This window comes from Sphingobacterium sp. UBA6320 (assembly GCF_002440335.1).
Classification (GTDB): Bacteria; Bacteroidota; Bacteroidia; order Sphingobacteriales; family Sphingobacteriaceae; genus Sphingobacterium.
The window spans coordinates 140799-198469 of sequence record NZ_DJTA01000019.1; the positions used below are offsets into that span (position 1 = coordinate 140799).

Annotated in this window: 53 protein-coding genes and 1 other RNA gene (1 of these 54 only partly in view); 30 read left to right on the forward strand and 24 right to left on the reverse strand. The window is 36.0% G+C overall.

All coding sequences use genetic code 11. The annotated features are described in order from the left end of the window. Positions 1 to 54: 54 nt before the first annotated feature. Positions 55 to 783 (reverse strand): monofunctional biosynthetic peptidoglycan transglycosylase, encoded by a 729-nt coding sequence (mtgA, locus tag B3P23_RS11915; RefSeq protein WP_293926212.1) that lies wholly within the window; start codon positions 781 to 783, stop codon positions 55 to 57. A gap of 262 nt (positions 784 to 1045) precedes the next feature. Here mtgA and mutS point away from each other — a divergent pair, with 262 nt between their 5' ends. Next, complete coding sequence (gene mutS, locus B3P23_RS11920) at positions 1046 to 3655, forward strand: DNA mismatch repair protein MutS (protein WP_293926215.1); 2610 nt, start codon at positions 1046 to 1048, stop codon at positions 3653 to 3655. Here mutS and B3P23_RS11925 read toward each other — a convergent pair. Beyond that, positions 3652 to 4854 (reverse strand): hypothetical protein, encoded by a 1203-nt coding sequence (locus B3P23_RS11925; protein ID WP_293926218.1) that lies wholly within the window; start codon positions 4852 to 4854, stop codon positions 3652 to 3654. The genes mutS and B3P23_RS11925 overlap by 4 nt on opposite strands. A 97-nt stretch (positions 4855 to 4951) precedes the next feature. On the opposite strand from B3P23_RS11925, the gene B3P23_RS11930 reads away from it, so the two are divergent. Together B3P23_RS11930 and B3P23_RS11935 are read left to right on the forward strand one after the other, a co-directional pair. Continuing rightward, a complete protein-coding gene (locus B3P23_RS11930; protein ID WP_293926221.1) occupies positions 4952 to 5659 on the forward strand; it encodes a tRNA1(Val) (adenine(37)-N6)-methyltransferase in 708 nt (235 codons plus the stop codon). Between the two features lies 1 nt (position 5660). Continuing rightward, positions 5661 to 6155 (forward strand): metallophosphoesterase family protein, encoded by a 495-nt coding sequence (locus B3P23_RS11935; RefSeq protein WP_248754814.1) that lies wholly within the window; start codon positions 5661 to 5663, stop codon positions 6153 to 6155. A gap of 9 nt (positions 6156 to 6164) precedes the next feature. On the opposite strand, the gene B3P23_RS11940 is transcribed toward B3P23_RS11935, so the two are convergent. Further along, positions 6165 to 6500 (reverse strand): MerR family transcriptional regulator, encoded by a 336-nt coding sequence (locus tag B3P23_RS11940; RefSeq protein WP_045752495.1) that lies wholly within the window; start codon positions 6498 to 6500, stop codon positions 6165 to 6167. Between the two features lie 230 nt (positions 6501 to 6730). Between B3P23_RS11940 and B3P23_RS11945 the strand changes: the two genes are divergently transcribed. Then, positions 6731 to 7072: a hypothetical protein gene (locus B3P23_RS11945; protein WP_045752496.1), complete on the forward strand. Its 342-nt coding sequence runs from the start codon at positions 6731 to 6733 to the stop codon at positions 7070 to 7072. Between the two features lie 74 nt (positions 7073 to 7146). On the opposite strand, the gene accD is transcribed toward B3P23_RS11945, so the two are convergent. From accD to dprA, 5 genes are all read right to left on the reverse strand, one after another. Then, entirely contained in the window at positions 7147 to 7989 is an 843-nt protein-coding gene (gene accD, locus B3P23_RS11950) for an acetyl-CoA carboxylase, carboxyltransferase subunit beta (protein ID WP_045752497.1), read from the reverse strand. A 120-nt stretch (positions 7990 to 8109) separates the two neighbouring features. Next, positions 8110 to 8207: signal recognition particle sRNA small type (gene ffs / locus B3P23_RS11955), an RNA gene on the reverse strand. A gap of 84 nt (positions 8208 to 8291) precedes the next feature. Then, entirely contained in the window at positions 8292 to 8519 is a 228-nt protein-coding gene (locus B3P23_RS21425) for a DUF6814 family protein (protein WP_349681564.1), read from the reverse strand. After that, positions 8512 to 9993, reverse strand: coding sequence for an MFS transporter (locus B3P23_RS11960; protein WP_248754813.1), 1482 nt, complete (start codon positions 9991 to 9993; stop codon positions 8512 to 8514). Before B3P23_RS11960 ends, B3P23_RS21425 begins: the two co-directional genes overlap by 8 nt. 24 nt (positions 9994 to 10017) lie before the next feature. Further along, complete coding sequence (dprA, locus tag B3P23_RS11965; protein ID WP_293926228.1) at positions 10018 to 11109, reverse strand: DNA-processing protein DprA; 1092 nt, start codon at positions 11107 to 11109, stop codon at positions 10018 to 10020. A 205-nt stretch (positions 11110 to 11314) separates the two neighbouring features. Here dprA and B3P23_RS11970 point away from each other — a divergent pair, with 205 nt between their 5' ends. Then, on the forward strand, positions 11315 to 11545 hold the full coding sequence (locus B3P23_RS11970; RefSeq protein ID WP_045752501.1) for a hypothetical protein: 231 nt from the start codon (positions 11315 to 11317) through the stop codon (positions 11543 to 11545). An 89-nt stretch (positions 11546 to 11634) separates the two neighbouring features. Beyond that, positions 11635 to 12240: a hypothetical protein gene (locus tag B3P23_RS11975; protein WP_293926231.1), complete on the forward strand. Its 606-nt coding sequence runs from the start codon at positions 11635 to 11637 to the stop codon at positions 12238 to 12240. 1 nt (position 12241) lies between these two features. Here the strand turns inward: B3P23_RS11975 and rsmG are convergent, their stop codons facing one another. After that, positions 12242 to 12877 (reverse strand): 16S rRNA (guanine(527)-N(7))-methyltransferase RsmG, encoded by a 636-nt coding sequence (rsmG, locus tag B3P23_RS11980; RefSeq protein ID WP_045752503.1) that lies wholly within the window; start codon positions 12875 to 12877, stop codon positions 12242 to 12244. 23 nt (positions 12878 to 12900) lie between these two features. After that, positions 12901 to 14046, reverse strand: a complete 1146-nt coding sequence (locus B3P23_RS11985; protein WP_293926233.1) for a glycosyltransferase — start codon at positions 14044 to 14046, stop codon at positions 12901 to 12903. Between the two features lie 201 nt (positions 14047 to 14247). Here B3P23_RS11985 and tgt point away from each other — a divergent pair, with 201 nt between their 5' ends. From tgt to B3P23_RS12000, 3 genes are read left to right on the forward strand one after another with little or no spacing between them, the layout of a single operon-like run. Further along, entirely contained in the window at positions 14248 to 15378 is a 1131-nt protein-coding gene (gene tgt / locus B3P23_RS11990) for a tRNA guanosine(34) transglycosylase Tgt (protein ID WP_094771771.1), read from the forward strand. 21 nt (positions 15379 to 15399) lie between these two features. After that, positions 15400 to 16479, forward strand: a complete 1080-nt coding sequence (locus B3P23_RS11995; RefSeq protein ID WP_248754810.1) for an LptF/LptG family permease — start codon at positions 15400 to 15402, stop codon at positions 16477 to 16479. Positions 16480 to 16491: 12 nt separating this feature from the next. Then, the gene (locus tag B3P23_RS12000; protein WP_260946979.1) at positions 16492 to 17403 is read left to right on the forward strand and encodes a DMT family transporter; all 912 of its coding nucleotides are present in this window, start codon (positions 16492 to 16494) and stop codon (positions 17401 to 17403) included. Between the two features lie 230 nt (positions 17404 to 17633). Here the strand turns inward: B3P23_RS12000 and B3P23_RS12005 are convergent, their stop codons facing one another. Together B3P23_RS12005 and gltB are read right to left on the reverse strand one after the other, a co-directional pair. Beyond that, positions 17634 to 19091, reverse strand: coding sequence for a glutamate synthase subunit beta (locus B3P23_RS12005; RefSeq protein WP_293926239.1), 1458 nt, complete (start codon positions 19089 to 19091; stop codon positions 17634 to 17636). Between the two features lie 15 nt (positions 19092 to 19106). Next, the gene (gene gltB / locus B3P23_RS12010; RefSeq protein WP_293926242.1) at positions 19107 to 23621 is read right to left on the reverse strand and encodes a glutamate synthase large subunit; all 4515 of its coding nucleotides are present in this window, start codon (positions 23619 to 23621) and stop codon (positions 19107 to 19109) included. A gap of 323 nt (positions 23622 to 23944) precedes the next feature. Between gltB and B3P23_RS12015 the strand changes: the two genes are divergently transcribed. The 9 genes from B3P23_RS12015 to B3P23_RS12055 all read left to right on the forward strand — a co-directional run bounded on the left by B3P23_RS12015 (position 23945) and on the right by B3P23_RS12055 (position 32724). Next, positions 23945 to 25042 (forward strand): mandelate racemase/muconate lactonizing enzyme family protein, encoded by a 1098-nt coding sequence (locus tag B3P23_RS12015; protein WP_260946975.1) that lies wholly within the window; start codon positions 23945 to 23947, stop codon positions 25040 to 25042. Between the two features lie 131 nt (positions 25043 to 25173). Next, a complete protein-coding gene (locus B3P23_RS12020) occupies positions 25174 to 26154 on the forward strand; it encodes a deoxyhypusine synthase family protein (protein ID WP_021188785.1) in 981 nt (326 codons plus the stop codon). 6 nt (positions 26155 to 26160) lie between these two features. Further along, on the forward strand, positions 26161 to 26718 hold the full coding sequence (locus B3P23_RS12025) for a hypothetical protein (protein ID WP_045752511.1): 558 nt from the start codon (positions 26161 to 26163) through the stop codon (positions 26716 to 26718). A 65-nt stretch (positions 26719 to 26783) separates the two neighbouring features. Then, positions 26784 to 27356 (forward strand): RdgB/HAM1 family non-canonical purine NTP pyrophosphatase, encoded by a 573-nt coding sequence (gene rdgB, locus B3P23_RS12030; RefSeq protein WP_248754805.1) that lies wholly within the window; start codon positions 26784 to 26786, stop codon positions 27354 to 27356. After that, entirely contained in the window at positions 27356 to 28009 is a 654-nt protein-coding gene (locus B3P23_RS12035) for a hypothetical protein (RefSeq protein ID WP_293926249.1), read from the forward strand. Before rdgB ends, B3P23_RS12035 begins: the two co-directional genes overlap by 1 nt. A gap of 28 nt (positions 28010 to 28037) precedes the next feature. Further along, positions 28038 to 28322, forward strand: coding sequence for a glycosyl transferase family 90 (locus B3P23_RS12040; protein WP_293926252.1), 285 nt, complete (start codon positions 28038 to 28040; stop codon positions 28320 to 28322). Between the two features lie 93 nt (positions 28323 to 28415). Next, positions 28416 to 29234 carry a helix-turn-helix domain-containing protein gene (locus tag B3P23_RS12045; RefSeq protein ID WP_293926255.1) on the forward strand — a complete coding sequence of 273 codons (819 nt, stop codon included), beginning with the start codon at positions 28416 to 28418 and terminating at the stop codon, positions 29232 to 29234. A gap of 80 nt (positions 29235 to 29314) precedes the next feature. Continuing rightward, the gene (locus tag B3P23_RS12050; protein ID WP_045752515.1) at positions 29315 to 29893 is read left to right on the forward strand and encodes a DUF417 family protein; all 579 of its coding nucleotides are present in this window, start codon (positions 29315 to 29317) and stop codon (positions 29891 to 29893) included. A 155-nt stretch (positions 29894 to 30048) separates the two neighbouring features. Beyond that, entirely contained in the window at positions 30049 to 32724 is a 2676-nt protein-coding gene (locus B3P23_RS12055; RefSeq protein WP_293926258.1) for a multicopper oxidase domain-containing protein, read from the forward strand. A gap of 117 nt (positions 32725 to 32841) precedes the next feature. On the opposite strand, the gene B3P23_RS12060 is transcribed toward B3P23_RS12055, so the two are convergent. Continuing rightward, positions 32842 to 35190 carry an OstA-like protein gene (locus B3P23_RS12060; RefSeq protein WP_293926261.1) on the reverse strand — a complete coding sequence of 783 codons (2349 nt, stop codon included), beginning with the start codon at positions 35188 to 35190 and terminating at the stop codon, positions 32842 to 32844. A 97-nt stretch (positions 35191 to 35287) separates the two neighbouring features. Between B3P23_RS12060 and tilS the strand changes: the two genes are divergently transcribed. From tilS to B3P23_RS12095, 7 genes are all read left to right on the forward strand, one after another. Further along, positions 35288 to 36613 (forward strand): tRNA lysidine(34) synthetase TilS, encoded by a 1326-nt coding sequence (gene tilS / locus B3P23_RS12065; RefSeq protein ID WP_293926263.1) that lies wholly within the window; start codon positions 35288 to 35290, stop codon positions 36611 to 36613. 1 nt (position 36614) lies between these two features. Continuing rightward, on the forward strand, positions 36615 to 37103 hold the full coding sequence (locus tag B3P23_RS12070) for a hypothetical protein (RefSeq protein ID WP_084405270.1): 489 nt from the start codon (positions 36615 to 36617) through the stop codon (positions 37101 to 37103). Positions 37104 to 37205: 102 nt separating this feature from the next. Beyond that, positions 37206 to 37529, forward strand: coding sequence for a DUF4834 family protein (locus B3P23_RS12075; RefSeq protein WP_045752518.1), 324 nt, complete (start codon positions 37206 to 37208; stop codon positions 37527 to 37529). A gap of 35 nt (positions 37530 to 37564) precedes the next feature. After that, on the forward strand, positions 37565 to 38668 hold the full coding sequence (gene recF, locus B3P23_RS12080) for a DNA replication/repair protein RecF (protein ID WP_293926266.1): 1104 nt from the start codon (positions 37565 to 37567) through the stop codon (positions 38666 to 38668). Beyond that, the gene (locus tag B3P23_RS12085) at positions 38661 to 38987 is read left to right on the forward strand and encodes a DUF721 domain-containing protein (RefSeq protein ID WP_084405271.1); all 327 of its coding nucleotides are present in this window, start codon (positions 38661 to 38663) and stop codon (positions 38985 to 38987) included. The genes recF and B3P23_RS12085 overlap by 8 nt, the downstream gene beginning before the upstream one ends. Positions 38988 to 39015: 28 nt before the next feature. After that, on the forward strand, positions 39016 to 39588 hold the full coding sequence (locus B3P23_RS12090) for a Crp/Fnr family transcriptional regulator (protein WP_094771776.1): 573 nt from the start codon (positions 39016 to 39018) through the stop codon (positions 39586 to 39588). A gap of 44 nt (positions 39589 to 39632) precedes the next feature. Continuing rightward, positions 39633 to 40079, forward strand: coding sequence for an SRPBCC domain-containing protein (locus B3P23_RS12095; RefSeq protein WP_293926271.1), 447 nt, complete (start codon positions 39633 to 39635; stop codon positions 40077 to 40079). Here B3P23_RS12095 and B3P23_RS12100 read toward each other — a convergent pair. From B3P23_RS12100 to sucC, 3 genes are all read right to left on the reverse strand, one after another. Continuing rightward, positions 40074 to 40694, reverse strand: a complete 621-nt coding sequence (locus tag B3P23_RS12100; RefSeq protein WP_045752522.1) for an L-threonylcarbamoyladenylate synthase — start codon at positions 40692 to 40694, stop codon at positions 40074 to 40076. The genes B3P23_RS12095 and B3P23_RS12100 overlap by 6 nt on opposite strands. Positions 40695 to 40794: 100 nt before the next feature. Continuing rightward, entirely contained in the window at positions 40795 to 42240 is a 1446-nt protein-coding gene (gene asnS / locus B3P23_RS12105; protein WP_045752523.1) for an asparagine--tRNA ligase, read from the reverse strand. A 184-nt stretch (positions 42241 to 42424) separates the two neighbouring features. Beyond that, positions 42425 to 43618, reverse strand: coding sequence for an ADP-forming succinate--CoA ligase subunit beta (gene sucC / locus B3P23_RS12110; RefSeq protein WP_045752524.1), 1194 nt, complete (start codon positions 43616 to 43618; stop codon positions 42425 to 42427). A gap of 173 nt (positions 43619 to 43791) precedes the next feature. Here sucC and B3P23_RS12115 point away from each other — a divergent pair, with 173 nt between their 5' ends. From B3P23_RS12115 to B3P23_RS12130, 4 genes are all read left to right on the forward strand, one after another. Further along, the gene (locus B3P23_RS12115; protein ID WP_248755916.1) at positions 43792 to 44448 is read left to right on the forward strand and encodes an ABC transporter ATP-binding protein; all 657 of its coding nucleotides are present in this window, start codon (positions 43792 to 43794) and stop codon (positions 44446 to 44448) included. 143 nt (positions 44449 to 44591) lie between these two features. Continuing rightward, on the forward strand, positions 44592 to 45080 hold the full coding sequence (locus tag B3P23_RS12120) for a hypothetical protein (RefSeq protein WP_293926276.1): 489 nt from the start codon (positions 44592 to 44594) through the stop codon (positions 45078 to 45080). 5 nt (positions 45081 to 45085) lie between these two features. Continuing rightward, complete coding sequence (locus B3P23_RS12125) at positions 45086 to 45631, forward strand: HAD family hydrolase (RefSeq protein WP_293926279.1); 546 nt, start codon at positions 45086 to 45088, stop codon at positions 45629 to 45631. Between the two features lie 137 nt (positions 45632 to 45768). Then, a complete protein-coding gene (locus tag B3P23_RS12130; RefSeq protein WP_094771777.1) occupies positions 45769 to 46776 on the forward strand; it encodes a LacI family DNA-binding transcriptional regulator in 1008 nt (335 codons plus the stop codon). Between the two features lie 77 nt (positions 46777 to 46853). Here the strand turns inward: B3P23_RS12130 and lpdA (B3P23_RS12135) are convergent, their stop codons facing one another. Beyond that, positions 46854 to 48242 carry a dihydrolipoyl dehydrogenase gene (gene lpdA / locus B3P23_RS12135; protein ID WP_045753586.1) on the reverse strand — a complete coding sequence of 463 codons (1389 nt, stop codon included), beginning with the start codon at positions 48240 to 48242 and terminating at the stop codon, positions 46854 to 46856. Between the two features lie 254 nt (positions 48243 to 48496). Between lpdA (B3P23_RS12135) and B3P23_RS12140 the strand changes: the two genes are divergently transcribed. After that, positions 48497 to 48790: a DUF3817 domain-containing protein gene (locus B3P23_RS12140; protein ID WP_045753587.1), complete on the forward strand. Its 294-nt coding sequence runs from the start codon at positions 48497 to 48499 to the stop codon at positions 48788 to 48790. A 19-nt stretch (positions 48791 to 48809) separates the two neighbouring features. Here the strand turns inward: B3P23_RS12140 and B3P23_RS12145 are convergent, their stop codons facing one another. The 7 genes from B3P23_RS12145 to B3P23_RS12175 all read right to left on the reverse strand — a co-directional run. Then, positions 48810 to 49217, reverse strand: coding sequence for an acyl-CoA thioesterase (locus tag B3P23_RS12145; protein ID WP_045753588.1), 408 nt, complete (start codon positions 49215 to 49217; stop codon positions 48810 to 48812). Positions 49218 to 49283: 66 nt separating this feature from the next. Then, positions 49284 to 50690, reverse strand: a complete 1407-nt coding sequence (gene lpdA, locus B3P23_RS12150; RefSeq protein ID WP_293926288.1) for a dihydrolipoyl dehydrogenase — start codon at positions 50688 to 50690, stop codon at positions 49284 to 49286. Positions 50691 to 50871: 181 nt separating this feature from the next. Continuing rightward, complete coding sequence (locus tag B3P23_RS12155; protein WP_281047618.1) at positions 50872 to 51477, reverse strand: azurin; 606 nt, start codon at positions 51475 to 51477, stop codon at positions 50872 to 50874. Then, positions 51446 to 53050, reverse strand: a complete 1605-nt coding sequence (locus tag B3P23_RS12160) for a response regulator (RefSeq protein ID WP_293926292.1) — start codon at positions 53048 to 53050, stop codon at positions 51446 to 51448. The genes B3P23_RS12155 and B3P23_RS12160 overlap by 32 nt, the downstream gene beginning before the upstream one ends. 7 nt (positions 53051 to 53057) lie before the next feature. Further along, complete coding sequence (locus B3P23_RS12165) at positions 53058 to 53624, reverse strand: chemotaxis protein CheB (protein ID WP_293926294.1); 567 nt, start codon at positions 53622 to 53624, stop codon at positions 53058 to 53060. Positions 53625 to 53686: 62 nt separating this feature from the next. Continuing rightward, positions 53687 to 54496, reverse strand: coding sequence for a CheR family methyltransferase (locus tag B3P23_RS12170; protein WP_293926297.1), 810 nt, complete (start codon positions 54494 to 54496; stop codon positions 53687 to 53689). A gap of 11 nt (positions 54497 to 54507) precedes the next feature. Further along, on the reverse strand, positions 54508 to 57671 hold the 3' portion of the coding sequence (locus B3P23_RS12175) for a response regulator (RefSeq protein WP_293926300.1). The gene runs 268 nt beyond the window's last position; 3164 of the gene's 3432 nt are visible here — the last part of the coding sequence; the start codon falls outside the window, past its right edge; it ends in the stop codon at positions 54508 to 54510.

Consider the following 57671-nt stretch of genomic DNA (forward strand, 5'->3'; position numbering starts at 1 on the left):
ATCGCTTTTTTTATCTCATTATGATCAATTCCTTAGATTAAGTGGCTGTTTGGATTACTCGGGTATATGATAATGATCCATATACCGAACTATGCTATTTGCTCTACGATTGACATATGTAGATGGATTTCGGGCATCCCACTGTCTTGGATTAGGCAAAATGGCAATGATCAGCGCAGCTTGCTTTTTTGATAATGTTGATCCTGATTTTTTGTAATAGTATTGAGATGCTGCCTCTGCACCATATACTCCCTGTCCCATTTCGATGACATTGAGATAGACTTCCAAAATTCGTTTTTTACTCCAGAATGTTTCGATCAAAACTGTAAAATAGGTTTCTAAACCTTTTCTAAGCCATGATCTTTTTGGCCACAGGAACACATTTTTTGCTACCTGCTGACTGATGGTACTTCCTCCACGGAGGTTTTTTCCATCTTTGTTCTTTTCTATTGCTTTTTGAATGGCATCGGTATCAAATCCCCAATGCGTCATAAAGTGTGCATCTTCTCCAGCTATTGCAGCATGTTTTAAGTTGTCTGAAAGCTTTTCGTAATTTAACCAGTCTTTCTCTAGCTTAAATCCTTTGTCTGCGGCCTGAAGCTCAAAACCTCGTTGAATCATGAGCCACGTGATGGGTGGATTGATAAATTTAAGTGCCAATACCCAAAATATTGTTATTGCAAAAAAACCTCCAATGATACGTAATGACCAAATTTTTAACTTTTTTTTCCAGCTTGTTTGAATCTTTTTTTTCTTAACATGATTCGTTCTCTTAATTGCCATATCTTTTGAAAAACTATGCAAAGGAACGAAATATTTTGTCTAATTGTTTTGGTAGATCTGGTTTGTACGCTGCTTTTTTTCAATAACATGTTTTTTCGTCTAGGCTTAGGTGTATGGTATGATCGTTTAGTTGAGGATAGGAGCGATGAAAGATGTGTTAGAAGTTAAAAAAGTGGATTAAGTTTTCATATTCTCTTTGATCGTTTGTCTAATCAGGTAGATTATGTTATTTTTACGGCTTATTATCATAAACGAAATCCAATTGGCAAAGGCAGAAAAAAAGGTAACTCCATTAATGCAACAATATAATGCAATCAAGGTTAAATATCCTGGTGCTTTGTTGTTGTTCCGTGTAGGTGATTTTTATGAAACATTTGGTGAAGATGCTATTAAGGCCGCCAGTATATTAGGTATTGTACAAACCAAAAGGGGAAATGGAACGGAATCTGAAACTGCATTGGCAGGTTTTCCTCATCATTCTTTGGAAACTTATCTTCCAAAACTTGTTCGTGCGGGTCAACGTGTGGCAATCTGTGATCAATTGGAGGATCCTAAGCAAACTAAAACTATTGTTAAACGTGGCGTAACGGAATTGGTGACACCTGGTGTGTCTTATAATGATAATATTGTTCAGCAGAAATCGAATAATTATCTCGCATCGATTTTTATTGATAAAACGCAAATTGGAATTTCTTTCTTGGATATTTCTACAGGAGAATTTTTGGTGGCGCAAGGTACTCAATCTTATATTGATAAGCTTTTGCAGGGTTTTAAACCTACTGAAGTTATTATGTCACGCAAGCAGTCTAAAGAGTTTTTAGATTTTTTTGGTAACCAATATTATACTTATACACTTGATGAATGGCCATATACTGGTGATTACGCATCGGAGAGTTTATTGAAGCACTTCGAAGTTAATTCGATGAAAGGCTTTGGTATTGATCGGATGCCTGTTGGAATTGTTGCTGCTGGTGTTGCCTTGCATTATCTAAATGAAACTGAACATCGCAACTTGCAGCATATTTCAAATATTGCACGTATCGAAGAAGATCGCCATATGTGGTTAGACCGTTTTACGGTGCGAAATTTGGAATTGATCGGGTCTGCTAACGAAAATGCAACGACGTTGTCAGATGTATTGGATCAAACGGCTTCTCCGATGGGTGCTCGTTTATTGAAAAGATGGATTGTGATGCCATTGAAAGATCGTAAGTCTATTCAGGAAAGGTTGGATGTTGTTGCGTATTTCACGGAGCATAAAGAATTGCGTGATGCTTTGATTCAAGAGATCAAATATGTGGGCGATCTGGAAAGGTTAATTTCTAAAATTGGTCTTCAGAAAGCTTCGCCTAGAGAGATTGTGCAGTTGAAACGTGCTTTGTATGCTATTGAGAAATTAAAGGAGTTGAGCAATCAGGAAAATTCGGAGGCGTTGCGCGTCATTGCTGAACAGTTGAATGTATGTGGGATCATCCGTGATAAGATCGAGAAAGAAGTTTTTGCTGAACCTCCAGTGGCTCTCAATAAGGGTAATGTCATTGCTGATGGGGTTGATGATGAATTGGATCGTCTGCGTAAAATAGCTTTTGGTGGTAAAGATTATTTAATTGAAATCCAAAAAAGAGAAGCAGAGGCTACTGGTATTCCTTCCCTAAAGATCGCTTTTAATAATGTATTTGGGTATTATTTGGAGGTGACCAATACGCATCGCGATAAGGTGCCTTCTGCATGGATTCGTAAACAGACGCTTGTCAATGCTGAACGTTATATTACGGAGGAGCTTAAGGAATATGAGGATCAAATCTTGGGAGCGGAAGAAAAGATTCAGGTTATCGAAAATCGTCTTTATGCTGAATTGCTGGTCGCTATTGCTGCTTATATCAAACCGATTCAGTTGAATGCCCAACTGCTTGCAAAATTGGATGTACTCTTGAACTTTTCTGTTATTGCAGAAAAGAATTATTATGTTCAACCGGAGATTTCTGAAAGTAAGGTCTTGGATATTAAAGGGGGGCGACACCCAGTTATTGAAAAGAAAATGGCTATTGGTGAGGATTATATCACGAATGATGTCTATTTGGATAACGACACGCAACAGGTCATCATCATTACAGGGCCGAATATGGCGGGTAAGTCTGCGCTTTTACGTCAGACTGCTCTGATTGTGCTGATGGCTCAGATTGGCTCTTTTGTACCTGTAAAGGAAGCTAAAATTGGTCTTGTTGATAAGATTTTTACGCGTGTAGGTGCTTCGGATAATTTGTCTTCTGGTGAATCGACTTTTATGGTTGAGATGAATGAGACTGCGAGTATCATGAACAACCTTTCGGACCGTAGTTTAATTTTACTGGATGAGATCGGTCGTGGTACAAGTACTTATGATGGTATTTCTATTGCTTGGGCTATTGCTGAGTTTTTACATAATCATCCTACTGCTAAAGCCAAAACTTTATTTGCGACTCACTATCATGAATTAAACGAATTGACGAATTCTATGCCGCGTATTAAAAATTATAATGTGACGGTTAAGGAGGTCAATAATAAGGTGATATTCTTGCGTAAGTTAGTTCCTGGCGGGTCAGAGCATAGTTTTGGTATTCATGTTGCTAAATTGGCTGGTATGCCTCCGAAATTGCTTTCTCGGGCCAATGAAATATTGAAACGATTGGAACAGGAGCGAACAGGTGGGGAACAGATCAAGGATAGTATGCGGAAAATTCAAAAGCAGGCTTATCAATTGCAGATGTTCTCAATTGATGATCCAGTGCTTGAGAAAATCCGTGATATGCTGAATAATTTGGATGTAAATACGTTGACTCCTGTCGAGGCTCTTATGAAGTTGGACGAGATCCAACGTCTACTAAAGAATTAAAAGCGAAAAAATAATTCTACGCTTCCGTAGTGATTATAGATGTTGCTCATGAGTTTACTATCCCATTGGTATGGTGTATAGTGATATCCAGCTTCTAATCCAATATAATTTTTTCCTTTTAATTGTCGCATGCCGGCTATACTTAGTCCAAGATGCATGGTATTAACGGTGTACAATTTTTTTGAATTTCCTCCGTATATATAATCCCCAAAAGAATCGTAGTATCCATCGGTATAAATGTCTTCGGATATTCCAGTATCTACCATGTCTATTCCTAAATTAAGTTTCGGGATGACAATAAATTTGGTGTTATCGTAGATTTTATATCCAAGAGCACCTCCGAAAAAAAGACCAAAGTCAGCATTTACAGATTCTGTCGTACCGTAATAATTGTAATCAAAATTTTTATCATTGCTATTGATCCGCACTTTAAATCCTCCTTCAAAAATAAATGATTTGGCTAAAGAACTCATGATGGAAAATCCGAGTGACATGTTTGGACCAAATGTTGTATTTGAACCTCCTAGTGGTCCATATACTCCTATATAAGGTAGAAAACCGATTCTTGACTTGTTGTCGTACTCTGCTATGGCTATTGGGTCTTCTTGTTCTTCTTTGATCGTGTTTTCGGTATGATCTTTTATGATTGTCTGGCTATTGTTTTGCCGAGTATCCTGGATTGCTCCTTGTTGGTTTTTTAATAATTCGTTGTTAGAAAAAAGGTTTAAGATATCGACTTCGGCTTCTGACAGGACATAGGATTGTGATTGCAATAATGCTTTTGACCGTGTTTTGATCAATAGGTCAATGGGGTGCCTTAATGGGAAATAATTATATTGCTGTTTATTGGACTCATATTGGTAAATGTAATCTTCTCTTTCGGCATCCCGAAATCGAATGATTAATTGTTCATCAAAACCATTTTCTATATATTTTTCTATCGCATTGCTACTTTGCTGCTTTGCTATAATTAAATTTATAATTTTGATCCGTTGGCCTAATTCGGTGGGACCACAGCTTTGCTCGATTTGTGCCACTATTGGTGTTAATTGAGCATATTGATTTGTATTTAATAATTTGGTTATTGCCTCAAGAGAATTTTTTATGGTAGATTCACATGTTTCTTGTGCTGCACAGTATGTGAAATTACTGATTAATGAAATGATACTGAAGAGTATGACAAATATATAACGATTCATATGGACTTTAGTTGATCGTATAAAGTAACGAAAATTTATTTAATTTTTATATTGATCTGACCAACACAACGGCTCTAAAACAATTATCTTTGTGGGGATGGCTTCTATATTTCAATTTAAAGAGTTTGCGGTGGATCAGTCGGATTGTGCGATGAAAATTAATACAGATGGTGTATTACTGGCTGCATTGGTTCAGATTGATTCTTCATCCCGTATATTGGATATTGGTACAGGAACCGGGGTAATCGCTTTGATGTTGGCACAGCGCTATGTTAAAAGCGAGGTGGTCGCTGTAGAGATTGATCCAGAGTCGGCTCACCGGGCGGTATCAAATTTTAGAAATTCTATCTTTAGTGATCGTATGGTGATGCATGCTTGTTCATTTCAAGATTTGGATGATACTAAGCCGTTTGATTTTATTATTTCTAATCCACCTTTTTACACGGATTCTTTGCATAATCCAGATGCAAGAAAGAAATTGGCTAGACATACCAATTTAGAATTTTTTAATGAATTATTGCAATTTTCGGCTCAATCTCTATCTCCAACTGGGTGCTTGGCTTTGATCTTACCTACGTTATTGGCGGATGACTTGAAAGTAATAGCCGAAAAATTGGATTTGAGATTAGAACGGGAGATCTTGATCCGATCTTTTGAAAATGATGTGGTCATTCGAAAAATTGTTATTTATCAGAAGGGTTATTGTGGTGAGGCTGTAGTCTCTGATTTTATTATTTATCAAGCAAAGGGTGTTTATTCGGATATGTATAAAACTGCTTTGAAACCTTATTTTTTAGCTTTTTAGTATGACAAAGATTGGATTGATTTCTGACACGCATTCTTATTTAGATGAAGCTGTATTTAAACATTTCGAGCATTGTGATGAGATATGGCATATTGGTGATTTTGGTAATAGCAATGTTGCTGATCAGCTGGAGGGCTTTAAACCTCTGCGTGGTGTCTACGGTAATATCGACGATCAAGCGTTACGGCTTCGGTTTCCTGAAGATTTGAGATTTTCCTGTGAGGGGGTTGATGTGTGGTTGACGCATATTGGAGGGTACCCTGGTAAATATGCTCCGAGAATTAAGAAAAAGATATCCGAAGATCCGCCTCAATTATTTATTACAGGTCATTCACATATTTTGAAGGTGATGTATGATCAGAAATTAAAATGTCTACATCTGAATCCTGGTGCTGCTGGTAAACAGGGATGGCATAAGGTGAGAACACTGATGCGATTTGAAATTAATGGGAGTAAAATCGAGCATTTAGAAATTATTGAGCTCGCTGGAAGATAAGGCTAAAATTTATAAGCTATCGCGCACTTCCAATAAAAAGCTTTTTAATTTTTCTAAGGAATCAACAACGCGTTGATTTTCTTTTGCTTCTGATTTATTGGTGCGTAGATACTCTCGAGCACCTTGGAGTGTATATCCTTTATCTTTGACTAAGTTGAAAATAATTTTCAAATTAGCAATATCATCTTGTGTAAACAGACGATTTCCTTTTTTATTCTTTTTGGGTTGAATAATATCAAATTCACGCTCATAAAAACGAATTTGGGATGCATTGACATTAAACATTGCTGTCACTTCACCCATCGTATAATACAATTTATTAATTTCGCGCTCTTTGTAAGGCATACTGATTTACTAAGTTTTATATAACAAACTTAGATAAATTTACTTAGATAAGCAATTGTATTGTGTATCTAAGACAAATTTATTCGTTTTCATATCTATTCATATTTTTTATGTCATGCTTTGTTATTTTTATACTCTCTGTTGAACTGTTTGTTGCAGATCTTTCTTAGTGGGGGGCGATATTGATCTATCGCATTTTAGTAAAATTGAATTTTTAAATTTGAAGAGTTATGATTTTGGTTAGTCGTTTTTGGACAAAAATATTTTCATTTGGGAAGGCTGATGCCATTACTATTTATCCTTTTATTTTTCTGAAAAAGCGTATGTTTAAAGAGAATAAACAATTGATCAATCATGAGCGGATTCATATCAGGCAGGCTGCTGAGTTGTTGATTATATTTTTTTATATGAGCTATCTACTTGAATTTTTATTTCGATATGTACAATACCGTGATTTTCATACTGCTTATTTAAATATTTCTTACGAGCGTGAAGCTTATGCTAATGAGGCTAATTTTGATTACTTGTCGCAGCGAAAGTTTTGGGCTTTTGGACAATATTACAAAAAATAAGAGCGCTACCGATAGCGCTCTTATTTTAAAGCTAGCATGTCTGCCAGGTATATTTTTTATTGAATAGATTTGGATTACTTTACCAATCTTAAATAGGTCGATACTTTATCTTTCAATTGTCTTCTATCCACGATAAAATCCAAGAAACCATGTTCTAGAATAAATTCTGATGTTTGGAATCCTTTTGGAAGATCTTTTTTAATCGTTTCTTTGATTACACGAGGTCCTGCGAAGCCAATTAGAGCTCCAGGTTCAGCGATATTAATATCACCTAACATTGCGTAAGAAGCAGTTACTCCTCCTGTTGTTGGATCTGTAAGTAAACATACATATGGTAAGCCTGCTTTAGCTAACAATGCTAATTTTGCAGCAGTTTTTGCCATCTGCATCAATGAAAATGCAGCTTCCATCATACGTGCACCACCTGATTTTGAGATCAACATAAAAGGAAGTTTATGTTCGATACAATAATCTATGGAGCGTGCAATCTTTTCACCTACTACAGATCCCATTGATCCTCCGATGAAGGTAAAGTCCATACAGGCAATCACTAATTCTTGACCATCAATCTTGCCATGACCAGATCGAATAGCATCTACCAATCCAGTTTTTGCTTGGCTTTCTTTTAAACGTTCTGTGTAGGGCTTTGAATCGAAGAAATTTATTGGATCTCCTGAGCTTAGTGTAGGGAATAATTCAGTAAACTCATTATTATCAAAAATGATTGAAAAATAAGCTGCAGAACCAATTCTAAGGTGGTATCCACAGTATTGACAAACGTAATTGTTTTCGATTTGTTCAAGGTTCAACAACGGTTTTTTACATGAAGGACATTTGTTCCACAATCCGTCTGGCGCCTCTTTTTTATTTTCTGTTGCCGTGTTTATTCCGGCTTTATCTCTTTTAAACCAACTCATACGATAGTTCTAATTCAGTTACAAATAAACAAAATTATTTTGTTTAGTAGAAGTATTCCTTAAAATTGCTGTGTATTTACGATTTGTGAAAGGAAGCTACCCGAAATTTTGGGCATAAAAAATGGGTAAGCTCCTTTTATCGCACCGCTCAACCAAATACCCTTGCTTTGTTCCCAACCTGGGGGAGTCAATGGGAGCTGGTCGTAAAAGACTTACCCGTCACAAAAGTAGAAAAAAAATCCTTCTAAAGAAAGATTTTTTGCTATTTGTGCTTACTGTATTGATAGTCAGCTACAATAATTTTAAGTTTTGTCTTTTGCATACTCTCCACAAAGGGAATAATAGCCAAAAAGCCCTAATCCTAGCGATATAATCGGGGTCAAAACAAACATAATGATGATTCCGAATACTAAATCTTCTTGGTGACCGATCTTTATTTTGGGAATTGCGAGCTCAAAAAGGCAAAAGTATGCGGTGAAAAGGGCTAGGGCAATCCATAGAATGCCTAATATTTTTTTTAGATTATCCATTGTTGAGATGATTAGGTTTATTTTTTATATATAGTGATCCGATTATGAAGCATACGGCTGCAATAATGATGGGATACCATAGTCCTGCTAGATAAAATTCAGGATCTTGTGCGACTTGTGCATTGGTGGTCAGGTAAGTCGAAATTGCGGGTAATAGGCCTCCGAAAATACCATTTCCGACATGGTAAGGAAGTGACATCGATGTGTAACGTATCTTGACTGGAAACATTTCGACTAAAAAAGCTGCAATTGGACCATAGACCATGGTTATGTAAATAATCTGGATGAATATTAATGCGGTTAACCATATGCGGTTTTGGCCATGTACTGTGATATTCTTCTTGATAATGGTTTGCTTTGTGTTTGTTAGTTCACTTGTTTCTTGCATTTGAGTTCCATCTGTGTATTCCTTTATGGTAAGTTGTTGATTATTATTTAATTTTTGGATTTTACTAAAACTTATTTCTTTTGTTGTGGTATCTGCTAGTTGGTACATCGCTTTGTAAATAGGTCGGTAGGTACAAAGTGCGAATAGCATCCCTAAAAGCATAATCCACTTTCTTCCGACTTTATCACTTAACCAACCAAAAAGGATGAAAAATGGTGTTCCGACCAGCAATGCTGTTCCTAAGATCATATCTGCTTCGTCAGAATTGAGATGCATAACGGTTTTCATGTAACTCATGGAGTAGAATTGCCCGGTGTACCATACTACTCCCTGTCCCATTGCGGCGCCAAATAAAGCTAGTAGTACAAATTTAAGATTGTAACGATTACCGAAGCTTTCTTTTAAGGGATTTTTGCTGGTTGTACCTTCTTGTTTGGCTTTGGCGAACTCGGGTGATTCGCTCATGTTTTTACGGATGAGATAAGATACATAGACCATGAGTATGGATAGAATAAAGGGAACACGCCATCCCCATGCGTCAAATTGTTGTTCGGTTAAGATGTATTTTGTTACCAGTATAACAACTAAAGAGATAAATAAACCGAAAGTTGCTGTTGTTTGTATCCAGGATGTCCAGTAGCCACGTTGGCCTTCTGGTGCATGCTCGGCAACATATGTTGCTGCTCCACCATATTCACCTCCAAGCGCAAGCCCTTGTAATAAACGTAAAATCAGTACTAATAAGGGTGCGAAAAAACCGATGCTTTCATAACTTGGGATGCAGCCGATGAGGAATGTCGCACCTCCCATTAATAATAATGTAACCATAAATGTGTATTTTCTCCCAATCAGGTCTCCTAATCGGCCGAAAAAGAGTGCGCCAAATGGTCGTACGACAAAGCCTGCTGCAAATGTGGCTAGGGTGGAAAGGAATGCAGCAGTGGGATTGTCTGCTGGAAAAAATTTGGTTGAAATAACGATGGAGAGACTTCCGAAAATAAAGAAGTCATACCATTCGATGAGGGTTCCCATGGAAGAGGCTCCAATTACCTTCCAAATTGTTTTGGTGTTTGTATTTTCTTTCATTTAGTTTTATAAGGTTGTTTAGGTTTAAATTTTATATATTTTGCCAGGTAAAGAGGTGATATGACCATTCATCTCCATTTCGAGTAGGATCATCGCGAGCTTACTTTGAGGCCACTTGCAGTAATGCGTGATCTCATCAATTCCAGCTTGCTGTTTATCTTGTAAGAAAGTATAGAGATAAAGTTGATCACGGTTTAAATCGGTGGGTATCAGTGGTAATTGTACACCGATTTGTTCTTGCTGAGGTTCCCAATTCATGAGATAACAGAGGTCTTTGGCATCTCGAATTAGATGAGCACGGTTTGTCTTGATCAAATAATTGCATCCAGCTGAGTAGGCTTGATCTATAGCACCTGGAAAGGCGCATACATCTCGGTTGTAGCTATTGGCTATTTCAGCAGTGATGAGGGCACCTCCTTTTATAGCGGCTTCGATCACGATTGTTACGTCGGACATTCCTGCAATAATACGATTGCGCATAGGAAAGTTTTGGCGGTCGAGATTGCTGTCGGAAGGGAATTCGGTCAGTAGACCTCCGTGCTGCAGCATGGCTGTTGCCGTTTCTCTATGACTAGTAGGATATATGCGGTCTAGCCCATGACCTAATACGGCTATTGTAGGTATCTGATGATGAAGTGCAGCTCGATGGGCCATGATATCAATGCCATAGGCGAGCCCGCTGACAATTGTTGTATTCAATGGTTGCATTTGTTCAATAAGCTTGTCACAAATTTTACGACCATAATTTGTAGCGTTTCTTGTACCAACGATACTAACGATCCGTTGTTTATTGAGATGAGTATTGCCTTTGTAATATAGAACAAGAGGTGCATCTTCGCAGTTTTTTAATTTCTGTGGATAATCTGAATTGTCGATCCACAGCACTTGTATATGATGTTTTTCAACAAATGCAAGTTCTTTTTCGGTTGCTTCTTGATAGTTTTTTGCTGCTATTTCGTTTGCTGTTCTACTGCTTACTCCCGGGATTTTTGCTAATGTGCTTGCTTTAGTCTCCAAAATCTCTTGCACAGAACCACAGTGAGCGAGTAAAATGCGCGCAGTTTTAGGTCCTACCCCCTTAATTTTGGTAAGTGCTATTTGATGGTAAAAGTTCATAGTTGGTATTTTAAAGATAGGCTTTAGTTCTGTGATTTAAAACTAAAAATTGATATATTCTAGTATATTTCAGCTGATGGCATTATTGATTTATTGTACTACTTGATTATATTATGGCTGAACATGGTCCTCTGAAAGAGGAAATGGAGAGAGGTATTGAATTACTCAAGAAAACCAATAACTTTGTCCATTAAATTTTTGCAATATGGAAATGAAAGAGCCTTTTGATATAGAAATTGAAAATGTTGTTTACTCGGTATTCCCGGAAGAAGAAGATACTTATGTTATTTTTAAAGAGGGGGTAGAGTATGTGCAGATTATTAAAGATACAGAGAATGTGTGGTTGAAAACTAATCCTGAGACGGGCTTACCGATGTTTGGTATGGACGAAGAGATCAATGCGATCGGTAAGAAAATTATTGAGGAATTGGGTTAGTCATTAAAGATTGATAGACAGTTAAACAAAGTTAAAATCGCCAATTATCTTTCTTTTGTTATTATTTTTAAATAACTCATTATAAAGAAATGAATACAGGTCGCTTATTTTTTTTGCTGTCTATCTGTCTACTTTTATCTGTTAGCGGTGCGTTGCCTTCATCTGCTTGTTTTGTCTTTTCCTTTCAAGATACCAGTGTTCGGAGTACAAAAATAATTAAGCAGGATACCACCATATTGGATACTGCACAAATAGTCGGGGAAAAATCATCAGCGGAAGAGAAAATGGCCGAAAAGCTGGTTACGTATAGGTCGATATACTTTTGGGGAGATACGAAAAACATGGTGACCTTACCCCATATGGGTGGTTTGGCAGTTAATCTCAATAAGTTTTATAATCTTTTGAGCAGGCAAGGTCGTGCTTCTCGACGGCTTCAGAAGCAGTTTGAACGTGAGTTTGAACAGGACAAGGTCTTAGCAAAATGGGCTGCTTTAACTCAAGCATACACTGTTCTAACGGGAGACTCTTTGGTTAAGTTTCGTGCTTATTATGAACCTTCCTCTAGATGGTTGCGCAAGGCAGATCATTACGACCAGATTGCTTATGTGCAACACAGTTTAAAGAACTACCTTGATTCTGTCGAAATTATTCATCAACGTCTGAGTCTCCCTAAATTAGAGATTTTAAATCCCTAAATTACATCGGTACGTAAACCACAAATTTTGTTTCAAAAAAATCTTCTTTGAAATAATTAGATAGTGGGTGCAGCTCGGCCTTTAAGCGAGATTCTTTAATTTCTTCTGCTAAATCTCCACCTTTGAGGTATAAAATACCGTTTGGAATTCCATTTTTATCTTGTTTCAAGAACTTATTGCGAATCCAAGGAGCAAAATCTGCTAATCGTGTTACCGCTCGTGACACAATAAAATCGTATTTGTCATCCAATTGCTCGGCACGAATATGATCTGCTTCTACATTTTGAAGTCCTAGTGCTGCTGCTACTTCGCGAACTACTTTAATTTTTTTGCCGATAGAGTCTACTAAGTGAAATTTTACTTCGGGGAATAATATAGCTAATGGTATTCCTGGGAAACCTCCACCAGTGCCTACATCAAGGATACGTGTGCCTGGTGCAAAGGTCATGGCGTATTTTGCGATACCTAAGGAATGTAACACGTGGTGTAAGTAAAGGCTTTCAACATCTTTACGTGAAATAACGTTGATCTGATTATTCCAAAACGGGTAAAGTTCTGCTAGTTGTGCAAATTGTGTTTTCTGAACTTCTGTTAAGTTTGGAAAATACTGATATATAATGTCTACTGTAGGATTCAATGTGATTGTTTTAAAAATGAATATTATTTCCAGCTGATGGATTTCTTTTTTCGGTTGAATAAACCGTTGATGCAAATATAGAAATAGTAGATGATGTCTAATAATGGCAACCACCAAATGAGATCAAAAACTGCTAATTTTCGATATATTGATCTGAAAACTAAAATCTGTGTTATTAATCTGATGAGGTATGCGGCTAGTGGTATATACCAATAGTGTGGAAAAATAATTGCCGTAAGAATTAGTGCACAGTAGAATAAAAAGGACGTGATGAGCTGCGTGCCCAACATGCGCTGATGTCTTTTTTTGTAAATGACGGATGCTCCTGAGTGCCTCGCTTTTTGTTTGTAATAGGTTTTCCAAGTTGTTTTAGGTTCAGAATACACTATGGCATCAGGATGTATGGATAGGGCTACATTTTTTTTGGTTGCATTTTCATTGACGAAAAGATCATCATCTCCAGATTTGATATGCATGTGGGAAGCAAATCCTTTTTTACTGAAAAATAGTTTTTTTGTGTATCCCATATTTCTTCCAACGGCCATGTATGCGTCTTTCTTTAAGGCATAGGATAGATAACTCATTGCTGTATGGGTTGTCTCAAAGCGGATGAGTTTATTTAAGAAGCCTTTATATTTGAAATATGGCGAATACCCGATGACAATTTCTTTGTTGGGCTGGCTTAGCGCTCCTGCTGTTTCTTTTAACCAATTGTTGGAGTTTGGACTACAATCGGCATCGGTGAAGACCAGTTTTTCGTAAATGGCTGATTTGATACCGAGCGTAACAGCGAATTTCTTTCCGTGTTTAAGACGAATATGTTCTTTTATATCAACAATTTTAAGGTTTTCATATTTTTCTTGAAAATCTTTTAAAACCCATTTGGTTTCATCAGTGGAATAATCATTGACAACAATGACTTCAAATTGAGGATAGTCTTGCTCTAAAATGTATGTTAAAAATTGTTGGAGGTTTTTCTGTTCGTTATGTGCACAGATGATAACAGAGATGGGATCAAATTGATCTTGTTCTTGATAAGAGCGCACTTTATGAAGACTTAGCTTTCCGTACACAAATATAATATAGTACAGCTGGATGAGCAGTAATAAACAGATGACGCCAAAGGCGATATAGGGGTAATAGATGGCGTATTGTTGTATGATGGACATAGTTTGCAAAGATAGTATGTTAGAAGGATATTTGCTTTAATAATGTTTTTTCTAGTGTAAATGTTAAAATCTTGTAAAAGGACAGTCTTTGCATTGGTTTTTATAGTATTTTTGCAAAGATTTTTAAAAAAACAAGCTGGGGAATTTGTTTTCTGAAATAGTAAAAATCATCAAATTAGAGTCCCCAAAAATTAAATATTAATGAAATTCACCCTTCAAGTACAAGATAAATTTTCTAAAGCGCGTGCAGGTGTTGTTGAGACAGCTCACGGAAAAATTCAAACTCCTATTTTCATGCCTGTTGGTACAGCAGGTACGGTCAAAGGTGTTCATCAGCATGAGCTGAGAAATGATATTAAAGCTCAAATCATTTTGGGAAATACTTATCATTTATATTTACGACCGGGACTGGATGTTTTGAATAAGGCTGGTGGTCTTCATAAATTTAATGGTTGGGATCGCCCAATTTTAACAGATTCTGGAGGTTATCAAGTTTACTCTTTGTCAGACAACCGTAAGATACGAGAAGAAGGTGTAACGTTCCGGTCACATATTGATGGTTCAAAGCATTTATTCACTCCAGAAAATGTAATGGATACGCAGCGGGTGATCGGTGCAGATATTATTATGGCTTTTGATGAGTGTACGCCTTATCCTTGCGACTATGGCTATGCGCGTCGTTCTATTGAAATGACTCACCGTTGGTTAAAAAGATGTTGTGATCGTTTTGACAGTACAGAACCCTTATATGGATATGACCAGACTTTGTTCCCAATTGTTCAAGGATCTGTGTATAAAGACTTACGCGAAAGGTCTGCTGAGAAAATTGCTTCTTTCAATCGTGAAGGAAATGCAATCGGAGGTTTATCGGTAGGAGAACCTGCTGAGGAAATGTATGCGATGACCGAAGTTGTGTGTCATATTCTTCCCGAAGATAAACCTCGTTACTTGATGGGTGTGGGTACGCCAATCAATCTACTTGAAAATATCGCTTTGGGTATTGATATGTTTGACTGTGTCATGCCAACGCGTAATGCACGTAATGGTATGCTTTTTACACGTCACGGAACGATCAATATCAAGAATGAAAAATGGAAGGACGATTTTTCGCCAATTGATCCTGATAGTGATCTGTACTCCGATCAAGTATATACAAAAGCATATTTACGTCATTTGATCCGTTCACAAGAACTTTTAGGTGCACAGATTGCTTCTCTACATAACTTACACTTTTATTTATGGTTGGTCAATGAGGCTCGTGAGAAAATTGTAGACGGTACATTCTACGATTGGAAAAATAAAATGGTTAAAGTATTGGGTCAACGTTTGTAATTTTTGCATCTTAGTAGTATTATGTTTTCTATAATCGATCGTTATATTATTAAAAAGTACCTGAGCACCTTTGTGTTCACGATGGCTATCTTTACGGTCGTCATGGTTATTTTTGATATTTCTGAGCGGTTGGATGATTTCTTGAAATATAATGCTCCTATGGACAAAATTATATTTGAATATTATGCTGGATTTATTCCGTTTTATTTGAATTTCTTATGTCCTTTGATCAACTTTATTGCTGTCATCTTTTTTACTTCAAAGATGGCAGATCAAACAGAAATTGTCCCAATATTAAGTGCTGGATATAGTTTCAACCGCCTTTTAAGACCTTATGCTTTTTCTGCTACGCTGATATTTGCTGTCTCATTTATATTCAACTTATATATTATTCCTCGAACGAATAAGATCAAGATCGGGTTTGAAAATGTGTATGTCAAGCCCTTGAAGGATAATACAAAGGTATCGACTCATATGCAAATTGATAAAAACAGTTATGTTTATATCGATAACTTTGATAATAATGCTAAGGTTGGCTATAAATTTGTCTTAGAGAAATTTAAGGGTGATACTTTATTGGAAAAGTTAATTGCTGAACGTATTACATGGGATTCGGTGACGACGAAATGGAAAATACATGATTATTCGAATCGTATCATTAATGGTCTGCATGAACGCATGGATAAAGGTACGGTCAAAGATACGACCTTGGATATGAAACCTAGTGATTTTGAACTTTATGACAATATTTTCACTGCTATGGATACCAAGGAGCTTAATGAGCGTATCTATAAAGAAGAAATTAGGGGGACTGGTATGATGACGGATCTTAAACTGGAAAAGTATAAGCGTTATGTATATCCATTTTCAGCATTTGTATTGACCTTAATGGGTGTTGCCCTGTCGTCAAAGAAAGTAAGAGGAGGTATTGGATTGAGTCTGGGTGTGGGTATCGGATTGAGTTTTACTTATATTGTATTTATTCAATTTGCCAATATGTTTTCGTTAAAAGGTGGGCTTCCACCATTGATTGCGGTATTGATCCCCAATGTAACGTTTTTAATTATTGCAATCTATCTGGCCATAAGAGCGCCAAAATAAACAAGTCCCTATATGTCTAAAATAAAAATTAATCAGAATGTTCTCATTCTGCATTTAACGATCCTAATATGGGGTTTTACTGGTATTCTAGGAAATTTGATCTCTATTTCTGCGATACATCTTGTGTGGTATCGCGTTCTCATCGCTGCTATTTCTTTGTTTATCTATCTTATCGTTAGTAAGCAACAGATTCTTGTATCGCGAAAAGATTTTATTTCTTTCATGATGGTGGGAGGTATAGTGGGATTACACTGGGTTCTGTTTTTTTATGCTATTAAGGTGTCTACAGTGTCGGTTGCTTTGGTTACTTTATCTTCTTTGACATTGTACACTTCTATTTTGGAACCTCTGATCAATAGAAAAAAGATTGCCATGATGGATATGCTGGTGGGAGTGGTGATTATCATGGGTATATATATGATATTTCAATTTGAATCTAATTATATTGAGGGTATTGTTGCGGGTCTGGCTTGTGCATTTTGTGCAAGTATTTTTTCTATTGCAAATGCAAGAATGGTTAAAAAATCAAGTGCTACATTAATCACTTTTTATGAAATGTTGGGGGCTTTCTTTTGGGTTTCGATTTTTATGGCTTTTAGTGGGGATTTCAATGAGCATATGGTATTGAATCAATCTGATCTGATTTATTTATTGATTTTAGGTGTGCTCTGTACTGCTGTTGCTTACGTACTTGGTGTCGCTGTGATGAAAGAATTGAGTGCGTTTACAGTAGCATTGACGACTAATCTGGAGCCTGTATATGGTATTTTATTGGCGATGCTGATTTTTGGTCAAAAAGAGACGATGAGTTTAGGTTTTTATGGAGGTGCTGCTATTGTTTTAGGTGCAGTCTTCTTTTATCCATATTTAAAAACTAAGATTGAAAAACGTAAGCAGGATCTGGTGATCAGAAAGATTTATTAATAGGAATTTCTTGTCATCATGCGATAGTGATTTTTGTGTCCAGCTATACTTGATGGATAGTTATACTAACGTGATCATCTGTGCTTATCAATCTTGTTTTTTGATCATTTTTTTTTGAGAGACTCTGCTTAAATAATCGCATTTAGGGACGTGATGTGTAGAAATATGATGAAAGAATAAACCCCGTAAATAAATTTACAGGGCTCATTCTTTTCTATTTAGGATTGGTATTAAGCGTAAGTATGAATAGCTTCCTTGCTTTCAAGTTCTGACTGGCCCATTAGGAACTCGTCTACTTTTCTGGCGCATTCTCGACCTTCTGATATTGCCCACACAACTAAGGACTGTCCTTTTCTGCAATCTCCAGCAGTGAAGATATGATTGACGGAAGTTTGATAATCTTTTTCAGTCGCTACTATATTGCCTCTGGCATCGACTTTGACGCCTAATTGTTGTGGCAACTGCTGTTCTGTATGTTGATAACCGACTGCAAGTAATACGAGGTCTGCGGGAATCTCTTTTGGTTCTGATTGGCCCAATTGTGTTCTTTTTCCATAATCATCGACTTGATACTCGACTTCTATGATTTGAACAGCTTTGACATTCCCGTGCTCATCACTGAGGAATGCTTTGGTTTCGGTTGCCCAAAGGCGCTCACATCCTTCTTCTTGAGAAGATGACGTGCTAAATGTAACTTGATCCAGTGGCCACGGATTATTTTTTAATCTTTGTTTGGCTGGAATTGGTTTGCGTGCGATTTGTGTGATGCTTTGTGCTAGCTGGCGATTGGAAGTTCCGATACAATCGGATCCTGTATCGCCATCTCCTATAATAACAACATGTTTGCCTTGTGCTATGATAGGTTCATCTGTATAATCTATGCCACTTACTTTTTTGTTCTGTTGTTTTAAAAAGTCCATAGCGTAATGAACACCTTTTAGGTCTTTCCCAGGAATGTCGAGATACCATGGTACTGTTGATCCTGTTGCAAGTATAACTGCGTCAAAAGCTAATAGCTCATGGGTTGAAATATTTTTTCCGACTTCTGCATTTACGTTGAATTTGATGCCAGATTCTTGCATAATGGCAATACGACGATCAATTATTTTTTTATCTAATTTAAAATCTGGTATGCCATAACGGAGTAAGCCTCCAAGTTGATCATCACGTTCAAAAACGACAACTTCATGTCCAGCTTTATTGAGTTGTGCGGCTGCAGCTAAACCCGCAGGTCCTGATCCAACAATAGCAATTCGTTTATCTGTTTTGATATAACTTTTGTTAGGTTTTACGTAACCTTTATTGAAAGCAATTTCAATAATATGTTTTTCAATTTCTTCTATGGTAATAGGAGAACTGTGTATGCCTAGTACGCATGCTGATTCACATGGTGCCGGACAAATTCTTCCTGTAAATTCTGGAAAGTTGTTGGTTGAGGTCAATATGTTGTATGCATCTTCCCATTTTCCATCGTAAACGGCATCATTAAATTCAGGTATTACATTGCCCAGAGGACATCCTGAGTGACAAAATGGAATACCGCAGTCCATACAACGTGCTGCCTGTGTATTGAGTTGACTATCTGTGTAACCTTTATTGAATTCCTGAAAATTCTGTATTCTGTAAGCTACCGGTTCTTTTTGCGGAAGCTCACGATCGTATTCTTTAAATCCTGTTATTTTTCCCATGATTTTTCCTCCTGATTATGCCTCAACTAATTTTGTACGTAATACCTGTTTGTATTCTTTAGGGAATACTTTGATAAAGCTGTTTTTCTCAGCAGTCCAGTTTTCGAGGATATGTTGTGCAATTTTGCTGTTTGTGAGTAAAATATGTCTTTTTAGCAATGCAATAATTGCTGTTTCATCTTCTTGTTCCAATGGATCAAGATCCACCATTTCGGTATTGCAATTGTCTCTAAATGTTCCTTGTTTATCGTAAATCCAGGCAATACCACCGCTCATACCTGCTCCGAAATTTCTTCCTGTAGGTCCTAAGATAAGCGCACGACCCCCAGTCATGTATTCACATCCGTGGTCACCAAGGCCTTCTACTACTGCTGTTGCGCCTGAGTTACGAACTGCAAAACGTTCGCCAGCTTGTCCATTGATAAAGAGATGCCCCGATGTGGCACCAAATAGGGCAACATTACCGATGATGATATTTTCATGTGGAACCAATTTACTTTCTGCTTTTGGATAGATCGCTAATTGTGCGCCAGATAAACCTTTACCAACATAATCATTTGCTTCACCTTCTAATTCAAATGATAGTCCTTTTGTTGAGAATGCACCAAAGCTTTGTCCTGCTGAGCCTTCAAATTTGTAATTGATGGTATTGTCAGGTAAGCCCTCGGATCCATAGAGTTTAGAGATTTCATTGGATAGTAAGGTTCCGATAGTACGATCTGTATTTTTGACAATAAAGGTTCCAAATACAGGAGTTTTGTTTTCTAGAGCCTGTTTTGCTTGCTTTAATAATCCCCAGTCTAAGATCATACCCATGCCGTGATCTTGCTCTTCGGTATTGTAAAGTGACTGATCAGGGTCGTTGGGCTCCACATATAATATACCTGAGAAATCAATTTTAGAAGCTTTCCAATGATCTATGTTCTCACGTTTTTTAAGGAACTGTGCTTTTCCTACCATTTCATTGATGGTACGGAAGCCTAATTCTGCCATGGTCTCTCTGATTTCTTCGGCCATGAAGCGGAATAGGTTAACAATATCTTCAGGTTTGCCTGTGAATAGCTTTCTTAATTCTGGATCTTGCGTAGCTACACCTACCGGACATGTATTTAAGTGACACTTCCGCATCATAATACATCCGCCAGCAATAAGTGCAGCTGTTGATACGCCCCATTCTTCAGCTCCTAATAAGGTTGCTACGACTATGTCACGTCCAGTTTTTACCTGACCATCTGCTTGTAGTACAATACGGCTTCTAAGTTTGTTTTTCACTAAAGTTTGGTGTGCTTCTGCTAATCCCAATTCCCAAGGTAGACCAGCATGCTTTGTAGAACTGATTGGTGAAGCTCCTGTTCCTCCGTCAAATCCTGCAATAAGAATAACGTCTGCATGTGCTTTTGCAACACCGGCAGCAATGGTTCCTACACCGGCTTTTGAGACTAGTTTTACATTGATACGTGCAGCGCGGTTTGCATTTTTTAGATCAAAGATCAATTGTGCCAAATCTTCAATGGAATAGATGTCATGATGTGGAGGGGGCGAAATTAGGCCTACACCTGGTGTTGAATGTCTTGTTTTGGCAATCCACTCATTAACCTTAGATCCTGGAAGCTGACCGCCTTCTCCAGGTTTGGCACCTTGAGCCATTTTGATTTGTATTTCGTCTGCCTGTGTTAGATAGTTGGATGTTACACCAAAACGTGCTGATGCAACTTGCTTAATTGCGGAACGCATGGAATCACCATTTGGAAGGGGTAGATAACGAAGTTCATCTTCACCTCCTTCGCCTGTATTTGATTTTGCACCGATGCGGTTCATTGCAATTGCTAATGTGCTGTGTGCTTCATGTGAAATGGAACCAAATGACATCGCACCTGTGGCAAAGCGTTTTAAAATATCACTAGCTGGTTCTACTTCTTCTAAAGGGATTGCGGTTCTGTGTCTTGCAAAATCTAATAAACCACGTAGGGTGAACATCTGTTCTTTTTGGTTGTTTATTTTTTCTGCATATCTTTTATAAGTTGCATAATCGTCATTTCGACAAGCTTGTTGTAGAAGATGTACGGTATCTGGGTTCCAAAGGTGTCCTTCTCCTCTTCGTTTCCATTGGTATAGACCACCTTCTGGAAGTAAAGTTTGTGGAGTACGGCTTTCTTTGAAATTCACCCAGTGCTTTGTCAGTACTTCTTGTGCTATATCGTCAAGATTTAAGCCGCCGATACGGGATACAGCACCGCAAAAATATTTGTCTACGACAGTTTTGTCTAAACCCAATACTTCAAAGATCTGTGCACCATGGTAGGACTGTAGTGTCGATATTCCCATTTTTGAAAATATCTTTAATAATCCTGCATTTACTGCTTTTACATAGTTTTTAGAAAGTTCGGGCCAAGTTAATTCGGTTTCGATTTTACTTTGTTCTTTCATCGTCCGGATACTTGCTAAGGCCATATATGGATTAATGGCTGTTGCTCCGAATGCAAGTAAACAGGCAAAATGATGAACTTCCCAAGCATCTCCAGCTTCTACAACAAGACCAACTGCGCCTCGGTTTCCTGTTTTGATTAAATGGTGATGTACTGCGGATACAGCTAGTATGGATGGAATAGGTGCATGTTGTGAGTCAATAGCGCGATCTGAAAGTATTAATACCTCGAATCCATCACGGACAGCATCATCTGCATAGCGACAAAGACGTTCTAATCCGGCTTCAAGGGATCCACTTTGTCCATCTGCTCTGAAATATGATTGTAGGGTTTTTGCCTGAAATACACCTGTGTCTATTGATCTTAGTTTTTCTAATTCTTTTGATGTTAAGATGGGATGTTCTAGGGTTACGCAGTGACAGAATTTTTTGTCTTCAATAAGTATGTTGCCTGCATTTCCAATGAATGTTGCCAGACTCATGACTAGGCGCTCTCTTATTGGATCAATAGGAGGGTTGGTTACTTGCGCAAAAAACTGCTTAAAGTAACTGGATAGATGTTGTGGCTGATCGGACAGTATAGCTAATGGTACATCAGAGCCCATCGAGCCTGTTGGCTCATAGCCGGTCAGCGCCATTGGCGTTAAGATTGTTTCTAAGTCTTCTCTCGAATATCCGAAAGTTTGTTGATACTTGAAGACTGATTCTTTGGATAGATATGTGTATGTAACACGTGGCTCAGCTAATTCTGTTAATTTTATTTTATAACTGTCTAACCAATCGCCATAGGGTTGTTGACGTACTAGGTCGCCTTTTACTTCTTCGTCGGATAAAATTTTACCCTGTTCCATATCGACTAAGAAAATTTTACCAGCTTGCTGTCTTCCTTTTTTGATAATTGTTGATTCATCGATTGGAAGTGCTCCTGCCTCTGAAGCAACGATAACACGATGATCTGAAGTAATTGCATATCGTAATGGACGTAACCCGTTACGGTCTAAGGTGGCTCCTATAGATTTTCCATCGGTAAAACAAAGTGCTGCTGGACCATCCCAAGGTTCCATTAATGTGGCGTGGTATTCGTAAAATGCTCGCTTTAATGGGTCCATTTGTGTGTTGCCATCCCAAGCCTCGGGTACTAGCATGAGCATGACATGGGAAAGGCTACGGCCACTGTGTAATAAAAGTTCTGCTACATTGTCTAAACATGCTGAGTCAGATTGACCACGATCGACAACAGGTAGGAGTATCTCCATCTCTTCTTCTGTAAAATAAGGAGAGGAAAGGGCACGCATGCCTGCGTAAAACCAGTTGAGATTTCCTGTTAATGTGTTGATCTCACCATTATGCGCTAACATACGGAAGGGCTGTGCTAATGACCAGGAAGGGAAGGTATTGGTTGAAAATCGTGAGTGTACTAATCCAAATGCAGAAACAACTCTTGGATCGCGTAGGTCTTTGAAATATGTGCCAACTTGGTAGGTGGTGAGCTGACCTTTATAAATAATTGTTTTGCAAGATAGGGAAGCGAAGTAAAGCGGTAGTGGGTATTCTTGATACTGTTTGATTTTTTGGATAATCAAACGTCTTAGGACAAATAATTTGCGTTCAAATTCTTCCGTGTTATGTACTGTCTCGGGTCTGTCGATAAAGAATTGAACTATTTCTGGTTCAGCGCTTAATGCTGTCGGGCCTATACCTGCTCTACTTACTGGCACATCCCGAAATCCAAGGAATTTCATATCCCTTTCGGTTGCTGCTTCTTGTATAACTGTTCTGCAAATTTTGTTCATTTCAGGTTCTTTGGGAAGGAAAACCATTCCTACTCCATAATATCCTGGTTCTTTAAGTTGTATACCGAGGTTGATACATTCTTCCCAAAGAAACTCATGTGGTAATTGAATCATGATACCTGCGCCATCTCCACTCTCTGGATCACAGCCACAAGCACCACGATGCTCCATATTTTCTAACATGGTCAAGGCATCTCTTACCTGTGCATGTGATTTTATTCCTTTTATGTGTGCGACAAAACCAACCCCACATGCATCGTGCTCAAAACTCGGGTCGTATAGCCCTAGCTGATTTGTGTTACTTTCAATCATCTTCCTTATTCAATTATTACTTTGCTAATATATGAACAAAATCATTAAAATTTTATAGAATTTATAAATTATTTTAAAATAGATTATGTTATTTATAAATTTAACTGTTTTTGTTGCTGATATTGCATTTTTATGTGATTTGTATTCAAGTTTTTGATACGCTGTAGTTCGTTTTTTGGGTCACCTGTCAGGGTTACTCTTTGTATTTGTATGTGGAGTTAGCCTTAATCTAGTTTTTAGTGTCTCTATTTTTTGATATACTTTATCTATCTTAGCTTTATTATGATCACCTTGTGAGGTGATCATATAAGATATTTTTAGCCATGAAGATCACTGAAATAGAAATTTATAGATTAAGTATTCCTATGGAACCTTTTGTCATTGCAACGGGTACAATGGATTTTGCCCAGAATACTTTTATTCGTGTTCATACTGATACTGGGATATTTGGTGTTGGAGAATGTTCTGCTTTTCCAATGATTGTTGGCGAAACACAAGATACTTGTTTAGTCATAGCTCGTGATTTTGCTAAAATCTGGAAGGGGAAAGATCCTTTGGAGCTTGAAGCTCGTCTTGCTGAGTTAAATTTGTATATCGCCAATAATACAACCATTAAATCGGCTTTTGACATGGCATTGTATGATATTGCTTCTAAAAATGCTGGCGTTCCTCTTTATCAATTTCTGAAAGGAAGTCCAAGGGAAATCGTTACTGATATTACGTTAGGTATTGCGAGTCCAGAAGAAATGGCAGCTAAGGCAAAAGAACTTTACAATGCTGGGGCTGCTATGTTAAAAATAAAATTAGGAAAGGATCCTAAAACGGATGTCGCACGTATTCGAGAAATACGTAAAGCTGTTGGTTTTGATATTCCTATTCGGATTGATGCCAATCAGGGATGGTCTTACCAGGGAGCGTTGGAGGCTCTGCAAGGGCTTGAACCATTTAAGATTCAGTTTTGTGAACAGCCCATGCGCACTTATCTGGATCATTTGCTACCTGCACTTCGTACTGAAACTACTGTTTTAATTATGGCTGATGAATCGGTGTATTCACATGATGATGCTGAGCGCCTTTGCCGTGCTGACGCTTGTGATTATATCAACATCAAATTTTCAAAATCTGGTGGTATTCATGAGGCATTAAAAATTGCTGCGGTGGCTGCTGAGTTTAATATTCCCTGTATGATAGGGGGGATGCTTGAAAGTCGATTGGCTTTAGCCGCAAAAGTTCATTTTGCTTATGCAGCGCCGAATGTGAAGTTTTATGATTTGGACACTTGTATGGTCGGACATTTGGAAGATCCTGTTAGTGGTGGGATTCAATACAACGGTTATCATATCCATATTTCTGATCATATAGGGATTGGTGCGGATATTAAACAAGAATTTTTAGATCGTTGTGAACGTTGGGTGATTTGATGATCTTAAATTTTTAACATTTGTTAAAAAATGATGGAAGAGTTTGCTGTTTGCCAGTCCTCTGGGCTTAAAATAAATAATATTCAGTACCTTTGTAGCACTTATTATTGTATTAAAAGTAGCGAAATATTATGAGTACACAAAAAGGTCCTATTTCTCAGTTTATTGAGGAAAATTACCTTCACTTCAATGCTGCGGCATTGGTGGATGCAGCTAAAGGTTATGAGGCTCATCTATTGGAAGGTGGTAAAATGTTAATTTCTTTGGGTGGTGCAATGAGTACTGCTGAATTGGGAATTTCTTTGGCTGAAATGATCCGTCAAGATAAAGTACATATCATTTCATGTACGGGTGCTAACCTGGAAGAGGATGTGATGAATTTAGTGGCACACTCACATTATAAACGTGTACCTAACTATCGTGACTTGACTCCAGAGCAAGAAAGAGAATTATTAGATCAACATTATAATCGTGTTACAGATACTTGTATTCCTGAAGAAGAAGCTTTCCGCCGTCTGCAAAAACACTTGGAAGATGTATGGCATGCTGCTGAGGCAAAGGGCGAGCGTTATTTGCCACATGAATTTTTATATCAAGTTGTAAACTCTGGTGTATTGGAGCAATATTATGAGATTGATCCTAAAAACTCTTGGATTGTTGCAGCAGCAGAGAAGAATTTACCTATTGTTTGCCCAGGATGGGAGGATTCAACAACTGGTAATATCTTTACTTCTAATGTAATCAAAGGTAAATTGAATGTTCATACTGTGAAATCAGGTATTGAATATATGATTTACTTGACAGAGTGGTACCGTGCTAACTCTTCTGGTAAGGGTGTTGGTTTCTTCCAAATAGGTGGTGGTATCTCTGGTGACTTCCCAATTTGTGTTGTTCCGATGATGTATCAAGATTTAGAGTGGGAAGATGTTCCTTTTTGGTCTTACTTCTGTCAAATCTCTGATTCAACAACTTCTTATGGTTCTTACTCGGGCGCTGTTCCGAATGAAAAGATCACTTGGGGTAAATTAGATATTGATACTCCAAAATTTGTGGTTGAATCCGATGCGACTATTGTTGCTCCCCTGATTTTTTCTTACATTTTGGGTAAATAATAAAATATGTCGAATTTATTGACTTCAGATCCGATTGCTTTACAGGCATTTATGTCCGAGACTATTTTCGCGACAGCTGATGCTATCGGTAATCTTTCGGTAGAAACGGAGTCTGTATCTTCTTCTTTAATTCCTTCGCAGGTTCCTGCTCATCAGGAAGCTGTGGAGGAATTTATCTATCAAGGTTCTAAAACGAAAGGAATCTTGTTTATTTTAAGATATCCAAGTTTTCCTTATTTTTCACCTGAGGCTGAGGATGCTTTTATCAAAACAATTGGAGCCTTAAAATTGACATCTGATGATGTTGCTGTTGTGAATTTGGCTAATACTCATAATCCAAATGACTTTAAAAGAATCATGACTTTTTTCGCGCCTAAAAAGATTATTCTATTGGGTGTTGATCCTAAATCTTTGAAATTGCCTGAAATCGCACATAATTCTTATATGCATGGGCGCATAGCTACTGTATTTAATACTTATAGTTTTGAAGAGATGTTTGCTGATATGGTTAAGAAAAAGTCTTTTTGGGTGGAGTTTAAATCTTTAATTCAGCATCAAGGATAGTCTTTCTCGTCTATCATTAGCTATTTTCCTTTTATATTTCTACATTTAAATAAAATCCTATTCAAATGATTGAACTTATTTTTGCTACTAATAATGCCCACAAATTGGAAGAGGTGCAAGCTATGGTGGGAGAGCAATTTTTACTTAAGTCTTTGGCTGATATCAATTGTCATGACGATATTCCAGAGACTGGAGTTACTTTTTATGAAAATGCGAAACAAAAAACGGACTATCTGGTCAATAAATATAAACTAAATTGCTTTGGAGATGATTCTGGTTTAGAGATTGATGCTTTAGATGGTGAACCTGGAGTGTATTCTGCACGTTATTCGGGTACACGGGATATGGAGCAAAACATCAATTTGGTGCTGGAAAAATTACAAGACGCGGATGACCGTAATGCTCGTTTTAAAACAGTGATTTCTTTATATTTAAATGGAGAGCAATACTTTTTTGAGGGTAGCGTTGAAGGTCATATTATCGATAAACGCAAAGGTATTGATGGATTTGGTTACGATCCTATTTTTGTACCTCATGGTTATGCTCATACATTTGCTGAAATGACAGCGGATGAGAAAAATAAAATTAGTCATCGTGCTATTGCTATTGAAAAAATGGTTGAATTTTTGAGCAAATAATGATGAATACCAAGCGTGTATTTTTTAAAAATAAGAACTTTAAATTCGGGTATTATTTAAGAGCATTTTTTCGTGAATTTTCTTTTCTACCCTGGTACCGGTATAAAAGAAAAGTGCTCAACCGTGATTTGATATTATCTGATCAAAATTTTTGTGCTCGTCTAAATTATTATAATCAATTGGATCATGAACAAATAATAGGATCTGCTGGGTGTAGACTGAAAGATCTGAAACGCCCAGATCGTGGTTCTGTTTATTACTTTGATTTGAAGCAATATCTAAGGTATTTTAAAGGTGAGCTGATGATTGATATGATTCCAGGAGATGTTGTTCATGTGCCTGAAACTCCTGCAATTGTTAAGAGTAGACCTATTAGAAGTGGTAATAACAATGCTGTTCTTCTGAATTTGGATAAAGTGAGGCATTTTAATTTTATCAACGATGAAATTGCATTTCGGGATAAAAAGAATATGTTACTCGGACGTGCTACAGTTTATCAGGAGCATAGAAAAGCTTTTTTTAATCTTTATTTTGATCACCCTATGTGTGATCTTGGAGATGTCGCCAAAAGGAATAGGGATATGCGCTGGTTTAAGCCAACGATGTCGATATCTGAGCATTTGCATTATAAATTTATTGGCATTGGAGGGTAATGATGTTGCGACAAATTTAAAATGGATCATGTCTTCTAATTCAATCGCAGTGATGCCGACGCCAAAATTTGAAACTTGGTTTATGGAAGGTTTATTACTACCTGATGTACATTACATACATATTAGGGATGACTATAGCGATTTGGAGGAAAAACTAAATTATTATATTTCGCATCCTGAAAAAGCGGAGGAAATTATTGTGTCTGCACAGAAATTTGTTCAACAGTTTAAAAATAAACACAGGGAAGATCTAATTTCTATCATGGTCCTTGATAAGTTTTTTGAGCAGACTGGTCAACGATCTTTACTTTAATTACTATTCTAGTTTTCGATGCTGCTCAAAGCGATAGTATTATTAGGGAATTAGTTTTAGCGATATTTAATAGGTGATCAAAACCATTGCTCCATGTTAATTGATATTCAATATCTTAATTCTAGTGCTTTTGAGGACGATTTTCAATCTCCTTTTTACCAAATTATTATGCTTAAAGAGCAGCGTAATTTTGCTGTTGATTTTACAAATTATATTTGTCCGCATTATTCTTTAGTTTTTTTGTCGCCTTATCAACATTTTGACTTGTACGATCTAGATTCAAGATTGATCAAGAAGCTAGAGTTTCATGGTGATTTTTATTGTATAGAATATCACAAGAAAGAGGTTGCCTGTAACGGTCTATTATTTAATAATATTTATTTGTCCCCTTTTGTGACAGTTACGCCTGCTTTATTTGAGGAAATAGAATCAATTTTTTGTAAAATATGCATCGAAAAGGCCGATGATAGTCCTTTTTCTGAATCTGTACTCAAGTCATACTTACAATTGATATTGGCTTTGTGCAGTAAAGTGAAGTCTCCACAATTGATTAATACGCATGTTTATCAGGATGAATTAACGGTTGGGTTAAAATTTCAAAAATTGCTGGAAGCATTTTTTTTGATAGAGCGATCCGTACAATTTTATGCTCATGAACTTGCTTTGGGATTGGATTCATTTAGTAAAAAAATTAAGAGAGAGTTGGGAAAATCTCCTTCGCAATTTATTCAAGACCGTGTGGTGTTAGAAGCAAAAAAACTGCTGCACTTAACCTATTTATCGATTAAAGAGATTGCTGCAAAACTTGGGTTTGAAGATGAGTTTTATTTTAGTCGATATTTCAAGAAGAATGTCGGGATTTCTCCTTCTTCATTTCGAGAGCGTGTGGGTATCTCCATTGTGGCTAAATAATCTATTAAATTTACGGATTTGTCCATGCTATAGCTGCTTTATTAATTGGAAATTTGTACATATATCAAATATAGACAACTATGTACCGACTTATTTCTTTTTTAGCAGGATTACAAAATCAGTTTATTAATTTTTTGCGTTTTACCGTCTTTCTTGTGATGGTGTGGATAGGAGGTTTAAAGGCATTTCAGTACGAAGCTGATGGTATTGTTCCTTTTGTAGCCAATAGTCCCGTTATGTCTTTTTTTTACAGCAAGAAGGCGCCAGAATATCAACAGTATAAAAATCCGGAAGGCAAAACAATTCAAACAAATGTAGATTGGCACCATGTAAATGGCACTTATTTATTTTCCTATGGTTTAGGAGCTGTTATTGTAGGTATTGGACTTTGTGTTTTATTGGGTATATGGTTCCCGAAAATAGGATTGCTTAGTGGTATTTTGACATTTGGGATGTCCTTGGTGACGTTATCATTTTTGATAACAACCCCAGAAACATTTGTGTCAAATCTAGGTGGTGATTTTCCGACACCTTATTTCGGGTTTCCTTATTTATCAGCATCTGGACGATTGGTTATTAAGGATATTATTATGTTAGGTTCTGGACTTATCTTTGTAGCAGATAGTGCAAGAAGAATCATGCTATCTGTAAATCGTTGATATTCTGTTTAAATTGTGTAAATTTAACCTGAAATGTTATAATTCTAAGGTGTCAATAAAGTGTTATTTTTGTCATGCAGATTTAATCAATTGCTTCTCTTTTTGAAGTCTAGCAATTTTTCAGATATGTTGAACTTATCATTAAAAAATGCGCTATGATTTTAAAATACATAACTCTCTTCGTTGGTTTATTTGTTTTCTTTTCTCATTCTTATGCTCAACATCATCACGAACAAGTTAGTAAATCGACTGTTTCGTATGTATGTCCGATGCACCCTGAAGTGACCTCTTCGAAAGCGGGAAAATGTCCAAAATGTGGAATGGAACTAGTCAAAAAGAATATCGACCAGCAAGATTCGAATCCTCATCATGCTGTTGCTGTTAATCCATATTTGGGAACTAATGATCGTTACACCCCTTTTAAAAATTTTGCTGTTCCAGTAGCACATCCTACTACAGATCCATCTAAAATCCCTGGATTCACTATATCGAATCTTGAAAAAGATATTGAAACGAAAGCCATCTCGGGGGCTCGTGCAGGTTTACACCTACCTCAAGGATCTGCTGATGTTAAAACTATTCGTTATGATTTATTCGTTACTGATTCAATTGTGAATTTTACTGGTAAAAAGCGTCAAGCTATTGCTGTAAATGGCAGTCTTCCTGCTCCTACCTTAGTTTTTACAGTTGGTGATACAGCACTTATTTATGTACACAATCAAAATGATGAACCGACTAGTGTGCATTGGCATGGTATATTTTTACCTAATCGCATGGATGGTGTAGCACATTTGACACAACATCCTATACCTCCTCACAAGACTTATGTCTATAAATTTCCGGTACTGCAAGATGGCACTTTTTGGTATCATAGTCATTTTTCTCTTCAAGAACAAATCGGGCTGTATGGTGCGTTGATTTTTAACAAAAGGACTGAACCTGATATCCCTACAATACCAGTTGTGTTAAGTGATTGGAGTGATATGAATCCGCATGAAATCAATCGACGGTTGCACGCGGGTAATGATTGGTTCGCTATTAAAAAGAAAACAACACAAAGTTATAGTGAAGCTATTAAAGCGGGGCGATTGGGCGTTAAATTGACTAATGAATGGAAGCGAATGACCGCGATGGATGTGAGTGATGTGTACTATGAAAAATTTTTATTGAATGGTGCTCCAACACAACATTTATCACAATTCAAGGCGGGTGATCAAGTTCGATTAAGAATTGTTAATGGTAGTGCATCTACTTATTTTTGGCTTAGTTTTGCTGGTGGTAAACTCAAAGTTATCGCCAATGATGCTAATGATGTAAGGCCTGTAGAGGTGGATCGTATGCTCATCGCTCCTTCAGAAACTTATGATGTGGTGGTTACTATTCCTGAGAATATGAAGTATGAATTTTTAGCTACTGCTGAAGATCGTACTAACCATGCTTCATTATGGCTTGGGTCGGGTATGGATATGCCTGCTGATAAATTGCCTAAACTGGATTATTTTGCGGGAATGAAGATGATGAATGGTATGATGAAGATGAACGGTGATATGAAACCCATGGGGCATGAAATGAGTTTACAGCAGGTCGATATGAATGCTGTTATGTATCCTGAGTTGAAGAAGTCGAGTTCAAATGTTGCTGATCATTTAACTAACAAAAAAGTGTATGTATGTCCCATGCATCCTGATGTTGTTTCTGATAAGCCAGGTACCTGTCCCAAATGTGGAATGGATCTGGAGTTGACGAAAGGCATTGAGGGAAAACAATTAGAGCATGACCACAATCATACAGGGAAGGGCGATTTACTAACCTTAAACTATAACATGTTGCAATCGGTAGAGGTCACAACGCTTCCTAATGGGCCCTGGAAAGATCTAAGTTTTGAGTTGACTGGTAATATGAACCGTTACGTATGGACTTTGAATAATAAGACGGTTTCGGAATCAGATAAAATTTTGATCAAACGTGGAGAAAATGTTCGAATTAAACTCTATAATAATTCTATGATGCGACACCCTATGCATCTCCATGGACATGATTTTCGATTGGTCAATCAATATGGTGAGCGTTCGCCTCTTAAAAATGTGGTGGATATTATGCCTATGGAAACATTGACACTGGAGTTTGCAGCAACTGAGGACGGAGATTGGTTTTTTCATTGCCACATTCTTTACCATATGATGAGTGGTATGGGGAGGATATTTACGTATGAAAATTCTGAACCAAATCCAGAAATTCATGATCCAGTAAAAGCCTATAAGATGGTACAAATGGATGATCGTATGTTTACTTTATCTGGTGAAGCTAGTGTACAGAGTAATGGTACTGAGGGATTGGTTACTTATTCAAACACACGTTGGCAGATTTCTCAAATGTGGAATGTGGGTTATAAAGCTTCCCAGGGATACGAGAGCGAAACAACGGTGGGACGGTTCATTGATAAAATGCAGTATCTGATGCCTTATGTTGGTTTTGATTATCATTATAAAAAACTAACTGGTCATGAAAAAAACTTGTTTGGGGATCCTGAACGTAATATGTTTGGTCAGAAGGCGAACAAAAGTAATCGTAAAGTTCCTGTATTCGGTGTTGCTTATACTTTACCTTGGTTGGTGATAGCTGATATGCGCGTGGATACTAATGGTAAACTACGTTTTCAATTGGGAAGGGAAGATATTCCGTTAACTCCACGTCTAAGAATGAATTGGATGGTTAATACGGATAAAGAATATACTGTTGGTTCTCGTTATGTATGGACAAAATACATTTCATTGGGAGCTCACTATGATAGTGATATGGGTTTGGGAGCTGGTGTGGTGTTTACTTACTGATGAGGAAGACTATTCCTATTACATAAAAAAGGTCTGATAAGAGTAATCAGACCTTTTTTATGTAATAACGTCAATCAGGAGATGAATTTTGTAAATTCTATTTAAATCAGATTTTAATTATCTTTTGATCGGTGTCTGAGTTGGGGAGACGGGTCTCGGTTCAACTTGTTTGATTTGTTCCTTTACTTCAATTTGTTTTTTCATCGTTTCTGGAACGTTATCTTCAATCTCTTTGTCTATATTTTTTAATATTTTTTCTTTCGGTTTTCCTTCTTTGCTTTCAGCTTGCGGTGCTTTTATTTCTTCTTTGGCAACTGATCGTTTTCGATTGAGTAAGTCTTGTTTTGACTTTGGTCTGTCTTCTGGTTTCCAAATAAATCCTGGAAGGAATTCTTTTTCTTGTGTTAGCTGGGCAATTGGGTAAACTTTGCCATCTACCTTTCGTATGGAAACATATTCTTTTAATTTATTATTTTCCATGTAAATCTTAATACGACTACTTCTGTCGTGGAATAACTCTGTGGCGACATTGGTTTCTTCATTAACGACATAGATGATATTTTCGGCATTTCCATCAACAAACATGCGCTCTAAACTATTTTTATCAAAGAATCCTGTTATTTTACGGCCTTTTAATTGGTTATATTTGACAGAATCTAATGTAGCATTTACCATGAAAGCATTGCCTACAATCAAGGTGTTGTCCAATTTTTGATTGACAAATTGTAAGAAAATTGTATCTCCGGATATTTGTGATTTTTCGGCCCAAATCATTGGTTTTCCCATTAATCTGAACATGGAATCTGCCATGCCATAATAAACTGAATCTGCAACAGCTTGAAAATCTGATTTAAACATCCGTACATTATGATATGCTTTTACAATACGGGTTTTTGCCGTGTCGGGTGGACTTGCGGACTGCCCCGTATTATTTTTTGCAGATCGTAGGGCTTTATTAAAGATTTGATCACTATAATCTGCTTTTGGGACGACTGCATTTTTTCTTAGTAGACTATCTGCTTTGCTGTTTTTTTCTAACTCAAATCGATTTAAATCTTTAATAACAGGTTTTGCAGGTGCCTTACTGGATGTTGAATTTTCTTTTTTAGTATTTTGTTTCGTCGATTCTTTCAGAATGGTGGATTTGTCTTTTGTATTTTTGGGGTTTACCTGTAATTTTACTTCTTTTTTTGCTAAGGTATCATCTTTCAACTGAAGTGAATCTAGACCTTCTGTAAAATTGGTACTTGTGCTATCTTCATCGTCACCATAGTCTTCATCGACTTCTACATCTAACTCTCCTCCATCACGACTTAGTTTGAAATTTTTTGGTATGTATGCGCTGCGTAGAATCATTTTCGAGAAGAGTGTATCTGCGGTCATAAAAATAGAATCCATCTGAACAGAGTCTTTTGGTAATGTTACTGCGTCTATTTTAATAGGTTTATTGCCATTTGATTGATTTTCTTCTTTGGCAACAACTTCTTCTTTTTTCTCGTTTTTATCTTTTTTCTTGATTTCTTTGTTAGATGTGTTTTTGTTTTTGGATGTAGGGTTATCTGTTGAATCTCGCTGAGTACTATCTTTTTTTACGACAGAGATGATCAAAGGTTTGTCGGTCATGGTAATGGATTCGTCGGATTGGCGGTATAATCCTTTGTTCCCGTACGCGTAAAATTTGTCTGTAGTATCAATAAAAACAACGTTGCGAATCGCTTGTCCTTCCCCTGTACGTCTGTCATAGTGTAAAGTATCACCTTTAAGCATTTTACTACCTTCGGTATATAGGTTTTTCTTGGTGAAATTGGCAACACCGGTGTTTGTATTATAATCTCCTTTTTCTGTGTATAGATTTTCGCCTTTATTTCCTTTGATATTGGTCGGGGTATAGAAGTAAGTCATACTGCTAGGCGAATTATACTTCATGGAATCGGTATATATTTTGACATTGGGTGTTCGTACCACCACTTTTTTATTAAAAAAGGCGTCTTGCGTATTTTCGAAATAAGTGGCATTGGTACTTGTGATGGTATCGGTGCCGCTTGTAATACGTCCGCCTCCGTAATAATTACCCACACTACTCCTCATATTATACTGCAAATGATTGGTAGTCAAAATGGAAGATCGACTGACCATACGGACGTTTTGCGTTAGTGTTGCATTTTGTGATGCTGCATCATAGTGAAGTTTATCGGCAAATATTTGTGTTCCGGTTGGTTGTGTTATGATGACATTGCTATAAGCTTCAAAAAATTGTCTACCAATTTCGTCTTTATGTAAGTATCCACTATCGGCTGAGAGTGTCGATCCTTTATGCTCAAATACTGGTCGATAAAACATTGCATTATTAGACATACCAGTGATCATGTTTGAGGACGACAATAAACGGAGTTCATCTTGCTGTTGTGCAGATGCTAGCATGAGGCCGAGGGCCATAAATATAAAGGACAGAAAGTATTGTTTCACAGAGACAAAAATATGTATTTTAATTGAACTTGTTGATTAATGGTAATTTTTCATTTAAACAAATATATGCTCAATAAATATACATTATCTTTGATATATGAATTTGCTGGAAAGATTAACATTTTTTATCAAGGATAACAGTCTTTTTGAGGCTCATGATAAGATCTTGTTAACAGTGAGCGGTGGACGCGATTCGATGCTTTTGACCTTTTTATTGACAAAGGCCGGTTATCAGATAGCTATTGCTCATTGTAATTTTGGATTACGTGGTGCAGAATCTGATCTGGATGAGTGCCTGGTCCGGGATTTTGCTGAAGCACATGGTATCCCTTTTTATGTTAAGCATTTCGATACAGAACAGGTGGCTTCAGAGAGAGGAATCTCTATACAGATGGCTGCCCGTGAACTGCGTTATTCTTGGTTTGAGGAATTAAGAGAAGCTTTAAGTTTTGACAAGATAGCTGTTGCACAGCACTTGAATGATCATATAGAAACAGTACTCCTAAACCTCTCCCGTGGAACAGGTCTTCAAGGTCTGCAGGGAATTCAGGCAAAACGTGACCGGTTGATTCGTCCTTTACTGTTTCTTAAAGCTGAGGAGGTTTTGCATTATGTTCAGGAATACCAAATCCCATATCGTGATGATCAATCAAATTTTTCAACGAAATATGCTCGTAACAAAGTACGTATCGATATTATTCCTCAATTTAAGAAAATACAGCCTGATTTTGAGCGGGTATTTGAGCAGAACATCGCTCATTTTAAGGAAAGCTATACGTTACTGCAGCAGTTTATTGCTCCTCTGCGGGATTCTATTTTTTCTAAAGAACATGATGAATGGATTATCGAAAAAGAAGTGCTTCGCAAACATATAACGGATTTGCCTCTGCTATATGAACTGTTTTCCCCATTTTGTTTTAGTAAAAATGTATTGGCAGATCTTCAAACTTGTTTTGATAAAGAATCTGGTCGACTTTTTCAGTCGGAGTGCTATGATTTATTATTAGATCGCGATTTTTTGATCATTCGTGAAAAGGAGTATAAGCAGGATGATGAAACTGTTATTACTTCAGAAACTAAATCTGTATCTTGGAGGAATTATAATGTCACATGTGATTATAGTTTTGATTTGTCTATAGTACCAGATAAGCAGATGGCAAAAATAGATGCCGAATTGTTGGTTTTTCCATTGACATTGCGTGCTTGGAAAATTGGTGATTTTTTCTATCCTTTGGGAATGACGGGAAGAAAGAAGTTGAGTGATCTTTTTACAAATTATAAGGTGAATGTTTTTGAGAAGGAAAATATTCCGATTTTAGTAAATGGTAACGGGGATATCATCTGGGTAGCGACTTATCAACTCGATAATCGATATAAAATAAGTGGAAATACTAAAAAAGTGTTTGTTTTAATTTGTAAATAGTATGATGAAAGAGGGACTTCTATATACTGAGAACCAATATTTGGGACGAGACCGCGTGTGGATAAGTGTGCGTTTGGTTCTTGCTTTGTTTTGTTTTACAGCAGTGTATCTCAATATTGATCAATTACTTTCTAGCCAATTATTTATGCTTGTTGGTATCGCGATCATTATTACATCTGTGGTTATGATGTATCTTTTATTGTACCGTATTGAGGTATTTGAGGGTAAGGTCATGTTAAGCGGATTATGGACAACTCGCTTGGTTAAAATCGAATTAAGTTCAATTGTCAAGATTGAAAAGAAGCCATTTAGTAAATTTTTCTTTAATAATCCGGTATATAATCTTCATATCAATGGGAAGATCAAATTTTATGCAGGTGGTAAAGATGCTGTTTGGCTTACGGACAAGGATGGTCTGGTATATGTGATCGGTACGCAACGTCAAGATGAACTATTTCGCGCTATCGAACAAGCAAAGTCTTGTACTTAGAAATACTTAAAAATTGTTAAATCAAAATATACTGACATTTGTAAGACAAGTGATTTAAAAGAGTTTCATTATTTTTGATAAAATGACAACGAATATAAAGTTATGGCAGGATTATTAAAATTTTTATTGATTGCTTTCGCTGTATGGTATTTAGTTAAATTCTTAATACGATTATTATTACCATTTGCGATGCGTAAGGCTGCGGAAAAGCTTATGAAAAAAGCGCAGCAGCAAGGTGGCTCTACTTATACCAATGGAGGGGGGTCTTTCCATTATGAGACATTTGGTCAAGGTGATAACCGCTCACAATCGGCACCAAAAAACGATGGACGTATTTCGGTAGATTATGTTCCTCCTAAACAGGAACATAAAAGAAAAGTGGCTGACGATGCTGGTGAATTTGTAGATTTTGAGGAAATAAAATAAATGACTTCCTGTTCAAAATAGCGTATCTTTGTGCTATGTGGTTGCGTCAGCTTTCAGTTTTAAATTTTAAAAATTATTCAGAATCTTCTTTAGAATTCTTGCCAGAGGTAAATGCTTTTGCCGGGGATAATGGTGTTGGTAAGACAAATCTGTTGGATGCTATCCACTATCTTTCTTTGTGTAAAAGTTATTTTAATCCCATTGACTCGCAACATATCAAACAGGGCCAAGATTGGTTTATGTTGCAGGGGTCTTTTGAAAAGGATCAGCTTCATGATGTGATCTCCTGTAGCATCAAACGTAATCAAAAGAAACAGTTCAAGAAGAATAAAAAAGATTATCCTAGATTGGCTGATCATATCGGTCAATTTCCTTTAGTGATGATTTCTCCTAATGACAGTATGATTATTACGGATGGTAGTGAAGAACGCCGTAAATTTATTGATAATGTCATTTCTCAGACTGATAATAAATACCTGGATACACTTATCATTTATAATAAGATCATTGCCCAACGTAATATGCTGTTGAAGCAGGCTAAGCAAAGTGGTGTATTGGATTTGGGGCTTGTTGAGGTTTTAAATATGCAACTTGAAGAAGTTGGTACAGTAATATATGATAAACGTGTTGCTTTTATGACTGAATTTCAGCCGGAGTTTGATCGTCATTATCTATATCTTACTGAGAATGCTGAGACTGTTCAGCTTGTCTATGAGTCTCCTTTAATGGAGGATTCGTTTTTGAATATTTTAGAGAAAAATCTTGATCGGGATCGCGCGTTGGAGAGAACTTCGGTTGGTATCCATAAAGATGATTTGATTTTTACGATTCACGGAGGCATGCCTTTGAAAAAATTTGGGTCTCAAGGACAACAAAAATCTTTTTTAATCGCATTAAAACTAGCCCAATATTCTTTCTTTCAACAAAAGAAAGGGTTTAAACCTCTTTTGCTTTTGGATGATATCTTTGATAAATTGGATGATAAGCGTACCCACAAGTTGATGCAGATGGTTTCGGATGATGAATTTGGTCAAATTTTTCTGACAGATACAGATGCAAAAAGAATTAAGCGAATTTTTGATGCGATTGCTAGTCCAGTACGTATCTTTGACATAGCAGGAGGTGAAGTTTATGTATGATAAGAAGTATAAAGGTGCATTGGAATATATTCGTTCAAGTGATGATATCACCATAAAGGAAGCTATTGAACGTCTTCTTGATGCATACAAATTAAAACGTAAATTTGAGGAAACTTCTATTTTGGCAGTGTGGCCGACATTGATTGGTAAAGCTATTGCTAACCGTACAAAGCAAATTTATATCAAAGATAAAAAGCTATTTGTGAAAGTCGAATCTGCAGTTATTAAAAATGAACTGGTTTTAATGCGTAAACAGATACTCGGGCGTGTCAATGAGCATGTGGGCCGTGTTATTGTCGAGGAGCTAGTGGTCCTATAATTTAATTTGAAATGATTATCTTCAATAGATGAATACATTTTTTGAATCCCAAATCATTCAACTTTTTGATATTTCTCCAAAGAACCTAACACCTATATTATCTTCTTTCTTGGAAGAAAATCTCTCAAAAGGCACCTATTTTTTAGAACAGTATAATCGTTGTGAGCGATTGAGTTTTATTCAATCTGGGATCGTAAGGGTTTTTAAAGAAACGGCCTCAGGCGAGGTTACACAATGGATAGGACAGGAGGGGTACTTTGTTACGGATCTATCTTCATTTCTTTTTGATCAACCTGCGCGTTGGAGCATCCAGATGTTGACAGATACTAAATTGCTTTCCATTTCTAAAAAGGATTATCTTCAATTTGAAACACATATACCTGACTGGAATCGTTTAGAGAAGCGATTTATTGCCAAGTGTTTTTTACAATTAGAAGATCGTATTTATAATTTTATAGCTCATACGGCTGAAGAACGTTACCATTTGTATTTTGAACAGAATAAAGCGCTGTTTAATCGTGTTCCTCTTCAATATATAGCTTCTGTATTGGGTATGTCTCCTGAAACTTTGAGTCGTATTAGAGCGAAGATAAATTCTTGATAAAAGTCAAGGGCATGGTTGTTTGAATATACTAGTTTTGGTATATGAAAGCACATATCGAAAATTCAATCACTATTAAAGCTTCAATCGAATCGGTTTGGATCGTATTGTCTGATTTTAATAAATATCCGGACTGGAGTCCTACAATAAAGCAGTTTTTTTCTATTCCAAGTGTTGGACAAAGATCTAAGGTTAGATTAGAACAGTCTAAGGGGCCCAGTATGACTATGAATCCTCTGTTTCTAAACATTACTCCTTTGAAGGAACTTCGTTGGAAGGGTAGTCTTATTGTACCAGGATTGTTTGATGGTGAACATTATTTTATACTCGAGAAAAAATCTGATCATGAAACAGTCTTGACTCAAGGAGAATACTTTTCGGGAGTGTTGATTTATTTTTTTCGAAAGATGATCTATGGTGTAATCTACAATGATTTTAAGTCTTTTAATGTGGCTTTAAAAGAACAGGTGGAGAATAGGAATATCTTATAGATATTCCTCTAAATTTCCTTTACCAGCTCTGATGATTTCAAATTCACCTTCTGTCAGATCTACAACTGTTGAGGCAACATTATCACCGTAACCGCCATCAATAACTAAATCGACCAAGTTTTCATATTTTTCGTGAATGAGTTCAGGATCTGTCGAATATTCTAAAATGTCGTCTTCATCACGAATGGAGGCTGTGACAATGGGGTTGCCCAGTACACGAACTATTTCACGTACGATATTATTATCAGGAACCCGGATACCTACAGTTTTCTTTTTTGAACTTAATAATTTTGGAACTTGGCTACTGGCATTGAATATAAAAGTGAATGGTCCAGGTAGAGCTTTTTTTAATACCCTAAAGACTGTTGTATCGAAAGGTTTGGTATATAGTGATATATCTGTCAGGTCATAGCAAATAAAGGATAGATTGGCCTTGTCTGCTTTTAACCCTCGAATCTCACAAACTTTTTCAATAGCTTTCTGATTCGTAATGTCGCATCCGATGCCGTAAACCGTATCGGTGGGGTAGATGATAACTCCACCTTTTTTTAGAATATCAACTACTTGTTGTATTGATTTCTCATTTGGATTATTATCGTATATTCGGACTAACATAAGATTTTGATATATTGCTAAATTACAAATTATTTGTAGATAAAAGAAAAGCGGCCAAAACTGAATGGGTTTTGACCGCTTTTTATGTGTTTGCTATTGATTAAAATTCTGCGTTGTTTGGCGTGCGCGGAAATGGGATGACATCTCTAATATTGGTCATACCTGTTACGAATAATACTAAACGCTCAAATCCTAATCCAAATCCTGAGTGAGGTGCCGAACCATAACGACGTGTATCTAAAAACCATTCCATTTCTTCTGCTGGGATATTAACTTCAGCCATTCTGGTTAATAACTTGTCCAGATTTTCTTCACGTTGGGATCCGCCTACCATCTCACCGATACCAGGGAAAAGTATATCCATAGCACGTACTGTTTTGTGCCCGTTGGCATCAATATCATTTTGCTTCATATAAAATGATTTGATCTCCGCTGGATAATCAATGAGTATGACTGGTTTTTTATAGTGTTTCTCAACTAAATAACGTTCGTGCTCGGATTGTAAATCAGCTCCCCATTCGTCAATTAAGTATTTGAATTGCTTCTTTTGATTTGGTTTGCTACGTTTTAATATATCAATGGCTTCTGTATAGGTTACACGTTCGAAATCATTGTTGAGGACAAATGTTAATTTGTCGATTAGATTTAGCTCTGCTCTTTCTGCAGCAGGTTTATTTTTTTCTTCTTCTAATAAACGTGTTTTTAAGAATTCAATTTCTTCGGGGCATGTATCCAGTGCATATTTGATCACATATTTGAGCAAATCTTCTGCAAGATCCATGTTATCTTCTAATTCGTAAAACGCCATCTCTGGTTCAATCATCCAGAATTCTGCTAAGTGACGTGTCGTATTTGAATTTTCAGCACGAAATGTTGGTCCAAATGTATAGATGTTGCCGAATGCCATTGCAGCTAGTTCACCTTCTAATTGTCCAGAAACTGTTAAGTTTGTTGATTTTCCGAAAAAATCTTCTTTAAAGTCAATGTCACCACTTTCTGTACGAGGAAGATTATTGAGATCTAGTGCTGTCACACGGAACATTTCTCCTGCACCTTCGGCATCAGATCCTGTGATAATTGGAGTATGCATATATACAAAATCTTTATCATTGAAAAACTTGTGTACTGCAAATGCCAAGGCGTTACGAACTTTAAATACGGCATTAAAAGTTGTTGTGCGAAAACGTAAATGAGCGATTTCACGTAAAAACTCTAAACTGTGCTTTTTGGGTTGTAAAGGATATTTTTCAGCATCTGAATCACCTAAAATCGTCAATTCGTTTACTTTGATCTCAACTTTTTGACCTTTACCTTGTGATTCAACTAAATTTCCCTTTACACGTAATGCAGCACCAGTTGTGATTCTTTTTAACAAAGCTTCTGGTGTGTTTTCAAAATCAACTACTGCTTGGATATTGTGAACGGAAGATCCATCATTAATTGCTATAAATTGATTGTTACGGAAAGTTTTAACCCAACCTTTAACAATAACTTCATGCCCAAAATCAGTGGCATTTAATAATTCTTTTATACGAGTATGTTCCATTTTTATTGTAGCATTTCAAATAAGGTCTAAATATCAGATCAGGATCTTATTTTTTTATACGAGATTCAAAAATAGCGTATAATTTATAAAAATCAGTGATTTATTTAGAAATTGTATGTATTTATTCAATTAAAAAAGCCTCTGAAAATTTCCAGAGGCTTTTGATATTGTTTTTAAAGGGAAATTAACCTTTTAATACTTTTGTTACTAATTCAGCAGCTTCATGTAATTGAATTGCAGAATAAACTTGTAAGCCTGAATCATCAATTAGTTTTTTTGCTTCAGCAGCATTAGTACCTTGAAGACGTACGATAATTGGTACAGGGATATTACCGATTTCATTGTAAGCATCAATTACACCTTGTGCTACACGGTCACAACGAACGATACCACCGAAAATGTTAATTAAGATTGCTTTTACATTTGGATCTGATAAAATAATATTAAAACCAGCTTTTACAGTTTCAGCATTTGCAGTACCACCTACATCTAAGAAGTTTGCAGGCTCACCACCAGCAATTTTGATGATGTCCATGGTTGCCATTGCAAGACCGGCACCATTTACCATACAACCTACGTTACCATCAAGTTTTACGTAGTTTAAGTTAGATTTACCAGCTTCGACTTCTGTAGGATCTTCTTCAGTTACATCGCGTAATGCTGCATAATCTGGGTGACGGTATAATGCGTTTTCATCTAAATCTACTTTCGCATCTACAGCTAAGATTTTATCGTCAGATGTTTTTAATACAGGGTTGATTTCGAACATCGAAGAATCTGTTGAATCGTATGCTTTGTATAAAGCAGCAACGAACTTCACCATTTCTTTGTGTGCAGCACCTGTTAAACCTAAGTTGAAAGCAATTTTACGTGCTTGGAAACCTTGTAAACCAACTTTAGGGTCGATTTCTTCTTTGAAGATTAAGTTTGGAGTTTTCTCTGCTACTTCTTCAATATCCATTCCACCTTCTGTAGAATACATAATGATATTACGACCTTTTGTACGGTCTAATAACACAGATACATAAAATTCTTTAGTTTCACTTTCACCAGGATAGTAAACATCTTGAGCAACTAATACTTTATTTACTTTTTTACCTTCAGCACCAGTTTGAGGAGTTACTAATTGCATACCGATGATATCTGTAGCACGTTGTGATACTTCTTCTAGGTTTTTAGCTAATTTAACGCCACCACCTTTACCGCGACCACCAGCATGAATTTGAGCCTTGATTACAACCCAGTCCGAATTGTATTCTTCTTTCAATTTTTTAGCAGCTTCTACAGCTTGCTCTGGAGTTTCAGCAACAATACCTTCTTGTACTCTTACGCCAAAACTTTTAAGTATTTCTTTTCCTTGATATTCGTGAATGTTCATTGCAAAAATGTTTGTGTTGTAAAAGTATTATTTTTTAAGTGAATGGTCAAGTTCTGGAGCATAAATTTAGCTTAAATTGACTTTTATTATATACTAATTGGCGGATATGGAGTTAAAAGGTCTTGATTTATTCAAAGGGTTTGTTCGTAAAAAATATTTAACTTTGTCATATGATGTTACAAGCCAAAAGTATTTTCAAATCATATGGTCCTTTGCCTATTTTAAAAGGTGTGGATATCGAAGTTGCAAAAGGTGAAATCGTGAGTATTGTTGGCGCCTCTGGGGCTGGAAAAAGTACGCTTCTTCACATTATCGGGACTTTGGATTTGGCTGATAAAGGTGAATTGTATATTAATGGGACTAATATTAGTGGTCTGAGCGCAAAAAAACTCAGTGCATTTCGCAATGAACACATCGGTTTTGTGTTTCAGTTTCATCATTTACTACCTGAATTTACGGCATTAGAGAATGTATGTATACCTGCTTTTATCAAAGGTGTAGGACGTAAAGAGGCAGAGATTCGTGCCATGGAGATATTGGATTTGCTTGGTGTAGCACATCGTGCCAGCCATAAACCTACACATATGTCCGGAGGAGAACAACAGCGGGTGTCGGTTGCGCGTGCGCTGATTAATAATCCATTTATTATCCTTGCTGATGAACCTTCTGGTAATTTGGATTCGGAAAATGCTACGGCACTACATCAATTGTTTTTTGATCTTAGAGATAAATTTCAACAAACTTTTGTTATCGTTACTCATAATGAGGAGTTGGCTCGTATCTCTGATCGCACCATTCATATGCGCGACGGGAATGTGATTGCATTATAATATATGTTGAGCATCATGAATACTGTTGGCATACTTTTACGTGGTATCTCGTGTTTATGATAGCTTCAACGTTTTTAAAATCGAGTGAAACGGGCTCAATAATATCTACATAGCTAACACTCATTAATTAAATAATTATTCTGATGAAGAAAAGAATACTGATAACCTTTGGTACTAGAGCGTTAGGACAGCGTATTGCTAAGCTATTAGAGCATGAATTTGATGTTTTTTTTGCGAGTTCGGAAGAAATTCCATCGCTGTTATTAAATTCTGGAAAATATTTTAAAATTCCAGCTGGGCTAATGCCGACATATGCGCATGAAGTACTAAAAATAAGTTTAGACCAACATATTGATTACGTTTTGCCTTTGGGGAGTTATGAATTTGAACCTTTATCTGAGGCTAAAGTTTTATTTGAAGAATATGATATTAAAGTAATTGTACCCTCGCATGATGTATTGCAAGACTACTTTGTAATTGAGAATCCGAGCAAAGAATTGTCTTTGGTTTTATTAATTGCTGGTAAATCTTTACTTAATGATTTTGAAACGGTTGATTCATCCATGGACGGTTTGTTTATTATTTCTGACTCGGGCGATGATTTCGCTCTGTGTGCTGTGGCAAAAGATTAATTTTTATGTTAAAATATCAGGACTTTCCTTCAGATAAAAAAGTTTTTATTTTTGAATTGGATGACGTTATTTATCCAAAGCGAGATTATGTATTACAGGTGTATTATCTCTTTGCTAACTTTTTGGAGTTTACGGAGACTTTTCCGCCTCAAGCTGATTTGGTTTCTTTCTTTAAAGATCATTTGGAGCATCAGGGTGAAGAGCTAATTTTTGAGCATGCGGCAGATAATTTTCATTTTGATCTGAAGTATAAAGAGCATTTTGAGCGACTATTTGTCAACGCGGTACTACCAGTTAAATTATTGATGAAGGAAGGTATCATAGAATTGTTGAACGCTATTGTTAATGATGGTAAACAGATTTGTATTTTGACAAAAGGTAATCCGTTAATGCAATTGAATAAAATAAAGCATATTGAATGGGGTGCATTGGCTTCTAAATTAAGGGTATATTTTGTCGATGAGTTGCAGTTTCGTAATCTGGAACCCTTGGATTTTATCGCTGAAGAACTTCAAATAGCTAAAAGTGAATTTGTACATATTGATCGGTAGTTTTTCGATTTAGCTATTGATAGTCAATTGTTTATAATTTGCATTTAAATCTGTTTTTTCTTAAATAAAACTCTTATTCTAAAAATATGCTAAAAAATGTTATATTTATCGGAATGTAAATTTAGTGAGATTCGACTATGAGTATGCAAGGGGATAAACCAACCACAATCAAAGAAATAGCTAAGAAGCTAAAAATTTCGCCATCTACTGTATCTCGAGCATTGAATGATCATCCAAGTATTGGGTTGGTGACGACCATGCGTGTGAAAAAAGTGGCTGAGGAATTGAATTACGAGCCAAATCAAACGGCTATATTTTTTAAGCAACGAAAAACGTTTACGATCGGTGTTTTATTACCAAGCCTTTCTGAACCATTCTTTTCTTCTGCAATTAGTGAAATTGAAAATGTGTCTAATGATCGTAAGTATACCGTAATCATGGGCCAATCATTGGATGATGCTGAAAGGGAAGAAAGGATATTGAAAACATTTAAGAGTCATCGTGTTGACGGGGTTTTGATGTCAGTAGGAAAGAATACAACAAACTTAGAGTTTCTAGAGAAATTAGAAAACTCTGGAACTCCTATTGTATTTTTTGACTGCGTTCCTGATATTCCTAAAATCAATAAAGTGGAGAGTGATCTTGCAACTGGTATGAATGAGGCAATTGATGCTTTTGTTGCTCGAGGTCATGTTAAAATAGCACTTATCAATGGCCCCCAATTGCTTCCTGCAAGTGAAGAGCGCAAAAATTCTTTCTTGTCTGCATTAAAGCGTAATGGTTTGGATTATGATGAAAAATATATTGTAAATACAGATCTGACTACTGAAGGGAATGAGGCGGCTATGGAAAAACTGTATGCTCTACCGGAAAGGCCAACTGCTGTTGTTTCTTTCAATGATTTTGTGACCTTGGATGTTATGAAGGCAGCTCGAAACAGGGGACTGGTTTTAAATCATGATATTCATTTTATTAGCTATGCTAATTATCCTTTATGGAAATATATGGAAAATCCTCCAATGGGTTGTATCGAACAATTTCCAGGAAATCAAGCCAAAAAGGCTGCAGAGATTTTATTTGAGAAAATAAATAATGCAGACTTGGCTCCACAACAGATTGTTTTCAAATCAAGATTGATTATGTAATCCTTCTTTTTTAATATAAAATAGAAAGAGCTTATCATATGATAAGCTCTTTCTATTTTATATTAATCGTGTTGATGTTATAAATGAATCACTTCGTCATAAGCATCAGCACAAGCTTCCATGATCGCTTCACTCATTGTAGGGTGAGGATGGATCGCTTTAATCATTTCATGACCAGTTGTTTCTAATTTTCTTGCTACCACAATTTCGGCAATCATTTCAGTAACATTTGCACCAATCATATGGGCTCCTAAGAATTCACCGTATTTTGCATCAAATATAACTTTTACAAAACCATCTTTCGCTCCAGAAGCTGACGCTTTGCCAGAGGCTGAGAAAGGGAATTTACCAACTTTAATATCGTAACCAGCTTCTTTTGCTGCTTTCTCTGTATAGCCTACAGAGGCAATTTCAGGAGAACAGTAAGTACATCCTGGAATGTTGTTATAATCGATTGGTTCTACATGAAGACCTTTGATCGCTTCTATACATAAAATTCCTTCTGCTGATGCTACGTGCGCCAACGCTTGTCCTTTTACAATATCACCGATAGCATAGACACCATCAATGTTTGTTTTATAATAATCGTCAACCACAACGCGACCACGATCTGTATTTACTCCAACTTCTTCAAGACCTAAATTTTCAATATTTGGCATGATACCTACTGCTGATAGGACTACTTCAGCTTCGATCACTTCCATACCTTTTGCAGACTTGATATTTACTTTGCTTAAAGTACCTGATGTATCAACAGACTGTACTTCGGATGAAGTTAAAATGTTAATGCCTTGTTTCTTTAAGCTTTTTTCTAATTGCTTTGATATTTCTTCATCTTCAACTGGAACAATTCTGTCCATGAATTCTACAACTGTTACTTTCGTGCCAATGGCATTATAGAAATATGCAAATTCGATTCCGATAGCTCCAGAGCCAACGATAACAAGAGATTTTGGTTGTTTTGGAAGAACTAGTGCTTGTCTATATCCGATAATTTTTTTACCATCCTGAGGCAGGTTAGGTAATTCACGTGAACGTGCTCCAGTCGCTAAAATCGTGTGTTTGGCTGTGTATTCTTTTGATGAACCATCTGCAGCTTTTACATCGATTTTACCACCTTTTTTGATCTTTGCAGTACCATTGATGACGTCAATTTTATTCTTCTTCATTAAGAATTGAATACCTTTGCTCATTCCATCAGCTACGCCACGACTTCTTTTAATAATTGCATCAAAGTCAGGCTCACCGCCTTGTACATTGATACCATATTCAGCAGCATGATTTAAATATTCAAAAACTTGTGCACTTTTTAATAGAGCTTTAGTTGGTATACAGCCCCAATTTAGACAAATACCTCCTAAAGATTCGCGCTCGATGATAGCAGTTTTGAAACCTAATTGTGAGGCTCTAATGGCAGCAACATATCCACCAGGACCACTACCAATTACAATGATGTCGTAATTCATAAAATAATTATTGTGTAGTTGAATGCTCAATCTATTTTGAATTTCAAGATATTCAAAATAGCAAAGCTTGTTTCAAAAGTACGCATTTTTTCTGAATGTTATAAATTACATCGACATTAAATTGGCAGATTCTAATAAACAAATGCGATAAAAATTTTAATTATGTCAAAGGAGGGTCAAACCATTAATTATAAAATATTCATCTCATTAAATAATTCTATTTTTGAGATTAGACATTTTTAAATCAAGTTTTTATGCTCCGTATTTTTAGACAAATTGCACTTTGGGAAGCGATTTCAACTATTTGTTTGTTTTTTTTGGCTATGCCACTGAAATACTTTTTTGAAACTCCTGAAGCGGTAAAGATCGCTGGTTCAATTCATGGATTTTTTGTGGTTATTTTTGTCATTATGTTGATTATGTGTACCGTGGAGTATAAATGGAATTGGAGACGTCCATTGGTTTATTTATTAGCTTCCCTGATCCCCATAGTAGGTTTTTGGGTGGAGCTGGATGTGAAAAAGATAATAACAGGTCAAAAGAAATAAATCATAAAAAAAGGATGATTTAACTGTCATCCTTTTTTATTTTATCAATACCTACGTAAGCATAAGTAATTTCTGTCCGTCCGTGTGGGGTCGGTACTCCCTCCTTATTGAGATTGACGAATACTAATTTGTCAATGGAGAGTATCGTTTTTCGTGTAATTTTATTTCGGACCTCACAACGCATAGTGATCGATGTTGTTCCAAAATTAATTGCTTCTATTCCTAGTTCTATGATATCACCTTGTTGTGCGGAGCTTACAAAATTGATTTCAGAGATGTATTTTGTGACTACATATGAATTTGAAAGTTGTACGATAGCATAAATAACAGCTTCTTCGTCGATCCATCTCAGCAGTGTTCCTCCAAATAGCGAACCATTAGGATTTAAATCTTCTGGTTTTACCCATTTTCTTGTATAGAAGTTCATGTGTTTTTTTAAGCGATGTAAGAACTTAAAAAAGGGGAAAATGTTAATTTCCCCCTTTTATATTTTTTAAGCGTGAATTGCTCTATTTGCGGTTGCCGCTAAAGCAGCTTCTTTTATTGCTTCAGTGTAGGTCGGATGTGCATGGCATATGCGGCCTATATCTTCTGCTGATGCGCGGTATTCCATAGCGACTACTGCTTCTGCTATCATGTCTGCAGCTCTTGGACCAATCATATGTACTCCAATAACTTCATCAGTTTCGGCATCGGCTAATATTTTTACAAAACCATCTGTATCCATTGAAGCTTTGGCACGACCAGAAGCTTTAAATGAGAATGAACCAGTTTTGTATTTAACACCCGCTTCTTTTAATTGCTCTTCAGTTTTACCAACTGAGGCAACTTCAGGCCAAGTGTAAACAACACCAGGGATTAAATTATAGTCGATATGTGGTTTTTGACCTACAATGCGTTCTGCTACGAAGATACCTTCGTCTTCTGCTTTGTGTGCAAGCATAGCACCTTTTACAACATCTCCAATTGCATAAACACCTGGAACAATTGTTTCTAAATGATCATTTACAGTAATTTTTTTACCTCTTTCTTCAACCGTAATACCTATTTTTTCTAAACCTAGGTTTTCAGTATATGCTGTACGTCCAACGGCTACAATACAATAATCACCTTCTAAAGAAATGATTTCTCCTTTTGGATTCTCAGCTGTAACGGTAACTGTTTTACCTTTTGCAGTAGCACCTGTTACTTTGTGACCAGTATAGAATTCCATTCCTACAGATTTTTTCAAAACACGTTGTAATTCTTTGCCTAAGCCACCATCCATTGTACCGATGATCGACTTTGCAAATTCCACAACGGAAACTTTAGAACCTAGACGAGCGTAAACAGAACCTAATTCAAGCCCAATTACACCACCTCCAATAACGATTAAGTGCTTAGGGATCTCTGTCAAATTTAACGCTTCTGTAGAAGTAATAATTCTCTTTTTATCTACTGGTAAGAATGGTAAAGAGGTCGGTTTTGAACCTGTTGCAATAATTACATTTTTACCTGTGATTTGCTCAGAAGTACCGTCTTCTTTTGTGATTTTAATGGTGTTTTTATCTACAAATGAACCAGTTCCTTGAAAGCTTTCAACTTTGTTCTTTTTAAAAAGATATGTAATACCTGCGGTATTTTGGTTGATAACATCATCTTTGCGAGCAATCATTTTTTTCATATCAACCTTTAAATTACTTAAGCTGATACCATGTGCTTCGAAGGAATGTGCAGCATTGTGGTAATGTTCTGATGAATCTAACAAAGCTTTTGAAGGGATACAGCCTACATTTAAACAAGTTCCTCCAAAAGTGCTATACTTCTCAATGACAGCAGTTTTTAACCCTAATTGTGCACAACGGATTGCTGCTACATATCCGCCTGGTCCACTTCCAATTACTATTACGTCGTATTGCATCGATTACGTTTTAAATGTTTCAGCAAATTTAGTTATAATTAACTTTATAGGAAACCTATTTTTGTTAAAATCATGTATAAATTTGAAATAAAGACCTGTTGTTAATTTCATTAAAAATGTAAGGTCATAAAAAAGGCACCCCATGTTTTAGGAATGCCTTTAAAGTCATATTTCTTATTGATTATTCTGCAACAATTTTTCCTTGCATTACACCATAGTGTCCAGGGAAGCTACAGATGAAATCATAATTTCCTTTTTCCAATGTAAAAGTAATTTTGTCTGTTTCACCAGGTCCTAATAATTTTGTGTGTGCAATTACAGAGGAAAGAGCCGATTTTGGTACATATTCATCCGCTTTTGCTCCAGCAGCTTCACCACCAAATGTAGCTAGATCAGTTCCTGGTTTTAAGATAACGACATTATGCCCCATCGATTCTTTAGGCATTGATCCTACATTTTTAAATGTTAATTCTACAGGTTCTCCTGCTTTAACGCGGAATAAATTTTTGTCAAATTTCATTGCATCATTTCCTTCTAATGCTAGTGTGTTAGAAAGTTCAACATTTTCAATTCCAGGGATCGTTTCTGCTACTGTGGCATCTGCAGGCGTTTGCTCAGTTGTTGCACTGTTTTCTTTTGTTGTTGAATTGCCTCCGCAAGAAGCAAAAGATATTGCTAAAGCAATGGCTGGTAAAACAAATAATTTTTTCATTATGTTATTATATTTTTTACTAAAAATAGGCAAAATATTGCTTTTAATTGTTTCTTTTGCGTAATAATTTTTCAATCATGGCATGTAGATGGTTTGGATCAAATGGTTTTCCGATCACTTTGTTTGCTCCTGCCTCAAGCGCTTCTTGTTGTTCTGCTTCTAATACGGATGCTGAAATTGATATAATGAGAATATTAGCGATATCAGGATTACTATGCGCTCGTATCCTTCTAATCGTTTCAAAACCACTCATAATAGGCATATGAGAATCCATGAAAATAATATCGAATGTTTTCTCTTCCACTTTTTCTAATGCTATTTTCCCATTACTTGCCGTTTCAATCTGACAATTCCAAGTTCTTAGAATATTGGCTAACATGAAACTGTTTAGTTCATTATCTTCAGCAACTAAAATTTTTAAATTGTCAAAACTGCTTAATTCTGAATATAATATCTTTTCGGGTTTCGTTTTTTTGACCGCTGTTGTTCGATCGAACCAACATTCAAAAGTAAATGTGCTACCTTTTCCATATTCGCTCGAAGCGATGACTTTTCCTCCAAGTAATGTAGCGAGCTTTTTTACAATGGCTAATCCTAGTCCTGTTCCACCAAATTTTTTGGTTATACCGTCTTCTCCCTGTTCAAAGGCAAAAAATATTTTTTCCAATGATTGCTCTGGTATCCCTATACCTGTATCAATGACGATAAACTGTAGATATAATTTGGATGTATTGCTATCAATAAGATTAATGCATAGATCAATACGACCATGGGCAGTGAACTTGAAACTGTTTGATATAAAATTCGTAAGAATTTGTTTAAGTCTCAGAGGATCCGCTAAGAAGAAACTATCGATTTTATCATCTATTTTGATAGAGAAATTTAATCCTTTATGTATTGCTTTGTGTACAAATAGATTTTTTAAATCGTCTGTAATATCATGTACGGAGGTCGGTTCGAGTTCGAGTTTCATCATACCCGAATCAAATTTTGACAGATCTAAAATATCATTAACGATATTAAGTAAATTCAGTGACGCACTGTTTAATTTGTTGACCCAATCTTGTTGTTCTATAGATAGGGGGGAGTTTTTGAGCATTTGTGCGATACCCATTACCCCATTGATAGGAGTGCGTATTTCGTGGCTCATATTGGCTAGAAATGTTTCTTTAGATTTTCGAGCTAATTCAGCTTCTTCTTTTGCCCGTATTAATTCTTCTTTAGACTTTTCTAATGCATTATTTTTTTCTTTGATTTCATTTTGAGTCTGTACCTGCTGCACGAAAGATTTTACCTTAGCAATTGTTATTTCTGGGCTTAGTGGTTTATATAAATAATCTACAGCACCACTATTTAATCCTTGAATGAGGTACTTTTCCTCTTTAGAGATAGCTGTGACCATAATCGCAATAATGTGACTGGTCTTAGGGTTATGTTTTATGAGGGATACAAATTCAAAACCGTTGATTTCAGGCATCTGTACATCTACCAAAGCAATGTCAATATTTTGCTTATAACATAAGCGAAGAGCTTCATTAGGATCCTGGCTACTTATAATATTGATATTTTCAATATCATTTAAAAGCGCTGTTAAACTAATGATATTTTCGATTTTATCATCAACTATTAATAAGTTTATGTTTTTCATTTATTAATCAATTTAATTGATGAATGTACTTGACAATTTCTTCAGTCGTATAAATATGATGCTGGGCATTTATGTCTATTGCTGCTTGAGGCATTGTTGCAACTTCTGCAGAATCGGGATGCTGTACGATACTTATTCCCCCATTATTTTTAATCGCTAATAATCCTTTTGCTCCATCTTGATTTGCTCCAGAAAAGAGGATTGCAATACAGTTTTCTTGATAAACTTCAGAAGCCGATTCCATGGTAACATCTATGGAAGGTCTTGAGAATTGAACTGGTTCAGAATTGTCCAATGAGAGTTTGAAATCTGGTTCTATTAATAAATGATAGCCTGGAGGAGCAAAGTAAACTTTTCCCCCTTCAATTGTTTCTTTGTCCTCTGCGGATTTAATTTGTATGGCAAATGTATTTTTTAAAACATACTCAAAATTAGATTCAAATTTTGGATTTCGATGGACAATTACAACTATTGGGATTGGGAAATTTTTAGGAATTGATTTTAATAAGTTTAAGATCACCCCAAAACCTCCTGCAGACCCCCCCAATAGCAATATTTTATTTCCCTTTTTCATCAGGTTGAATTGTTTTTATCAGCGATGTGACCATTATGAATATTTTATTCATGATGTTTTCATTACGCTATTTTTTGATAAATATTGTTTTTTTTATCAATTAATTTAAATAGATGCGCACGTTTATAGTTAATCAATGATTCCTTTGAGCCCAAACATAGAAATCCTAATTTGCAAAGTGAGTCATAAAATAGATCAAATACTTTTTCTTGCAATTGGATATCAAAATATATTAAAACGTTGCGGCAAGTAATGACTTGAAACTCATTGAAAACACCATCTGTAATCAGATTATGAATTGAAAATAAGAGGTGTTTCTTTACATCATTTTGAATGGTTGCTGCGTCATACATGGCCGTATAATATTCTGATAATGAATGCTCAGCTTTTGTTTTAATAAAGTTTTCTGAATATTCTTTTAACTTCGTTAAACTATAAATGCCTTGTTTGGCTTTATCTATAACGAGATGGTTAATATCAGTGCCATATATGAAGGAACGGCTTAGTAAATTGCATTCTTTTAATAAAATAGCTAATGAGTAAACTTCTTCTCCCGTTGAACATCCTGCACTCCAAATTTTTATGTGAGGATAAGTCTCCAGGTACGGAAAGAGCTTCGTTTTTACAGCAATATAAAATTCTGGATCTCGGAACATCTCTGTGACGTTAACAGTCATTTCAGGTATAAAGTAATTCAGGAAACCTTCTTGATTTATTAAATTTGATTTTAAACCGACAAGATCCAATTTATTAAGATCCATAATTCTAGTTATTCGTCTTTTTAAAGATGCTTTTGAATATCCAGATATATCCAAACCATGAAAATTTTTAATGATTTCTATTATTTCGTCTAATTCGGTATAGTTTAGCATATTTAATTTATTTAACTAACCCAAACACGGATTAATGAAATTAATTTATCAATATCTATTGGCTTACTGACATAGTCATTAGCCCCAGCCTCGATTGCTTTTTCTTTATCACCTTTCATCGCTTTGGCTGTAATAGCAATAATTGGTAAATCAATATATTTTCTATTTTTACGAATTTGTTCAATAGCTTCGTAACCATCCATTACAGGCATCATAATGTCCATAAGGACCAGATCAATCGCATTATCTTCATTAAGGATATCTAATGCTTCTTGTCCATTGTTGGCAATTTCTACTTGAATATTATAGCTTTCAAATGCACTAGTCAATGCAAAAATATTTCTCATATCATCGTCTGCCAATAAAATAGTTTTATTTTCTAAAGTTTTTTCAAGCTTAAAATCTTTTATTTTATTTGTAATACGGCCCTTATCTTCTGGTTCCTGATTTATTTTATTTAAGAATAAGCGAACTTCATCGATGAGTCGATCATTGGATTTGGCTGATTTAAGAACCATAGCTTGTGAATGTTTCAAAATTCTGGCTGTTTGTTCAGAAGTCAATTCCATCGCGGTATTGATTATAATTGGTGTCTCTCTGTACGTTTCATCTGATTTTATTTCATCCAGTAATTCAACACCTGATTTATCTGGTAAGTTTAGATCTAAAATAATGCAGTCATATTTATTCGCTTTATTTGCTAATAATTCAAGAGCTTTGTTGGCGTCGTAAGCTTGATCAACTATTATTTTTTCTTCTTTAAGTCCATGTTTTATAAAGTCACTTTGGATGTGTTGATCTTCAATTAATAATACTTTTTTTACTGAGTTTTCAAGCATTGCTTGAATTTTTTTAAACGTTTTTTCTAATGTTTCTTCAGATACTGGCTTAGCCATAAAGCCAATTGCTCCGGCGATAATAGGTTCATTTGCCAAATATGTACCAGCAGACATCATATGTACTGGAATGGCAGATGTATTTGGATTGGCCTTTAAAGATTTAAGTACATTCCACCCATCTATTTTGGGTAGCATAATATCTAAAATGATCGCTTTTGGTTTTAGAAAAAATGCTTTTTCTAGCCCTTCTTCACCATCATGTGCTAATATGACCTCATAATGGTGCGCTTCGGCATAGTCTTTTAGTATATCGGCGAATATGAGATCATCTTCAATAATGAGTAATGTATTTGAATTTTCATCACTATGAATTGTAGATTCATTTTTACTAATTATTGGGGAAGTGGAAGTTTTTATTATTTCCCGCGGTTCTTCAATCACAATTTCTTTCATTTTTTCGATAGTTGTCGATTCATTTAACGGCAACGTAAATGTGAAAGAACTACCTGCTCCAACTTTACTTGTTAAAGAAATTTTTCCTCCTAATAATTTTGCTGTTTCTCTACAAATTGACAAACCTAATCCCGTACCACCATATTTGCGGCTTGTAGAACCATCTTCTTGTTTAAACGCTTCGAAAATTAATTTTTGTTTGTCTGCAGCGATACCAATACCTGTATCTGTCACTTTGAAAGACAGGCCGCCATCACCATCCAAGTCGATTTCCATGATTACATCTCCGTTTGCATGCGTAAATTTGAACGCATTAGAAAGTAGGTTTTTCAAAATTTGTTGTATTCGATATTCATCTGAGAAAAAGTGAATAGGGACATTGGAAGATGTTTTTATTTTAAAATTTATCTTTTTATCTTCTGCTGTATTTTTAAAAAAAACTTCAATATAATCGATTAGATCTTTCGTGTCGATATTTTCTTGAGATAACTCGACTTTACCAGACTCAATTTTTGCTAAATCAAGGAGGTCATTGATGAGATGCAAAAGATCTGTTCCTGCATTGTGAATCACATTGGAATATTTAATCTGTTCGGTTGTCAGATTTTCTTGTTTATTATCTTGTAATAATTTGGCCAAAATTAAGATACTATTTAGCGGAGTACGGAGCTCGTGGCTCATGTTGGCCATAAATTCAGACTTATAATTGGAAGCTAATTCTACTTCGCGAATTTTTAGAGCGATTTTGTCTTTAGCTTTCTCCAATTCATTATTTTGTTCTTGGAGTAATTTCGCTTTTTCATCCAATTCATTATTTGTTTGTACTAACTCTTCTTGTTGTACTCTTAGTTCCTCTTCTGAAGCTTCAAGTAAGTTGGTTTTGTAACCAAGTTCCTCATTTGTTGTTCTTAATTCCTCTTGCTGTGCTTCGAGCTCTTCCGTTTGTTGTTGTAATTCTTCATACAGCTCTGCCATTTTTGTATGTGCTTGTGCAACTGTTAAACTGATCGCAAGTATTTTGCTTACACTATTTAGATATTCGATCAGTTGTTCTTCCTTTTTGCTTTCCATTTGACAGATTAACTCGATGATGCCGATGGATTCATTTTCATATACAATAGGAATAAGATATAAGTGTGCTTCAAATTTATTGATCAAAGAAGAAGCAACGTGATATTTATCCGCATTGACATCACGAATTATCTGAAGTTTTTTGTCTTTCATGACATCACTCAATATGCCATCACCTTCTAAGATTATATTTTTTATGTTAGTCTCTGCCGGAATACCCTTTTTTGCTAAAAGATAGAAATTAGTGCTATTTTCTTTTTTTACATATACTGTACCGGCTAATGCATTAGTCGTTTTACAAATATTATTTAAACCAATAGTGGCAATCTCTTTTTCATTAAAATCACCTCTTAAATCTTCGTCTAATATATTAATGTTGTTTAAAATGGCATTATTCTGTTCGACTTCCGTTGAAAGTTTTAATAATGCAGCATTTGATTCTTTTTGATCTACAATGCTCTTTTTTAATGTCTTAAAGACATTAAGTACAACAATGAAAATATAGACCATAATAGCAAGACCAACGAATATTAAAAAGTAAGTGATAAACATGGTCTTTTCTAATTGATCTGTTGACTTTTGTATTAATTCTTTTCTTTTATCAATGAGTTCTTTAGAAATTATAGATATTTGATTTTGAATATCTGATCGCTTATTGTTAATATTTAAGACATGATACTTGTTCTTTTTACTGAGTTCAATATCACGGTCGAAATCATAAAATTCTAGCAGTGAGTTTTTTAGGTTATTTAATTTGTTGCTGTCAAAAATAAAATATGTATCTTTTTTGCTTAAGTTTTTTATACCTTCTA

Excerpts from the sequence above, each read along its gene's own strand:
- mtgA (WP_293926212.1), bottom strand. The coding sequence starts at position 783 with ATGGCAATTAAGAGAACGAATCATGTTAAGAAAAAAAAGATTCAAACA.
- B3P23_RS11925 (WP_293926218.1), bottom strand. The coding sequence starts at position 4,854 with ATGAATCGTTATATATTTGTCATACTCTTCAGTATCATTTCATTAATC.
- B3P23_RS11930 (WP_293926221.1), top strand. The coding sequence starts at position 4,952 with ATGGCTTCTATATTTCAATTTAAAGAGTTTGCGGTGGATCAGTCGGAT.
- B3P23_RS11935 (WP_248754814.1), top strand. The coding sequence starts at position 5,661 with ATGACAAAGATTGGATTGATTTCTGACACGCATTCTTATTTAGATGAA.
- B3P23_RS11940 (WP_045752495.1), bottom strand. The coding sequence starts at position 6,500 with ATGCCTTACAAAGAGCGCGAAATTAATAAATTGTATTATACGATGGGT.
- B3P23_RS11945 (WP_045752496.1), top strand. The coding sequence starts at position 6,731 with ATGATTTTGGTTAGTCGTTTTTGGACAAAAATATTTTCATTTGGGAAG.
- accD (WP_045752497.1), bottom strand. The coding sequence starts at position 7,989 with ATGAGTTGGTTTAAAAGAGATAAAGCCGGAATAAACACGGCAACAGAA.
- B3P23_RS21425 (WP_349681564.1), bottom strand. The coding sequence starts at position 8,519 with ATGGATAATCTAAAAAAAATATTAGGCATTCTATGGATTGCCCTAGCC.
- B3P23_RS11960 (WP_248754813.1), bottom strand. The coding sequence starts at position 9,993 with ATGAAAGAAAATACAAACACCAAAACAATTTGGAAGGTAATTGGAGCC.
- dprA (WP_293926228.1), bottom strand. The coding sequence starts at position 11,109 with ATGAACTTTTACCATCAAATAGCACTTACCAAAATTAAGGGGGTAGGA.
- B3P23_RS11970 (WP_045752501.1), top strand. The coding sequence starts at position 11,315 with ATGGAAATGAAAGAGCCTTTTGATATAGAAATTGAAAATGTTGTTTAC.
- B3P23_RS11975 (WP_293926231.1), top strand. The coding sequence starts at position 11,635 with ATGAATACAGGTCGCTTATTTTTTTTGCTGTCTATCTGTCTACTTTTA.
- B3P23_RS11985 (WP_293926233.1), bottom strand. The coding sequence starts at position 14,046 with ATGTCCATCATACAACAATACGCCATCTATTACCCCTATATCGCCTTT.
- tgt (WP_094771771.1), top strand. The coding sequence starts at position 14,248 with ATGAAATTCACCCTTCAAGTACAAGATAAATTTTCTAAAGCGCGTGCA.
- B3P23_RS11995 (WP_248754810.1), top strand. The coding sequence starts at position 15,400 with ATGTTTTCTATAATCGATCGTTATATTATTAAAAAGTACCTGAGCACC.
- B3P23_RS12000 (WP_260946979.1), top strand. The coding sequence starts at position 16,492 with ATGTCTAAAATAAAAATTAATCAGAATGTTCTCATTCTGCATTTAACG.
- B3P23_RS12005 (WP_293926239.1), bottom strand. The coding sequence starts at position 19,091 with ATGGGAAAAATAACAGGATTTAAAGAATACGATCGTGAGCTTCCGCAA.
- gltB (WP_293926242.1), bottom strand. The coding sequence starts at position 23,621 with ATGATTGAAAGTAACACAAATCAGCTAGGGCTATACGACCCGAGTTTT.
- B3P23_RS12015 (WP_260946975.1), top strand. The coding sequence starts at position 23,945 with ATGAAGATCACTGAAATAGAAATTTATAGATTAAGTATTCCTATGGAA.
- B3P23_RS12020 (WP_021188785.1), top strand. The coding sequence starts at position 25,174 with ATGAGTACACAAAAAGGTCCTATTTCTCAGTTTATTGAGGAAAATTAC.
- B3P23_RS12025 (WP_045752511.1), top strand. The coding sequence starts at position 26,161 with ATGTCGAATTTATTGACTTCAGATCCGATTGCTTTACAGGCATTTATG.
- rdgB (WP_248754805.1), top strand. The coding sequence starts at position 26,784 with ATGATTGAACTTATTTTTGCTACTAATAATGCCCACAAATTGGAAGAG.
- B3P23_RS12035 (WP_293926249.1), top strand. The coding sequence starts at position 27,356 with ATGATGAATACCAAGCGTGTATTTTTTAAAAATAAGAACTTTAAATTC.
- B3P23_RS12040 (WP_293926252.1), top strand. The coding sequence starts at position 28,038 with ATGTCTTCTAATTCAATCGCAGTGATGCCGACGCCAAAATTTGAAACT.
- B3P23_RS12045 (WP_293926255.1), top strand. The coding sequence starts at position 28,416 with ATGTTAATTGATATTCAATATCTTAATTCTAGTGCTTTTGAGGACGAT.
- B3P23_RS12050 (WP_045752515.1), top strand. The coding sequence starts at position 29,315 with ATGTACCGACTTATTTCTTTTTTAGCAGGATTACAAAATCAGTTTATT.
- B3P23_RS12055 (WP_293926258.1), top strand. The coding sequence starts at position 30,049 with ATGATTTTAAAATACATAACTCTCTTCGTTGGTTTATTTGTTTTCTTT.
- tilS (WP_293926263.1), top strand. The coding sequence starts at position 35,288 with ATGAATTTGCTGGAAAGATTAACATTTTTTATCAAGGATAACAGTCTT.
- B3P23_RS12070 (WP_084405270.1), top strand. The coding sequence starts at position 36,615 with ATGATGAAAGAGGGACTTCTATATACTGAGAACCAATATTTGGGACGA.
- B3P23_RS12075 (WP_045752518.1), top strand. The coding sequence starts at position 37,206 with ATGGCAGGATTATTAAAATTTTTATTGATTGCTTTCGCTGTATGGTAT.
- recF (WP_293926266.1), top strand. The coding sequence starts at position 37,565 with ATGTGGTTGCGTCAGCTTTCAGTTTTAAATTTTAAAAATTATTCAGAA.
- B3P23_RS12085 (WP_084405271.1), top strand. The coding sequence starts at position 38,661 with ATGTATGATAAGAAGTATAAAGGTGCATTGGAATATATTCGTTCAAGT.
- B3P23_RS12090 (WP_094771776.1), top strand. The coding sequence starts at position 39,016 with ATGAATACATTTTTTGAATCCCAAATCATTCAACTTTTTGATATTTCT.
- B3P23_RS12095 (WP_293926271.1), top strand. The coding sequence starts at position 39,633 with ATGAAAGCACATATCGAAAATTCAATCACTATTAAAGCTTCAATCGAA.
- B3P23_RS12100 (WP_045752522.1), bottom strand. The coding sequence starts at position 40,694 with ATGTTAGTCCGAATATACGATAATAATCCAAATGAGAAATCAATACAA.
- asnS (WP_045752523.1), bottom strand. The coding sequence starts at position 42,240 with ATGGAACATACTCGTATAAAAGAATTATTAAATGCCACTGATTTTGGG.
- sucC (WP_045752524.1), bottom strand. The coding sequence starts at position 43,618 with ATGAACATTCACGAATATCAAGGAAAAGAAATACTTAAAAGTTTTGGC.
- B3P23_RS12115 (WP_248755916.1), top strand. The coding sequence starts at position 43,792 with ATGTTACAAGCCAAAAGTATTTTCAAATCATATGGTCCTTTGCCTATT.
- B3P23_RS12120 (WP_293926276.1), top strand. The coding sequence starts at position 44,592 with ATGAAGAAAAGAATACTGATAACCTTTGGTACTAGAGCGTTAGGACAG.
- B3P23_RS12125 (WP_293926279.1), top strand. The coding sequence starts at position 45,086 with ATGTTAAAATATCAGGACTTTCCTTCAGATAAAAAAGTTTTTATTTTT.
- B3P23_RS12130 (WP_094771777.1), top strand. The coding sequence starts at position 45,769 with ATGAGTATGCAAGGGGATAAACCAACCACAATCAAAGAAATAGCTAAG.
- lpdA (WP_045753586.1), bottom strand. The coding sequence starts at position 48,242 with ATGAATTACGACATCATTGTAATTGGTAGTGGTCCTGGTGGATATGTT.
- B3P23_RS12140 (WP_045753587.1), top strand. The coding sequence starts at position 48,497 with ATGCTCCGTATTTTTAGACAAATTGCACTTTGGGAAGCGATTTCAACT.
- B3P23_RS12145 (WP_045753588.1), bottom strand. The coding sequence starts at position 49,217 with ATGAACTTCTATACAAGAAAATGGGTAAAACCAGAAGATTTAAATCCT.
- lpdA (WP_293926288.1), bottom strand. The coding sequence starts at position 50,690 with ATGCAATACGACGTAATAGTAATTGGAAGTGGACCAGGCGGATATGTA.
- B3P23_RS12160 (WP_293926292.1), bottom strand. The coding sequence starts at position 53,050 with ATGAAAAACATAAACTTATTAATAGTTGATGATAAAATCGAAAATATC.
- B3P23_RS12165 (WP_293926294.1), bottom strand. The coding sequence starts at position 53,624 with ATGAAAAAGGGAAATAAAATATTGCTATTGGGGGGGTCTGCAGGAGGT.
- B3P23_RS12170 (WP_293926297.1), bottom strand. The coding sequence starts at position 54,496 with ATGCTAAACTATACCGAATTAGACGAAATAATAGAAATCATTAAAAAT.